This window comes from Amycolatopsis xylanica (assembly GCF_900107045.1).
Taxonomy (GTDB): Bacteria; Actinomycetota; Actinomycetes; order Mycobacteriales; family Pseudonocardiaceae; genus Amycolatopsis; species Amycolatopsis xylanica.
The window spans coordinates 1-56,976 of sequence record NZ_FNON01000009.1 but is presented as its reverse complement, the minus strand read 5'-3'; the positions used below and the strand labels follow the sequence as shown (position 1 = coordinate 56,976).

At 68.8% G+C, this 56,976-nt stretch carries 53 protein-coding genes (1 of these 53 only partly in view); 39 read left to right on the top strand and 14 right to left on the bottom strand.

Going from position 1 to position 56,976, the window contains the following annotated elements; genetic code table 11:
* From BLV57_RS33720 to BLV57_RS33665, 12 genes are all read left to right on the top strand, one after another.
* A protein-coding gene (locus BLV57_RS33720) for a 3-oxoacyl-ACP reductase (RefSeq protein WP_091296175.1) crosses the window boundary here: on the top strand, nt 1–493 show its 3' portion. It extends 362 nt beyond the left edge of the window; only the last 493 of its 855 coding nucleotides appear in the window; its start codon lies beyond the left edge, outside the window; the stop codon is at nt 491–493.
* An 80-nt stretch (nt 494–573) separates the two neighbouring features.
* On the top strand, nt 574–1,329 hold the full coding sequence (locus BLV57_RS33715) for a glucose 1-dehydrogenase (protein WP_091296173.1): 756 nt from the start codon (nt 574–576) through the stop codon (nt 1,327–1,329).
* 93 nt (nt 1,330–1,422) lie between these two features.
* Complete coding sequence (locus BLV57_RS33710; RefSeq protein ID WP_091296171.1) at nt 1,423–2,208, top strand: MlaE family ABC transporter permease; 786 nt, start codon at nt 1,423–1,425, stop codon at nt 2,206–2,208.
* Nucleotides 2,208–3,041 carry an MlaE family ABC transporter permease gene (locus tag BLV57_RS33705; protein ID WP_091296169.1) on the top strand — a complete coding sequence of 278 codons (834 nt, stop codon included), beginning with the start codon at nt 2,208–2,210 and terminating at the stop codon, nt 3,039–3,041. Before BLV57_RS33710 ends, BLV57_RS33705 begins: the two co-directional genes overlap by 1 nt.
* A complete protein-coding gene (locus BLV57_RS33700; protein WP_091296167.1) occupies nt 3,038–4,342 on the top strand; it encodes an MCE family protein in 1,305 nt (434 codons plus the stop codon). The genes BLV57_RS33705 and BLV57_RS33700 overlap by 4 nt, the downstream gene beginning before the upstream one ends.
* 8 nt (nt 4,343–4,350) lie before the next feature.
* On the top strand, nt 4,351–5,376 hold the full coding sequence (locus BLV57_RS33695) for an MCE family protein (protein WP_425426062.1): 1,026 nt from the start codon (nt 4,351–4,353) through the stop codon (nt 5,374–5,376).
* Nucleotides 5,373–6,404 carry an MCE family protein gene (locus BLV57_RS33690; RefSeq protein WP_176968929.1) on the top strand — a complete coding sequence of 344 codons (1,032 nt, stop codon included), beginning with the start codon at nt 5,373–5,375 and terminating at the stop codon, nt 6,402–6,404. Before BLV57_RS33695 ends, BLV57_RS33690 begins: the two co-directional genes overlap by 4 nt.
* On the top strand, nt 6,401–7,600 hold the full coding sequence (locus BLV57_RS33685) for an MCE family protein (protein ID WP_091296159.1): 1,200 nt from the start codon (nt 6,401–6,403) through the stop codon (nt 7,598–7,600). The genes BLV57_RS33690 and BLV57_RS33685 overlap by 4 nt, the downstream gene beginning before the upstream one ends.
* A complete protein-coding gene (locus BLV57_RS33680) occupies nt 7,597–8,736 on the top strand; it encodes an MCE family protein (protein WP_091296157.1) in 1,140 nt (379 codons plus the stop codon). Before BLV57_RS33685 ends, BLV57_RS33680 begins: the two co-directional genes overlap by 4 nt.
* Complete coding sequence (locus tag BLV57_RS33675; RefSeq protein ID WP_176968928.1) at nt 8,733–9,965, top strand: MCE family protein; 1,233 nt, start codon at nt 8,733–8,735, stop codon at nt 9,963–9,965. The genes BLV57_RS33680 and BLV57_RS33675 overlap by 4 nt, the downstream gene beginning before the upstream one ends.
* A complete protein-coding gene (locus BLV57_RS33670) occupies nt 9,962–10,444 on the top strand; it encodes a hypothetical protein (RefSeq protein WP_091296154.1) in 483 nt (160 codons plus the stop codon). The genes BLV57_RS33675 and BLV57_RS33670 overlap by 4 nt, the downstream gene beginning before the upstream one ends.
* The gene (locus BLV57_RS33665; protein WP_091296153.1) at nt 10,441–10,926 is read left to right on the top strand and encodes a hypothetical protein; all 486 of its coding nucleotides are present in this window, start codon (nt 10,441–10,443) and stop codon (nt 10,924–10,926) included. The genes BLV57_RS33670 and BLV57_RS33665 overlap by 4 nt, the downstream gene beginning before the upstream one ends.
* 45 nt (nt 10,927–10,971) lie before the next feature.
* Here BLV57_RS33665 and BLV57_RS33660 read toward each other — a convergent pair whose 3' ends face one another.
* Complete coding sequence (locus tag BLV57_RS33660; protein ID WP_091296150.1) at nt 10,972–11,688, bottom strand: hypothetical protein; 717 nt, start codon at nt 11,686–11,688, stop codon at nt 10,972–10,974.
* Between the two features lie 259 nt (nt 11,689–11,947).
* Here BLV57_RS33660 and BLV57_RS33655 point away from each other — a divergent pair, with 259 nt between their 5' ends.
* The gene (locus tag BLV57_RS33655; RefSeq protein ID WP_091296148.1) at nt 11,948–13,192 is read left to right on the top strand and encodes an aspartate aminotransferase type Ic; all 1,245 of its coding nucleotides are present in this window, start codon (nt 11,948–11,950) and stop codon (nt 13,190–13,192) included.
* A gap of 40 nt (nt 13,193–13,232) precedes the next feature.
* Nucleotides 13,233–14,354, top strand: coding sequence for an FAD-dependent monooxygenase (locus tag BLV57_RS33650; protein ID WP_281244453.1), 1,122 nt, complete (start codon nt 13,233–13,235; stop codon nt 14,352–14,354).
* A gap of 408 nt (nt 14,355–14,762) precedes the next feature.
* Here the strand turns inward: BLV57_RS33650 and BLV57_RS33645 are convergent, their stop codons facing one another.
* On the bottom strand, nt 14,763–16,562 hold the full coding sequence (locus BLV57_RS33645) for an AMP-dependent synthetase/ligase (protein ID WP_091296145.1): 1,800 nt from the start codon (nt 16,560–16,562) through the stop codon (nt 14,763–14,765).
* Between the two features lie 114 nt (nt 16,563–16,676).
* Between BLV57_RS33645 and BLV57_RS33640 the strand changes: the two genes are divergently transcribed.
* The 7 genes from BLV57_RS33640 to BLV57_RS33610 are packed head-to-tail and all read left to right on the top strand — an operon-like array spanning nt 16,677 to nt 21,750.
* On the top strand, nt 16,677–17,072 hold the full coding sequence (locus BLV57_RS33640) for a polyketide cyclase / dehydrase and lipid transport (RefSeq protein WP_245757627.1): 396 nt from the start codon (nt 16,677–16,679) through the stop codon (nt 17,070–17,072).
* 8 nt (nt 17,073–17,080) lie between these two features.
* On the top strand, nt 17,081–17,869 hold the full coding sequence (locus tag BLV57_RS33635) for a metallophosphoesterase family protein (protein ID WP_091296143.1): 789 nt from the start codon (nt 17,081–17,083) through the stop codon (nt 17,867–17,869).
* 27 nt (nt 17,870–17,896) lie between these two features.
* Nucleotides 17,897–18,337, top strand: coding sequence for an SRPBCC family protein (locus tag BLV57_RS33630; RefSeq protein ID WP_091296140.1), 441 nt, complete (start codon nt 17,897–17,899; stop codon nt 18,335–18,337).
* Nucleotides 18,337–19,482, top strand: a complete 1,146-nt coding sequence (locus BLV57_RS33625; RefSeq protein ID WP_091296137.1) for an ArsA family ATPase — start codon at nt 18,337–18,339, stop codon at nt 19,480–19,482. Before BLV57_RS33630 ends, BLV57_RS33625 begins: the two co-directional genes overlap by 1 nt.
* Nucleotides 19,483–19,541: 59 nt before the next feature.
* The gene (locus tag BLV57_RS33620) at nt 19,542–19,907 is read left to right on the top strand and encodes a hypothetical protein (protein ID WP_091296776.1); all 366 of its coding nucleotides are present in this window, start codon (nt 19,542–19,544) and stop codon (nt 19,905–19,907) included.
* Nucleotides 19,908–20,876, top strand: a complete 969-nt coding sequence (locus BLV57_RS33615; RefSeq protein ID WP_091296135.1) for an ROK family glucokinase — start codon at nt 19,908–19,910, stop codon at nt 20,874–20,876. It abuts the gene before it with no gap.
* Nucleotides 20,877–20,880: 4 nt separating this feature from the next.
* The gene (locus tag BLV57_RS33610) at nt 20,881–21,750 is read left to right on the top strand and encodes an NUDIX hydrolase (RefSeq protein ID WP_091296132.1); all 870 of its coding nucleotides are present in this window, start codon (nt 20,881–20,883) and stop codon (nt 21,748–21,750) included.
* A 351-nt stretch (nt 21,751–22,101) separates the two neighbouring features.
* Here BLV57_RS33610 and BLV57_RS33605 read toward each other — a convergent pair whose 3' ends face one another.
* Entirely contained in the window at nt 22,102–24,147 is a 2,046-nt protein-coding gene (locus BLV57_RS33605; RefSeq protein WP_091296131.1) for an RICIN domain-containing protein, read from the bottom strand.
* A 297-nt stretch (nt 24,148–24,444) separates the two neighbouring features.
* Here BLV57_RS33605 and BLV57_RS33600 point away from each other — a divergent pair, with 297 nt between their 5' ends.
* Genes BLV57_RS33600 through BLV57_RS33590 form a run of 3 tightly spaced genes read left to right on the top strand, consistent with a single transcriptional unit; the run spans nt 24,445 to nt 29,862 of the window.
* On the top strand, nt 24,445–25,503 hold the full coding sequence (locus BLV57_RS33600; protein ID WP_091296128.1) for a hypothetical protein: 1,059 nt from the start codon (nt 24,445–24,447) through the stop codon (nt 25,501–25,503).
* 28 nt (nt 25,504–25,531) lie between these two features.
* On the top strand, nt 25,532–29,503 hold the full coding sequence (locus BLV57_RS33595) for a glycohydrolase toxin TNT-related protein (RefSeq protein ID WP_143047219.1): 3,972 nt from the start codon (nt 25,532–25,534) through the stop codon (nt 29,501–29,503).
* The gene (locus BLV57_RS33590; RefSeq protein ID WP_091296124.1) at nt 29,503–29,862 is read left to right on the top strand and encodes a hypothetical protein; all 360 of its coding nucleotides are present in this window, start codon (nt 29,503–29,505) and stop codon (nt 29,860–29,862) included. The genes BLV57_RS33595 and BLV57_RS33590 overlap by 1 nt, the downstream gene beginning before the upstream one ends.
* Nucleotides 29,863–29,903: 41 nt before the next feature.
* Here the strand turns inward: BLV57_RS33590 and BLV57_RS33585 are convergent, their stop codons facing one another.
* Genes BLV57_RS33585 through BLV57_RS33575 form a run of 3 tightly spaced genes read right to left on the bottom strand, consistent with a single transcriptional unit; the run spans nt 29,904 to nt 32,273 of the window.
* The gene (locus BLV57_RS33585; RefSeq protein ID WP_091296122.1) at nt 29,904–31,043 is read right to left on the bottom strand and encodes a glutamate--cysteine ligase; all 1,140 of its coding nucleotides are present in this window, start codon (nt 31,041–31,043) and stop codon (nt 29,904–29,906) included.
* A gap of 16 nt (nt 31,044–31,059) precedes the next feature.
* Nucleotides 31,060–31,509 carry a hypothetical protein gene (locus BLV57_RS33580; RefSeq protein ID WP_091296117.1) on the bottom strand — a complete coding sequence of 150 codons (450 nt, stop codon included), beginning with the start codon at nt 31,507–31,509 and terminating at the stop codon, nt 31,060–31,062.
* Complete coding sequence (locus tag BLV57_RS33575) at nt 31,506–32,273, bottom strand: alpha/beta hydrolase (RefSeq protein ID WP_091296115.1); 768 nt, start codon at nt 32,271–32,273, stop codon at nt 31,506–31,508. Before BLV57_RS33575 ends, BLV57_RS33580 begins: the two co-directional genes overlap by 4 nt.
* A gap of 216 nt (nt 32,274–32,489) precedes the next feature.
* Between BLV57_RS33575 and BLV57_RS33570 the strand changes: the two genes are divergently transcribed.
* From BLV57_RS33570 to BLV57_RS43470, 4 genes are all read left to right on the top strand, one after another.
* Nucleotides 32,490–33,251 (top strand): lysophospholipid acyltransferase family protein, encoded by a 762-nt coding sequence (locus tag BLV57_RS33570; RefSeq protein ID WP_091296773.1) that lies wholly within the window; start codon nt 32,490–32,492, stop codon nt 33,249–33,251.
* Between the two features lie 20 nt (nt 33,252–33,271).
* Nucleotides 33,272–33,766 (top strand): polyadenylate-specific 3'-exoribonuclease AS, encoded by a 495-nt coding sequence (locus tag BLV57_RS33565; protein ID WP_091296112.1) that lies wholly within the window; start codon nt 33,272–33,274, stop codon nt 33,764–33,766.
* 133 nt (nt 33,767–33,899) lie between these two features.
* Complete coding sequence (locus tag BLV57_RS33560) at nt 33,900–35,117, top strand: DNA sulfur modification protein DndB (protein WP_245757626.1); 1,218 nt, start codon at nt 33,900–33,902, stop codon at nt 35,115–35,117.
* A gap of 46 nt (nt 35,118–35,163) precedes the next feature.
* On the top strand, nt 35,164–35,460 hold the full coding sequence (locus BLV57_RS43470; RefSeq protein ID WP_176968926.1) for a hypothetical protein: 297 nt from the start codon (nt 35,164–35,166) through the stop codon (nt 35,458–35,460).
* Nucleotides 35,461–35,511: 51 nt separating this feature from the next.
* Here the strand turns inward: BLV57_RS43470 and BLV57_RS33555 are convergent, their stop codons facing one another.
* Nucleotides 35,512–36,588, bottom strand: a complete 1,077-nt coding sequence (locus tag BLV57_RS33555) for a 3-deoxy-7-phosphoheptulonate synthase (protein WP_091296108.1) — start codon at nt 36,586–36,588, stop codon at nt 35,512–35,514.
* Nucleotides 36,589–36,856: 268 nt separating this feature from the next.
* On the opposite strand from BLV57_RS33555, the gene BLV57_RS33550 reads away from it, so the two are divergent.
* Nucleotides 36,857–37,882: a 6-phosphofructokinase gene (locus BLV57_RS33550; RefSeq protein ID WP_091296105.1), complete on the top strand. Its 1,026-nt coding sequence runs from the start codon at nt 36,857–36,859 to the stop codon at nt 37,880–37,882.
* Nucleotides 37,883–37,885: 3 nt separating this feature from the next.
* On the opposite strand, the gene BLV57_RS33545 is transcribed toward BLV57_RS33550, so the two are convergent.
* Together BLV57_RS33545 and BLV57_RS33540 are read right to left on the bottom strand one after the other, a co-directional pair.
* Nucleotides 37,886–39,328, bottom strand: coding sequence for an aromatic amino acid lyase (locus BLV57_RS33545; protein ID WP_091296102.1), 1,443 nt, complete (start codon nt 39,326–39,328; stop codon nt 37,886–37,888).
* 23 nt (nt 39,329–39,351) lie between these two features.
* Complete coding sequence (locus BLV57_RS33540; RefSeq protein WP_091296099.1) at nt 39,352–39,651, bottom strand: ArsR/SmtB family transcription factor; 300 nt, start codon at nt 39,649–39,651, stop codon at nt 39,352–39,354.
* Nucleotides 39,652–39,836: 185 nt separating this feature from the next.
* Between BLV57_RS33540 and BLV57_RS33535 the strand changes: the two genes are divergently transcribed.
* Together BLV57_RS33535 and BLV57_RS33530 are read left to right on the top strand one after the other, a co-directional pair.
* On the top strand, nt 39,837–41,075 hold the full coding sequence (locus tag BLV57_RS33535) for a glycoside hydrolase family 18 protein (RefSeq protein WP_091296097.1): 1,239 nt from the start codon (nt 39,837–39,839) through the stop codon (nt 41,073–41,075).
* Between the two features lie 645 nt (nt 41,076–41,720).
* Nucleotides 41,721–42,386, top strand: a complete 666-nt coding sequence (locus tag BLV57_RS33530; RefSeq protein ID WP_091296094.1) for a DUF2461 domain-containing protein — start codon at nt 41,721–41,723, stop codon at nt 42,384–42,386.
* Here the strand turns inward: BLV57_RS33530 and BLV57_RS33525 are convergent.
* Complete coding sequence (locus tag BLV57_RS33525) at nt 42,383–43,456, bottom strand: sialidase family protein (protein WP_091296093.1); 1,074 nt, start codon at nt 43,454–43,456, stop codon at nt 42,383–42,385. The two genes, BLV57_RS33530 and BLV57_RS33525, sit on opposite strands and share 4 nt — an antisense overlap.
* A 101-nt stretch (nt 43,457–43,557) precedes the next feature.
* Here BLV57_RS33525 and pyk point away from each other — a divergent pair, with 101 nt between their 5' ends.
* Nucleotides 43,558–44,982, top strand: coding sequence for a pyruvate kinase (pyk, locus tag BLV57_RS33520; RefSeq protein WP_091296090.1), 1,425 nt, complete (start codon nt 43,558–43,560; stop codon nt 44,980–44,982).
* A 36-nt stretch (nt 44,983–45,018) separates the two neighbouring features.
* Nucleotides 45,019–45,924: an acyl-CoA thioesterase gene (locus BLV57_RS33515; RefSeq protein WP_091296088.1), complete on the top strand. Its 906-nt coding sequence runs from the start codon at nt 45,019–45,021 to the stop codon at nt 45,922–45,924.
* Nucleotides 45,925–46,551: 627 nt separating this feature from the next.
* On the opposite strand, the gene BLV57_RS33510 is transcribed toward BLV57_RS33515, so the two are convergent.
* The gene (locus tag BLV57_RS33510) at nt 46,552–46,908 is read right to left on the bottom strand and encodes a hypothetical protein (RefSeq protein ID WP_245757625.1); all 357 of its coding nucleotides are present in this window, start codon (nt 46,906–46,908) and stop codon (nt 46,552–46,554) included.
* 198 nt (nt 46,909–47,106) lie between these two features.
* Here BLV57_RS33510 and BLV57_RS33505 point away from each other — a divergent pair, with 198 nt between their 5' ends.
* From BLV57_RS33505 to BLV57_RS33490, 4 genes are all read left to right on the top strand, one after another.
* Nucleotides 47,107–47,976 carry a helix-turn-helix domain-containing protein gene (locus tag BLV57_RS33505; protein WP_091296086.1) on the top strand — a complete coding sequence of 290 codons (870 nt, stop codon included), beginning with the start codon at nt 47,107–47,109 and terminating at the stop codon, nt 47,974–47,976.
* A 98-nt stretch (nt 47,977–48,074) separates the two neighbouring features.
* Nucleotides 48,075–48,260, top strand: a complete 186-nt coding sequence (locus BLV57_RS33500) for a DUF397 domain-containing protein (protein WP_091296085.1) — start codon at nt 48,075–48,077, stop codon at nt 48,258–48,260.
* A 157-nt stretch (nt 48,261–48,417) separates the two neighbouring features.
* Entirely contained in the window at nt 48,418–48,618 is a 201-nt protein-coding gene (locus BLV57_RS33495; protein ID WP_091296082.1) for a hypothetical protein, read from the top strand.
* A 58-nt stretch (nt 48,619–48,676) separates the two neighbouring features.
* Nucleotides 48,677–51,715 (top strand): helix-turn-helix transcriptional regulator, encoded by a 3,039-nt coding sequence (locus BLV57_RS33490; protein WP_091296080.1) that lies wholly within the window; start codon nt 48,677–48,679, stop codon nt 51,713–51,715.
* Here BLV57_RS33490 and BLV57_RS33485 read toward each other — a convergent pair.
* Both BLV57_RS33485 and BLV57_RS33480 read right to left on the bottom strand, forming a co-directional pair.
* Nucleotides 51,712–53,325, bottom strand: a complete 1,614-nt coding sequence (locus BLV57_RS33485; RefSeq protein WP_091296078.1) for a succinic semialdehyde dehydrogenase — start codon at nt 53,323–53,325, stop codon at nt 51,712–51,714. The genes BLV57_RS33490 and BLV57_RS33485 overlap by 4 nt on opposite strands.
* A 236-nt stretch (nt 53,326–53,561) precedes the next feature.
* Nucleotides 53,562–54,176 carry a TetR/AcrR family transcriptional regulator gene (locus tag BLV57_RS33480; RefSeq protein ID WP_176968925.1) on the bottom strand — a complete coding sequence of 205 codons (615 nt, stop codon included), beginning with the start codon at nt 54,174–54,176 and terminating at the stop codon, nt 53,562–53,564.
* A gap of 95 nt (nt 54,177–54,271) precedes the next feature.
* Here BLV57_RS33480 and BLV57_RS33475 point away from each other — a divergent pair, with 95 nt between their 5' ends.
* Both BLV57_RS33475 and BLV57_RS33470 read left to right on the top strand, forming a co-directional pair.
* Nucleotides 54,272–55,423, top strand: coding sequence for an acyl-CoA dehydrogenase family protein (locus BLV57_RS33475; RefSeq protein WP_091296076.1), 1,152 nt, complete (start codon nt 54,272–54,274; stop codon nt 55,421–55,423).
* Nucleotides 55,424–55,436: 13 nt separating this feature from the next.
* Nucleotides 55,437–56,579: a CaiB/BaiF CoA transferase family protein gene (locus BLV57_RS33470; RefSeq protein WP_091296073.1), complete on the top strand. Its 1,143-nt coding sequence runs from the start codon at nt 55,437–55,439 to the stop codon at nt 56,577–56,579.
* A 58-nt stretch (nt 56,580–56,637) separates the two neighbouring features.
* Here BLV57_RS33470 and BLV57_RS33465 read toward each other — a convergent pair.
* On the bottom strand, nt 56,638–56,976 hold a 339-nt coding region (locus BLV57_RS33465), incomplete at its 5' end, for an IS30 family transposase (RefSeq protein WP_143047218.1).

The window sequence follows — 56,976 nt, the reverse complement described above, 5'->3', positions numbered from 1 at the left end:
CGCCGCGAAGTACTGGCGTGACAAGTCCAAAGTGGACGGAGGACCGGTGTACGGCCGCCTGGTCAACACCGCCTCCGAGGCATTCCTCATCGGCTCGCCCGGCCAGCCCAACTATTCGGCCGCCAAGGCGGGCATCGCCGCGCTCACCATCTCCGCGGCCAGGGGACTGGCCAAATACGGCGTCCGCGCCAACGTGATCTGCCCCCGCGCGCGCACCGCGATGACCAAGGACGTCTTCGGCGAAGCGCCCGAAGAAGGCGTCGACCCGTTGTCGGTCGACCACGTCGCCCCGTTCGTCGCTTTCCTCGCCTCGCCGGAAGCAGGCGAGATCAACGGCCAGGTGTTCGTGGTGCACGGCGGCATGGTCTTGCTACTGACCCCGCCGTCGATCGAAAAGCGGTTCGACGCGGGCGCCGACATCGGCGGCTACTTCGCCGGACGTGACCCGAAGCGGATGTTCGCGGCCGACGACGTGCTGGCGGAGTCGACTTGACGAACGGTCACTTCGTCATGTCGACGGCCTTCTCCGAGGGCTGAAACGGTGCTCGTACCACTGACTGAGGAGCTGATGTGATGGGCAGGCTCGACGACAAGGTCGCACTGATCACCGGAGCGGCGGCAGGCCAGGGCGAGGCGGCCGCGCGCGCCTACGTCAAAGAAGGCGCGAAGGTGCTGCTCACCGATGTCAACGACGGCGACGGCAAGCGGGTCGCCGACGAGATCGGCGCGCTGTACCAGCATCTCGACATCGGCTCGGAGGAAGACTGGGCCGCCGCGATCGACCGTGTGCTGACCGAGTACGGCAAGGTCAACGTGCTGGTCAACAACGCGGGCATCCTGCACTTCTCCGAACTCGGCAAGACCTCGCTCGCCGACTACGAGCGGGTCATCAGGATCAACCAGACCGGAACGTTTCTCGGGATGCGTTCGGTCGTTGAACCGATGACGGAGGCCGGTGGCGGCTCCATCATCAACGTGTCCTCTGTGGAGGGACTGGCCGGTATGCCGTACCTCATCGCCTACACCGCGAGCAAGTTCGCGATCCGCGGGATGACCAAGGTGGCGGCGATGGAACTCGGCGCGAAGAACATCCGGGTCAATTCGGTCCACCCCGGGATGATCGAGACGAACATGGTGGCCACCGCGACGGGCGCCGAAGTGGACCTGCGCCGGTTCGCGAAGAAGGTCGCGCTGGGCCGGATGGGTCAACCCGAGGAGATCGCCCAGCTGGTGGTATTCCTCGGCAGTGACGACAGTTCTTACTCCACCGGCGCCGAATTCGTCGCCGATGGCGGCGCCACGGCGACACATGCGCTCAAATTCGGTTAGGAGGCGTTAGGGTAAACGCCGCTAACCGAACTGGCGGAACGACATGCGCAAGACTCGCAACGACGCGGGAAACCTTGGTGGCACGGAGGTTCGATGAGCGAGACCGTCAAGGTCACGGGAACGGCCGCGCTCACCCAGGTCGGGCGGCTGGCCACGCTCTCGTGGGAAGTGCTGCGCGCGATGTTCCGGCGGCCGTTCCAGGTCAGGGAATGGATCGAACAATGCTGGTTCTTCGCCAGCGTCACGATCCTCCCGACGGCCTTGGTGGCGATCCCGTTCGGCGCGGTCATCGCGCTGCAGCTCGGTTCGCTCACCCAGCAGATCGGCGCGCAGTCGTTCACCGGCGCGGCCAGCGCGCTCGCGATCGTGCAGCAGGCCGCGCCGCTGATCACCGCGCTGCTGGTCGCGGGCGCGGGCGGCAGCGCGGTCTGCGCGGACATCGGCGCGCGCAAGATCCGCGAAGAGATCGACGCGATGGAAGTGCTCGGCGTCAACCCGGTCCAGCGGCTGATCGTGCCGAGGGTCTTGGCGGCGATCGTCGTTTCGGTGCTGCTCAACGGCTTGGTCAGCGTCGTCGGCGTGCTCGGCGGGTACTTCTTCAACGTGGTCATGCAGGGCGGCACGCCCGGCGCGTACCTCGCCAGTTTCAATGCGCTCGCGCAGCTGCCCGATCTCTGGATCAGCGAGATCAAGGCGTTGCTGTACGGCTTCGTGGCCGGTGTCGTCGCCGCCTTCCGCGGGCTCAACCCGTCCGGCGGGCCGAAAGGTGTCGGTGACGCGGTCAACCAGGCCGTGGTCATCACGTTCCTGCTGTTGTTCTTGATCAACGTCGTGCTGACCGCGATCTACCTGAAGATCGTGCCCGCGAAGGCGTTGTGATGGCCACCGACCGCACACTGGAGATCATCGCGAGGCCGGGAGCGAGCCTCGAGGGCTTCGGCGAGCAGCTCTCGTTCTACTTCCGCGCGCTCGCGTGGGCGCCCCGGACGATCCGCCGCTACACCAGGGAGACGCTGCGGCTGCTGACCGAGGTCATCTTCGGCACCGGCGGGCTCGCGGTCATCGGCGGCACGCTCGGCGTGATGATCGGGATGACCATGTTCACCGGGCTCATCGTCGGCCTGCAGGGCTACGCCGCGCTGAACCAGCTCGGCACGGCCGCGCTGACCGGGTTCATCTCGGCCTACTTCAACACGCGTGAGGTCGCGCCGCTCTCGGCGGGTCTCGCGCTTTCGGCGACGGTCGGCTGCGGATTCACCGCGCAGCTCGGCGCCATGCGGATCTCCGAGGAGATCGACGCGCTCGAGGTGATGGGCGTGCCGAGCCTGCCGTATCTGGTCACCACACGCGTGCTGGCCGGGGTCGCCGCGGTGATCCCGTTGTACGCGGTCGGCCTGCTGAGTTCGTATCTTGCTTCGCGGCAGATCACCGTGTGGCTGTACGGCCAGTCCGCGGGCACGTACGACCATTACTTCTCGCTGTTCTTACCGCCGGAAGACGTGCTCTGGTCGTTTCTCAAGGTGATGGTGTTCGCGACGATCGTGATCCTGTCCCATTGCTACTACGGCTTCACCGCGAAAGGTGGCCCGGCCGGGGTGGGCATCGCGGTGGGCCGCGCGGTGCGGACGTCCATCGTGGTCATCTCGGTGCTCGACTTCTTCCTCAGTTTGGCCATCTGGGGCGCGACCACGACGGTGAGGATCTCCGGATGAACCGCGGGATCCTGCTCAAGCGGCTGCGGCACCAGGTGCTGGGGCTGGCTTTCCTGCTCGTGGTCGCGTTGTTCTTCGTGGTGACTGTCGCGTTCTACAAAAAGGCCTTCACCACGGTCGAAAACGTCACGCTGGAGACCGACCACATCGGCAACCAGATGCGGGTCGGCGCGGACGTGAAGATCCGGGGAATGATCGTCGGCGAGGTCAGGACCATCCAGGCGTACGGCGACCACGCGACGCTCGGGCTCGCGTTGCAGCCGGACAAGATCGGCGTCATCCCGCAGAACGTCTCGGCCCGGCTGCTGCCGAAAACCCTGTTCGGCGAAAGGTATGTGTCGCTGCAGGTGCCGGAAAACCCGGCGCGTCACATCGCCGATGGCGACGTCATCCCGCAGGACCGCTCCAGCTCGGCGATCGAGCTGGAGAAGGTGCTCGGCGACGTTCTCCCGTTGCTGCAAGCGGTTCAGCCGCAGAAGCTGTCCAGCACCCTGACGGCCGTGTCGACCGCTTTGGACGGACGGGGCAAGCAGCTCGGCGAAACCCTGGTCCAGCTGTCGGACTACCTCGGCAAGCTCAATCCCTCGCTGCCGGACTTGAAGGCCGACATCACCGGGCTGGCGAATGTGTCCGATGTGTACACCAAAGCCGCGCCCGATCTGCTGGAAGCCTTGGCCGACCTGACGACCACCACTCAGACCATTGTGGACAAACGGCAGGGGCTCGACGATCTGTACGCCACCGTCACCACCGCCTCGGTCGACCTGTCGACTTTCCTCGAGGTCAATTCCGGCAACCTCATCCGGCTCACCACGGCCGTCCAGCCGACGCTGGACGTGCTCGCCAAGTACGCGCCCGAGTACCCGTGCCTGTTCCGTCAGCTCGCCGAGTCCGTGCCGGACGCCGAGCTGGCCTTCGGCAAGGGCACCGCGCATCCGGAGGTCAGCCGGGTGACCATCGAGTTCACCTCCAGCCGCGGCAAGTACCTGCCGGGTGTCGACGAGCCGAAGTGGCAGGACAAGCGCGGCCCTCGGTGCTATCCGAAGGTGCCGAGGCCGGGGAAGTGGCCGCAGTATCCGCCGGACGGTGCGATCAAGGACGGGTCGACCAAGCCCGCGCCGCCGCGCTCGCCGTCCGGCTTCCCGGGTGGCGGGTCCACTGTGGTCGGTTCGGCCGACGAACTCGCGCTGATCAACCTGCTGACCGCGCCCGCCATGGGCGTTTCGCCGGAGGCCGTGCCGGGCTGGGGAAGCCTGCTGGTCGGGCCGCTGTACCGCGGGGCCGAGGTGGAGCTCAAGTGAACCGGACCATGCCCGCGCTCTTCAAGATCCTGATCTTCGCCGCGGTCACGGTGCTGCTGACCGGGATCCTCGGCGCGACCATCGCCAACACCAACTTCGGCGTCACGTCCGGCTATCTCGCGCGGTTCACCGACGCGTCCGGGCTGCAGGAGGGCGACGACGTCCGCATCGTCGGCGTCAAGGTCGGGCAGGTCGGCGAGATCAAGGTGTCGCAAGGGGAACCGAACTACGCGGAGGTCCGGTTCGACATCCAGTCGGCGTACAAACTTCCCGAATCGGTGACCGCGACGATCAAGTATCGCAACCTCGTCGGGCAGCGGTACCTGGCGCTGAACACCGACGTCGACGACGGCCGCGTGCTGCCCGAAGGCGGGACGATCCCGCCGGAACGCACCAAGCCCGCGCTGAACCTCACGGTGCTGTTCAACGGGTTCAAGCCGTTGTTCCAGGCGCTGAACCCCGAGGACGTCAACAAACTGTCCTACGAGATCATCCAGGTCTTCCAAGGCGAAGGCGGCACGATCGCGAGCCTGCTCGCGCACACCGCCTCGGTCACCACGACGATCGCCGGGCGCGACAAGGTGATCGGTCAGGTCATCGACAACCTCAACACCGTGCTCGGCACGGTCAACCAGCACGCGCCGCAGCTCGGTGATCTCATCGACCAGACACAGCGTCTGGTCAGCGGCCTCGCCGAACAGCGCAAGCCGATCGGTGAGGCCGTATCCGCGCTCGGTGAGCTGACCGTGACCACCTCCGGCCTGCTCGCCGACGCGCGGCCGGCGTTGAAAGAGGACATCACGCAGCTCGGCAATCTTTCCGACAATCTCAACGACTCCGGGCAGCTGATCGATCATCTGCTGCAGGTGCTGCCGTCGAATCTGCAGAAGTTCACCAGGACCTTGAGCTATGGCAGCTGGTTCAACTACTACCTGTGCGGGATCAACGGCCGGATCGGCGTCTCGGCGCTGAACATCCAGCTGCCGATCGTGCCGATCCCCGGCACCCAGCGGGCCGAGAGGTGCGGACCGTGAAACCACTCAAGCAACGCAACCAGGCGGCGGTCGGCGGCGTGACCCTCGTGCTGCTGACGCTGGTCGTGATCGCCACCTACTTCTCGGACCGCATCCCGTTGTTCGGCAACGGCACGACGTACGCTGCCTACTTCGCCGAGTCCGCCGGGCTCGCGCCGGAGAACGAGGTGGAGGTCGCCGGGGTCAAGGTCGGCCAGGTGACCTCGGTTTCCTTGGCAGGCAAGAAAGTCCTGGTCAAGTTCCGGGTCAAGGACACGCGTGTCGGCGACACGAGCACTGCGTCGATCGAGATCAAGACCCTGCTCGGTGAGAAGTACCTGGCGCTGCGGTCCTCAGGGGCGGGGAATCAGGACCCGAACGTCGCGATCCCGGTGCAGCGCACCCGGACGCCGTTCGAGTTGCAGGACGCGTTCAAGCAGCTGTCGAGCACAGTCGGGGACATCAACACGCAGCAGCTCGCTGACAGTTTCAACGTTCTCTCGGACAGTCTCAAGGACAGCCCGCAGCATATGAAGGACGCGCTGACCGGGCTCTCGTCGTTGTCGAAGACGGTGTCCTCGCGTGATCAGCAGCTCAAGCAGCTGCTGGCGAACACGAGTGGTGTCTCGAAAACGCTGGCCGACCGCAACGCGCAATTGCAGCGGATCATCAGCGACGGTGACCTGCTGCTCGCCGAACTGCAGAGCCGCAAGGACGCGATCAGCGCGTTGCTGAAGGGCACGCAGCAGCTTTCGGCGCAGCTGTCCGGGCTGGTCGCCGACAACCGGCAGCAGCTCAAGCCGACGCTGGAGAAGCTCGGCAAGGTGACGGATGTGTTGCAGCGCAACCAGGACAACCTCGCGCACAGTCTCGCGCTGATGGCGCCCTTCGCCCGCGTCGGCGCGAACGCGACCGGCAACGGCCGCTGGTTCGAAGGATATCTCTGCGGGCTGCTGCCGCCGACGATCACCGCGCTCGGGCTGCACATCAACCCGGAGGGCTGCACGCCGCCGATCGCCGCGCCGAACCAGGGGGTGGGCGGCCGATGACCATCGACACCCGCGCCCGCCGCAGCGTCTACACCTACCTCGCGTTCGCCTGCGTGGTCGCGCTCGTGCTGACCGGCGGACTCTGGTTCGTGCTGCGCGAGCAAAGCGGCACCCGGCTGAGCGCGTACTTCGGCAAGACCGTCGGCCTGTACGCGGGCTCGTCGGTGCGGGTGCTCGGTATCAAGGTCGGCGAGATCACCGCGGTGACGCCGCAGGGCGCGGCCGTGCGGGTCGACATGCGCGTTGATTCCGGAGTGGACATTCCCGCCGACGCGGGTGCCGTGGTGGTCGCACCTTCGCTGGTCAGCGACCGGTACGTGCAGCTCACGCCCGCCTATGACAGCGGCCCGGTGATGGCTTCGGGGACAGTGATCGGCAAGGAGCGCACGGCCACCCCGGTCGAACTGGACGATCTCTACACCAGCCTCGACAAGCTGTCGAGCAGCCTGGGACCCAATGGCGCCAACAAGAATGGCGCGCTGTCCGGGGCGCTCGACACGGCGGCGGCCAACCTGGACGGCAACGGCGAGAACCTCAACAGCACGGTGACCAGGCTCGCCGAGCTGGCGAAGACCCTAGACGGCTCCAAGGACGATCTGTTCTCGACGGTGGAGAACCTGAACTCGTTCACGCACGCACTGTCCGAAAGCGACCGTCAGCTCAACTCGTTCTACACGCGAGCCGCGCAGGTCACCGGTTTCCTGGCCGAGGATTCGGCGGACGTCGGCGCGGCACTGTCCTCACTGGCGTCGTCCTTGGGTGAGGTGCAGGGGTTCGTCGAGGAGAACAAGGACCTGCTGGCATCCAATGTAGACAAATTGACCGGCCTGACGAAGGTGCTGGTGGATCAGCGCGCCGCGCTCGCCGAGGTGCTCGATCTCGCGCCGCTCGGCGCGACCAACTTCATCAATTCGTACGACGCGGCCTCGGGCACGATCGCGGTGCGCGACAATCTCAATGAGCTGACGCATCCACCGGTGCTCACGCTGTGCAGGCTGATCAGCGCGGGCACGCCCAAGGAGGTCCCGGACGTCGTCGGCAACCTCTGCAAGCACCTCGCGCCGGTGCTCGACGGCACACTGAAGCTGCCGTCCGTCCCGCAGGTCATCTCGTCGCTGACGCAAGGCCAGCTGCCGCCGCTGCCGTTGCCGCTCGCCGATGTGCTCTCGCAGCTGTCGGGAGGTGCGCCGCGATGAAACGGATCGCCGGGGTGCTCGCCGGGGTACTGACGCTCGCCGCGTGCAGCAGCGGCGGATTTTCGGGACTGTACAACACTTCCCTGCCGGGTGGCGCCGACCTCGGCGAGCACCCGTATCGCATCACGGCGCAGTTCTCCGACGTGCTCGACCTGGTGCCGCAGGCGAGCGTGAAGGTCAACGACGTCGCGATCGGCCGGGTCGAGAAGATCGAGCTGTCGCCGGACACGCACTCGGCCCTGGTGACGCTGCTGGTCAACGGCGACGTCCCGCTGCCGTCGAACGCGGGCGCCGAGCTGCGGCAGTCCAGCCTGCTGGGTGAGAAGTTCGTCGACCTGCATCCGCCACGCTCGGAGCAGCCGGCGGGCAAGCTGGGGGAGGGCGCGCGGATCCCGCTCGCGCGGACGAACCGCAACCCCGAGGTCGAAGAGGTGCTCGGGGCGTTGTCGCTGCTGTTGAACGGCGGCGGTGTCGAACAGCTGCAGAAGATCAGCCACGAGCTGAACGACGCCCTGGCGGGCAACGAGCCCGAGATCCGCGCGCTGCTGGCGCATGTCGACCAGCTCGCGACCGAATTGGACGGACACAAAGGACAGATTGTCCGCGCGATCGACGGCCTCGACAAGCTTTCGTCCACCTTGGCCGCCCAGCAGGGCAACCTGACCACGGCGGTCGACAACCTCGCGCCCGGCCTCAAGGTCGTCGCCGATCAGCGCGACGAGCTGGTCGGCATGCTGCAAGCGCTGAACCGGCTGTCCACGGTCGCGGTCGACACGGTGAAGAAGAGCGGCGATCAGCTCGTCGACAACCTTCGTACCTTGCAGCCGACGTTGCAGAAGCTCGTCGAGTCCGGCCAGAACCTGCCGAAGGCGTTGCAGATCCTGCTGACATACCCGTTCCCCGACTACGCGGGCAATGTGGTCAAGGGCGACTACGCGAACGTCGAGGCCACTGTGGACCTTCAGCTGGACACCCTGTTGGAGAACCTGACCAGCTCGTCGCAGCCGTTCCTGCCGATCCCGGGCCTTTCCGGCTCGGGCCCGGCGACACCGAACGTGCCGCAGATTCCGCTGCCGCTGCCCGCCACCGATCCGCTGGGCGACCTGCTCAAGGGCCTGCTCGGGGGTGGCCGATGATCACCAGGAAGCATCGGGTCCAGCTGCTGCTGTTCGTGCTGCTGGCCGTGTCCACAGTGGTCTACACGGGCGCGAACTACGCGGGCCTCGACCGGCTTTTCGGCGCGCGCGGCTACGTCGTCACGGCTCAGCTGGCCGACTCCGGCGGCATTTTCGTGAACTCCGAGGTCGCGTACCGGGGCGTCGCGGTCGGCAAGGTCGCGTCGATGACGCTGACCCCGCAGGGCGTCAACCTGGAACTCGACATCGACTCCGACGCCCCGCCCATCCCGGCGGACACCCGCGCGGTGGTGGCGAACCGGTCGGCGGTCGGCGAGCAGTACGTCGACCTGGAGCCGCAGCACGAGAACGGTCCGTACCTGAAAGACGGATCGGTGATCACGCAGGCGCAGACGTCGATCCCGCTCTCCCCGGACACGGTGCTCAGCAGCCTCGACAAGCTCGTGTCGAGCGTGCACCCGGAATCACTGCGCACGGTCGTCGACGAGACGTACAAGGCGTTCGCGGGGGCGGGCCCCGATCTCCAGAAGCTCTTGGACAGCACGGGTTCCTTGACGTCTGTGGCCACCCAGTACCTTCCGCAGACGCAAGGCCTGCTCGCGGACGCCAAGGTCGTGCTGGACACCCAGCAGCGCCAGTCGGCGAACATCACGTCGTTCGCGTCGGGGCTGAAGACCATCACCGAGCAGCTCAAGAAGTCCGACCCGGACCTGCGCAAGGTCATCGACGACGCGCCCAAGCTGAGCCGCCAGATCACCGACGTGCTGACCACGTCCGGCTCCGACCTGGGCGTCGTGATCGCCAACCTGCTGACCACCGCGCAGATCACGTCGTCGCGCACCGGCGCGGTCGAGGAACTGCTCGTGGCCTACCCGATCATCTCGGCCTTCTCGCCGTCGACGTCGGGCGACGGCACGGGTCACTTGGGCGTGGTGCTGAACTTCTTCGACCCGATCTCCTGTACCAAGGGTTACGAAGGCACGAAGCAGCGTCCGGCCAACGACGTCACCGAGGCTCCCGTGAACGTCAAGGCTTATTGCGCCGAGCCGCCCGGCAGCCCCACTGGCGTCCGTGGCTCTCAGAACGCGCCCTTCGCGGGTAAGCCCGCCCCTTTCCCTGATAAGCCTTCTCAACCGGCTCCCTCCGCTCCGCAGCTTCCTGGCGTACTAAGCCTTGCGACAGCGGGCCGTCCTGGCGGGCTGGGCCCGCTGCTGGGGTTGCCGAAGTGAGGCTTCTGGTCGTCCTGACGGCGTTGGCCGTGCTCGCCGCCGGCTGGTTCGGCTGGTCCTGGTGGTCAGCCGCCCACGACGACGGCGTCTCGATTGCCCGCGACCGCGACGCGGTGCTGGCCGCGGCCTCGGCGGAATTGGTCGTCCTCAACACGATCGACCACCGCACGGCCGCGGCCGATGTCGACAAGTGGATCGCCGCCACCACCGGCCGCCTCGGCAAAGACCTCACGGACGACCGCCAGGTCCAGATCGACCGCGCCGCCTCAACGCAAGCGGTCGCCTCGGCGGTCCTGAAACAGGCCGCCGTGACCGAGGTGAACCCGGCCGCCGGGACCGCCCGGATCATCGCGGTCCTGGACGTCCTCGTCGGCACCGGCGGCGCCGCACCCGCCCCGAACGTGTCCAGGCTGAACGTCGACCTGGAGCGCACCGGCGACGGCTGGAAGGTCTCAGGAATCCAGGCGGCCGCGAAATGACCCGCACGCCGCTTCTGGTCGCCCTGCTCGTGTTCGCGGGCTGCGCGGGCTGGTTCGCCTTCGAGGCCGCCTCGGTCCGTTCGCTCGACAATGCCGCACTCGCCGACACCCGCGCGACCGCCGAAGTCATCGACCAGGTCGGCGCGGGCGTCAAAGCCGTGTTCTCCTACGACTACGCCAACCTCTCCCGCACCGAACGCGCGGCCTCGGACGTCCTCACCGGCACGGCCGTCACGCAATACCGCACCGATTTCGCGGCAGCCCGCACCCAGGCCGAGGCGGGCAAACTGGTCCGCACGACCACGATCCGCTCCATCGGCGTTCAGACCCTGCGCGGCGACGACGCGACCTTGCTCTTGTTCCTGGATCAGCAAACCCTGCACACGGAATCGAACCAGCAGGAATCCACGGCCGCCCAGCTCACCGTCACCGCCCACCGCACGGACGGCCGCTGGAAACTGACCGCGTTGACCCCGCTCTAGGTCGTGAGTGCTGCGGCCGGTTCTAACCGGCGAAAACACTCACGACTATCTGAGTTTGGTGTTGCCGTCGGGGCCGCCGGTGGTGCGCAGGCGTTTCGCGTAGCAATCGTCTTTCGGGAAACCCTGTTGGTCGCACCACGCGTTCGCCGCTTCCGGCGTCGCGTAGACGGCACTCGCGACGGTCGCCCAATAATCGGGATTCTTGTAGCTGGGCCAATCCCCGGTCCACACGAGCATCGCGCCCGGATATCGCGAACGCAGCGTGAGGTGTTCCGAAAGGATCATGTCGGCGTCGTACCGCATGCCGTGCGCGACCGTCCCCGGCTGCTTCGAACTCAGCTGCGCCACCCAATGCCCGTTCGCGGTCGCGCGCAAAGTGCCCAAATCGCCTGCGGCGTAAGAACGCAACGTGCGCAGCGCGTCACTGATGACCGTGGTGGGCGGGCGCTGCACCGTGGTCACCGTGACGGGCGGCGGAACATAAGGCACGTATTCGGTCTGCGTGGAGGCTTGCGCGTTCGCCACGACCCGGTCCTGCCCGGTGACGACGACCGGGGGCGGCGAGTCCTTCAAGGTGACCACCGCCAGCACGGCCACCGCGATCAGCACGGCCGCCCCGAAGGCCACCAGCGCCACCATCCGGGTGGTGCGGCCGGTTTCGATCCGGTCGGCGGCGCCGGAATACCAGGACCGGGTATAGGCACACGGGCACACGGCGCCTTCGGCCAGCGGACGGTGACAATCGTTGCAGTACGCGGACATGCGCATTTCACCTCAGGCTCACGGAGAGCGGAACACCCCTACCGCAAGACAGTCGCTTCGCCGCAGAATTTGTTGCGCGGATTTCCCGTACCGTAACATTTATCGTGAATTCGGCCGTGGAATCATTTCATTCCCGAAATCGGCCGGGCCGGGCAATCAATCACCCGGGGCGACGCCCGCGTCACCCTTCCGTGGCCACCGCACCCGGTGAAGCGGACCACTCCGAAACTCGCTTGGCCCCCGGGGTTAGCGTTACGTTATGACAACCCTCTCTGTCGACGCCGAGACGGCCCGTAGCGACTATGCGGCGCTCGTCGAGCGCGGCCTCTTCCTCGACATCACCCGCGGCAAGCCGTCTCCTCGCCAGCTGGACCTGAGCAATGGCATGCTCGGCCTCCCCGGCGACGTCTTCAAGGCGGAGGACGGCACCGACGTCCGCAACTACGGCGGTCTCAACGGTCTCGCGGAGCTGCGCCGCCTGTTCAGCGGCTTCCTGCAGGTGCCTGCCGACCAGCTGCTCGCGGCGGGCAACTCGAGCCTCGAGCTCATGCACGACTCGGTCGTTCAGGCCATGCTCAGCGCGTTGCCGGGCGCCGAGCGCCGGTGGGCCGACGAGGAGCGGGTCGCGTTCCTCTGCCCGGTTCCGGGCTATGACCGCCACTTCGCGCTTTCGGAGCGCTTCGGCATCGAGCTCATCCAGGTGCCGATGACCGAGTCCGGCCCGGACATGGACGTCGTCGAGCGCCTCGTCGCCGAGGACGCCGGTATCAAGGGCATCTGGTGCGTGCCCAAGTACAGCAACCCGGACGGCACCACGTACAGCGACGAGACCGTGCGCAGGCTCGCGGCGATGACCACGGCCGCCCCCGACTTCCGGATCTTCTGGGACAACGCGTACGCGATCCACCACCTCACCGACGTCGAGGCCCCGCTCGCCGACCTGCTCGCGCTGTGCGAGGAGAACGGCAACGCGGACCGCGCGTTCGTCTTCGGGTCGACGTCGAAGGTGACCCTCGCCGGTGCCGGTGTCGGGTTCTTCGGCGCCTCGAAGGCCAACATCGCCTGGTGGCTCGGCAAGATCGGCAAGCGCACGATCGGCCCCGACAAGATCAACCAGCTGCGCCACATCCTGTTCCTCAAGGACGAAGACGGCGTCCGCGCGCACATGCGCAAGCACCGCGAGCTCATCGCGCCGAAGTTCGACGCGGTCGACCGCATCCTCACCGAGGAGCTCGGCGGCACGGGCCTCGCGAGCTGGACCAAGCCGACCGGCGGGTACTTCATCTCGCTGACCGTCGTGCCCGGCACCGCCAAGGAGGTCGTCCGCCTCGCGAAGGCCGCGGGCATCGCGCTCACGCCCGCGGGCGCGACGCACCCGTACGGCGACGACCCCGAGGACAAGACCATCCGCATCGCGCCGACCTTCCCGGAGCTCGCGGAGATCGAAGAGGCCGTCAAGGGCCTGACCGTCTGCGTCCGGCTGGCGGCAGCGGAGCGCGCTTGATCAACCCCTGCGCGTCACCGTTTTCGGTAAGGTCGGAGCGGTGACGCGCAGGGCTGTGATCATCGGTGGTGGGATTTCGGGTGCCGTGACGGCCATGGCCTTGGCCAAGGCCGGGATCGAGCCGGTCATCCACGAGGCGTATCCCGAGGGGGCGGCCGACGCGGGCGCCTTCTTGACGATCATGGACAACGGGATGGACGCGCTCCGCGCCGTCGACGCGTTGGAGCCGGTCGTCGCGAATTCGTTCCCCGCGCACGGTGTCGAGGTCTTCGGCGTCACCGGCGAGCAGGTGGGGGAGCGAGTCTTCTCCCGGCTCGGCGTCACCAGCCCGCGCACGCTCACCCGCGCCGGGCTGTACCGCGTGCTGCACGGTGAAGCCGCCCGTCGCGGAATCGCTTTCGAGCACGGAAAACGCCTGGTCTCCGCCGAAACGACCGCGCACGGCGTCGAGGCCCGTTTCGAGGACGGTTCGACCGCGCACGGCGACATCCTGATCGGCGCGGACGGCCTGCATTCGGTGGTACGCAAGCTCATCGACCCCGACGCGCCGAGCCCGCGCTACACCGGCCTCAACATCGTCTACGGCTACACGCGCAGCGCGGACATCCCGGCCGCGCCCGCGATTTACCGCATGATCCAAGGCAAGCACGCCTTCTTCGGCTACACCACCGCGCCCGACGGCCAGACGTACTGGTTCTCCCGCATCCCCGGCCCGGAACGTTCTCGCGGCGAACTCGCGGCCGTCACGCCGGCCGAGTGGCGGTCTCTGGCGGCCGAGGCCTTCGCGGACGACGAGCCGCCGTCGGCGGGCATCATCGCCGCGACCGGCGACGAGGTCCACGGCGGCCTCGCCTACGACGTCCCGACCCTGCCGATCTGGTCGACCCCCGAGATGGTCCTCGTCGGCGACGCCGCGCACGCCGCCTCACCGGCCGCGGGCCAGGGCGCCTCGATGGCGTTGGAAGACAGCGTCGTGCTCGCCCAATGCTTGCGAGACCTGCCTGACGCGGCCGAGGCGTTCAAGACCTACGAAGGCCTGCGCCGTGAACGTGTCGAGCGCCTGGTCGCGGTCAGCGCGGGCCAGCGCGACGCGGGGACCGAGCGGAACTGGCTCTACGACCACCACATCGACTGGGACGCGCCGATCACGGCATCCGCTTGAGCGTTTGCTCGGCACGGCCGGGGTGCCTGTGGTGGAAATGCGTCGTTGAACGCCTCAAAACCCGCACAGTCAACCCGCTTGACCAGGTACAGGGGTCGTTCGGGGTCGAGGTGAGTGCTGTTTGCGGCGTTGAACGACGCAAACGACACTCACCCAGGCGCTAGGGCCCAGGTATGAGGGGAGCCTTCATCCACGCTCGGCGTCAGTGAGGGCCTCCCTCACCCGAGCCGAGCGGCTCAGGGCCTCCCTCACCCACGTATACGGTCGAACCAGGCCCTCACCCCACGAATCGGGGCGAAGTGGGCCCTCACTCAAGCCGGACTACGCTCCTGACACGGGCGAGTCCGGGATAAAGCGGGCTTTATCCCGGGAAGAGCGCCCGGGATAAAGCCCGCTTTATCGCGACCCTTACTTCTTGTAGAGCGCCTCGATGTCGAGGGCGTAGTTCTTGCTGACCACGTTGCGCTTGAGCTTGAGGCTCGGCGTGATCTCCCCGCCCGCTTCGGTGAAGTCGTTGGCGAGGATCGTGAACTTCTTGATCGCCTCGGCCTTCGACACCGCGAGGTTGGCCTGGTCGACCGCCGTCTGCACCTCGGCACGCAGGTCCTCGTCGTCGGCCAGGTCGGCCACCGACGCGCCGGAGTCCTTGCCGTGCTGGGACTTCCAGGTCGGGAAGTACTCCTCGTCGATGGTCACCAGCGCGCCGATGAACGGGCGCTGGTCGCCGACCACCATGGCCTGGCTGATCAGCGGGCTGGCCTTCATCGTGTCCTCGAGGCCGGACGGCGCGACGTTCTTGCCGCCCGCGGTGACGATGATCTCCTTCTTGCGCCCGGTGATCTTGAGGAAGCCGTCGTCGGACAGCTCGCCGATGTCGCCGGTGTGGAACCAGCCGTCGTTGAGCGACTCGGCGGTCGCCGCCTCGTTGTTGTAGTACGCGCCGAAGACGACGTCGCCCTTGAGCAGGATCTCTCCGTCGTCGGCGATCCGGCACGAGGTGCCCGCGACGGGCTTGCCGACGGTGCCGACCCGGAACGCGGTGCGCGTGTTGACGTGCGCGGCCGCCGAGGTCTCGGTGAGGCCGTAGCCCTCGAACACCGGCACGCCGATGCCGCGGAAGAAGTGCGCGAGCCGCGCGCCCAGCGGGGCGCCGCCGGAGACGGCCGCGATGCAGCGGCCGCCGAGCGCCGCGCGCAGCTTGGCGTAGACGAGCTTGTCGAACAGCGTGTGCTTGAGCCGCAGGCCGAGCCCGATGCTGCCCGCCGCCTCCGCCTCGCTGTAGGCGACGGCGGTGGCCTCGGCGGCGTCGAAGATCTTGCCCTTGCCGTCGCCGTGCGCCTTCTGCTTCGCGCTGTTGTAGACCTTCTCGAACACGCGCGGCACCGCGACCACGAAGGTCGGGCGGAACGTGCCGAGGTCGGCGACCAGGTTCTTGACGTCCGCGGTGTGCCCGAGCGTCACGCGGGTGCTCAGCGCCGTCACCGCGATCGCGCGCGCCAGCACGTGGGCCAGGGGCAGGAACACCAGCAGCGAGTTGCCCTGCTCCATCAGGTCGGGGAACGCCTCGACCGCGCCGCGGATCTCCGAGAGCAGGTTCTTGTGGGTCAGCTCGACGCCCTTGGGGCGCCCGGTGGTGCCCGAGGTGTAGACGATCGTGGCGAGTTCGCTCGACTTCACCGCGCGGCGGCGGGCGTGCAGCTCGTCGTCGGTGAGGCTGACGCCGATCGCGTTGAGCACCTCGATGGCGGGCTTCTCGGCCGACTCGATCTGGAAGGTGTTGTCCAGCCCGTCGAGCCGCTCGATGACGCTCTCCAGCGTCGCGCGGTGGTCGTCGGTCTCGACGAAGACGGCCTTGGCGGCGGAGTCCGACAGGATCCAGTGCACCTGCTCGGCCGACGAGGTGTCGTAGATCGGGACGGTGACGCAGCCCGCCGCCCAGATCGCGAAGTCGATCAGCGTCCACTCGTACCGGGTCTTGGACATCAGGCCGACCCGGTCGCCGACCTCCAGGCCGGACTTGACCAGGCCCTTGGCCACCGCGGCCACCTGGGCGGCGAATTCGGCGGCGGTGACGTCCAGCCAGGTGCCGTCGACCTGGCGGCGGAAGCTGACGAGATCGGCGAAACGCTCGGCGTTCGCCCACACAACGTCCGCGAGGTTCTCTTCATCCGCGACCGGGCGAGTGGCGGGAGCGCTGTATTCGCGCACGTGGACCTCCGTGTTCAAACGCGAGCTGTTACCCGCCGGTTAACTTAGCGTGCGGGTCACCATAAGGCCATGCTGATGCGGATGCACGACCGCGCCCATGACATTCTCCATTTCGTGGCTGAAGCTAGCGCGATCGACATCGTCGACGAAACCTTTCTCGCGGTACCGGCCGGCACGGTGAAGGCGGCTTTCGCGGATCCGCGCTCGTGGTCCCGATATTGGCCCGACCTGGTGCTCGAGGTCTACACCGACCGCGGCGACGAGGGGCTCCGGTGGACCGTGCGCGGCGCGCTGGTCGGCACCATGGAGATCTGGCTGGAGCCGATGCTCGACGGCACCCTGCTGCACTACTTCCTGCGCGCCTCCCCGGAGGGGCCCGCGCTCAGCCCGCGCAAGCTCCGCCAGGAGTTCGACCGCAGGGCCCGCGCGGCCAAGGGCATCGCGCTGGGCCTCAAGGAGATCTTGGAAGATGGCCGTGAGCCGGGTGTTCCGCCCGCCCACGCCGTATAAGGGGAAGTATGCGGGTTCACGTCGTATCGGACGTCCATGGCAACAACGAGGCGCTCAAGCGGGCCGGTGACGGCGCCGACGCGCTGATCGTGCTCGGTGACCTGGTCGATTTCGTCGACTACCACCAGCACGACAAGGGCATCATGGGCGCGTTGTTCGGCGCCGAGAACGTGGCCACGTTCGCGCGGCTGCGCCGGGAGGGCACCCGCGACGAGACGATCGCGTACTCCCGCTCGCTCTGGGCCACCCTCGAAGACCCGGCGGCGGCCGTCGACGAGGCCATCCGCGCCCAGTACGCGGCCCTGTTCGCCGCCATGCCCGTGCCGACCTACGCCACCCCCGGCAACGTCGACACCCCCGCGCTCTGGCACGAGTTCGCCCGCGACGGCGTCCACGTCCTGGACGGCGAGACGGTCGACATCGGCGGCCTGAGGTGCGGTTTCGTCGGCGGCGCGCTGCTGCCGAAGGGCGTCGTGCCGCGCAAGGGCGGCGGCTGGCGGCCCTACCTGCGCACGCACGAGGACTTCGACGCCGACGTCGCCGAGCTGGGCGAGGTCGACGTGCTCTGCACCCACATCCCGCCCGCGGTGCCCGAGCTGACCTACGACGTGGTGGCCAAACGCCACGAGCTCGGCTCGGCCGCGCTGCGCGAGCTGATCACGATTCAGCAACCCCGCTGGTCGGTCTTCGGCCACGTGCACCAGCCGCTGTCAGCGAGGAGGCGTCTCGGCAGGACCGAGTGCCGTAACGTGGGTCACTTCAAGGAGACAGAACTGCCCTACGTGCTTCGTTGGTGACTAGCCGGAACGGTTACTCTTCCACCCATGGCCGAGCAGTCCACGCAGTCCATCGAGGTAGCCGCGTCGCCCGATCGGGTCATGGCGGTGATCGCCGACTTCCCCGAGTATCCGAAATGGGCCAAGGCGGTGCGAGAGACCGAGGTCCTCGCCGAAGACGAGGCAGGGAAGCCCCACCAGGTGCGGCTGACCCTCGACGCCGGTCCGATCAAGGACGTCTACACGCTGGAGTACGACTGGGACGCCGACGGCCTGGCCGTCAGCTGGCACCTGGTCAAGGGCCAGATGCAGAAGGCCCAGAACGGGCGCTACCAGCTCGAGCCGTCCGGCGACGGCACCAAGGTGACGTACACGCTGTCGGTCGAGCTCGCGCTCCCGATGATCGGGCTGCTGCGCCGCAAGGCCGAGAAGATGGTCATGGACACCGCGCTCAAGGAGCTGAAGAAGCGCGTGGAGAGTCTCGCCTAGTGCGGATTCTCCTGTTCACCGGCAAAGGGGGTGTCGGTAAGACGACCCTGGCCGCGGCGACCGCCGCGGCGCTCGCCGGGCGCGGCAGGAAGACGCTGGTGGTCTCGACGGACCCCGCGCACTCGCTCGGCGACGCTTTCGGCGTGTCACTCGGCGCCGAGCCGTCCGAAGTGGACGCGCTGCTGCACGCCGCCCAGATCGACTCGCGCGGGCTGGTCGACACCGCCTGGCAGGACCTGCGCGGGCAGCTGAGGTCGATGCTGTCCGGCGCCGGGATCGACCAGCTCGACGCCGAAGAGCTGACCGTGCTGCCCGGCGTCGACGAGGTGCTCGCGCTCACCGAGGTGCAGCGGCTGGCGGAGACCGGCCCGTGGGACACGATCGTCGTCGACTGCGGCCCGACCGCCGAGACGCTGCGCCTGCTCGCGCTGCCCGAGGCGATTTCCGGCTACTTGACGCGGTTGTTCGGCCGCAAACGATGGTCCGGCACCGCCGACGCCGTCCGGAGGCTCGGCAGGCATCTGGAGTCGCTGCGCGCGCTGCTCACCGACCCGACGATCACCACCGTCCGGCTGGTGCTGACGCCGGAACGCGTGGTCGTCGCCGAGGCCCGCCGCACGCTCAGTTCCCTTGCGCTGCGCGGGATCCGGGTCGACGGCATGATCGCCAACCGGCTGATGCCCGCGCCGGGGATCTGGCGTGGCTCCGCCGCCAACTGGATGCGGACCAGGCGCAACCAGCAGGACGAGGTGCTCGCCGAACTCGACGCGGCCGGGCTCGGATCAGGGCTGATCCGCGCGGTCGAGCACCGCGCGGTCGAGCCGGTCGGGCTGCCCGCGTTGCTGGAGATCGCGGCCGAGCTCTATCATGGCGGCGATCCCTTGTCCGGCAATGGATCAGGCATCACGCCGCTGCTCAAAGTGTCCGAAGTGGACGGTGGATACACGCTGCGGGTAGCGTTACCGCTGGGCAGGGACACCGCACTCGATCTCGCGCGGGTCGACGACGACCTCGCCATCACCGTCGACGGCTTCCGCCGTCTCATCGCACTGCCCGCTTTGCTGCGCCCGTGTCGCATCACCGGAGCCGAGTCCGACGCAGCGGGGCTGGTGGTGTCACTGTCCGCCGACCGGAGGCGCCCGTGACCGAGCAGGACACCTACCAGGCGACGAGCCTGGCCGAAGAGATCCGGCTGCTCGTCGAGATGGTCATCGAACGCGCGGCGCCGTGGCTGGAGGGGATCATCTCCGCGGGTCACGGCCCCGAAACCGAGCAGAAGCCGCACGAGGCGGGCGACTGCGGGTGGTGCCCGCTGTGCGCGCTCGTCGCCGTGGTCAAGGGGGAGCGGCCCGAGTTCGCCGCCAAGCTCATGGAGCAGGCCGCGCAGCTGATCGCGCTGCTCAGGGCCGTGCTGGCGGACCGGTGGGAGCCCGAGGGCGGCGTGCACATGCCCGGCTTCCAACCGGCGGCCAAGCCGGGAGCCGCGCATGATGATCCAGTACCGTCCGTCCGGGTACAGCACATCGCCGTGCGCAGACGGGACGAGTGGCAGCCGGATCGGGAGAACTGAGTGCTGGCGATAGGTGTTGATGTCGGCGGGACCAGCGTGCGCGCCGGGGTGGTCGACGAGCAGGGTTCGTTGCTGGACACCTGCCGGGTGGCCACCCCGAGTGGCGAGAACGCGCTCGAAGACGCGATCGCCGGGGTGATCGAGGATCTGCGCAACCGGCACGAGGTGGCGGCCGTCGGCCTCGCCGTCGCCGGGTTCGTGGCCTCGGATCGCCGATCGGTCATGTTCGCGCCGCATCTCGCCTGGCGCGGCGCCCCGGTGGGCGACCGCATCGCCAAGCGCGTCGGCCTGCCGGTCACCCTCGAGCACGACGCGAACGCCGCGGCCGTCGGCGAGCACCGCTTCGGCGCCGCGCGCGGGTCGAGCGTGGCCGTGCTGGTGGCGCTGGGCACGGGAATCGGCGCCGGGCTGCTGCTGAACGGCAAGATCTACCGCGGCGCGCACGGCGTCGCCCCCGAGCTCGGCCACCTGACCGTGGTGCCCGGCGGGCGCGCGTGCCCGTGCGGGAAGTACGGCTGCTGGGAGCGCTACTGCAGCGGGACGGCGCTCGCGGCGACCGCCGTCGAGCTGCTCGCCAGGCATCCCGGCCGGTCGACCGTGCTGGCCAGGGAGACCGCGGGCGACCCCGGCTCGGTCACCGGCAGGCGCGTCGCCGGCGCCGCCCGCGACGGCGACCCGGTCGCCCAGCGCGCGCTCGCCGAGCTGGCGAAGTGGCTCGGCGAGGGCCTCGCGCTGGTCGCGGACGTGTTCGACCCCGAGGTCATGGTGATCGCGGGCGGCGTGTCCGAGTCGGCCCCGCTGTTCCTCGACGAGGCCCGCGAGCACTACTCGGGTCTCATCACCGGCGCGGGCCACCGCCCGCTGGCCCGGATCCGCACCGCGCAGCTCGGCGCCGACACGGCGCTGGTCGGCGCCGCGGCCGTAGCCTTCGAGGAGGCTGCCGAGCGGCAGGTCGGTGTGACAGGCTGAGGCCATGGACGCCAACGGTTTCGTGCGCTGTGGTCACGGCCATCGGCACTGGGGGCGTCACGGCGCGGCCGGGCTGCTGCTGACCGATCCCGAACGAGGCGTCCTGCTCCAGCGGCGCGCGTGGTGGGTGCACCACGGCCGCACCTGGGCGATCCCCGGCGGCGCGGTGGAGGCGGGGGAGCACCCGCGTGACACGGCGATCCGCGAGGCCTGGGAAGAAGCCGAGATCCCGGCCGACGCCTTGAACCTGGCCTGCCAGTCCACAGTGGACCATGGAAACTGGCGCTACACCACGGTATTGGCGACGGTCACGAAGCCGGTCAACGAGCGCGTCGCCAACTCGGAAAGCTCGGAGCTGGCCTGGGTGCCGCCGCCGAAGGTCACGGATTACCGGCTGCACAAGGATTTCGCGCTCGCCTGGCCCTCGCTGCACTCGCAGGTGGGCCGTGAGCTGGTCCTGATCGTCGACGGCGCGAACGTCGTCGGCTCCCGCCCCGACGGCTGGTGGCGCGACCGCCACGGCGCGGCCGTCAGGCTCCGCGACAAACTCGCCCGCCTTGCCGTGTCAGGGATTTCCGCCGCTGACGCCGGCCTGCCGATGGACGGCGACTGGACGTGGTGGCCGCGCGTCATCCTGGTCGTCGAAGGCCAGGCGCGAGGCGTGGAGCGGGTCGACGAGGTCGCGGTTGTCGCGGCGCCCAGCGATGGCGACTCGAAGATCGTCGAGGTGGCGCGGGAGTCGGTCACCTCGCGGCCGCAGGACCACGTCGTCGTGGTCACGGCCGACCGCGAACTCAAGGCCCGGGTGACGGCAGAGGGCGCCTCGGTCCTGGGACCGGGCGCCCTCTTGGCCTTACTCGGCCGAGGCTCGTGAGCACACAAGACAAGCAGCTTGACTGAGGAGGATTTGGGGCGTTGAACGACGCATTTCCTCCTCAGGCACCTCGCCCTGGCCGAGCAAACGGGTTGATCAACCGCAGCCAGCGGACGAAAAGGTGTGCGCGAGTGGTAACTCCGCTCCGTTAGACGCAGCAGAGTTACCACTCGCACAGCCCTCAGCTGATCGCGCGGTGAGGGTGCCCCGAGTGCTTACTACGCACCCAACGGCCCCTCACTTCACACGCCATCGCACAAAAGCCCCGTTCGTCACCTTGAGCGTGACAAACGGGGCTTTTGTGCGATGCCCGGCGAGCGTGGGCCTGGTTCAGGCAACGCTCGTGAATGTTTACAGCTTGGGCAGGAGCGTCCACAGCTGCTCGTCGCCGTTGCTGTCGGCGAACTGCTGGACGAGCGCGCCGTTGTGCGTGGCCGCGTTCAGCACCGTGACCGCGCCCCCGGTCTGCGCGCTGACCATCTTGACCGCGCCGTTCCGGCCCGCGTAGAACACCCACTGCTGGTTCGCGCCGCCGTGGCAGTCCCACTGGACGACCGGGGTGCCATTGACCGCGCGGGAGCCCGAGACGTCGAGGCACTTGCCCGAGTTGACGCTCTTCAGCGTGTACTTGTGGTCACCCGCGTCGGCCAGCACCCAGCGCTCCTTCACGGCGCCGCCGATGCAGTCCCACAGCTCGGCCGCGGCGCCGTTGGCGTTCGCGCCCTGGTTCGGCTGGTCCCAGTAACCCGCCATCTGCAGGCAGCGGGTGGACTGCAGGCCCTTGAGGTAGACCTCGCCGGTCGGCATCTCCAGCGTGCGGGAGTTGTGGTTGACATCGACGAGGCGCCAGGCCTGGTTGCTCGCGTGGGTGTTGGTGTACTGCACGACCAGCGCCGCGTTCTCGGTGCCGCCGTTCAGCACCGAGGCCGCCTTGCCGCTCTTGACGTTGCGCAGCTCGAACATGCCGTTGTCGCCGACCGGCACGAACTCCCACAGCTGGGCGGTGTCGGCGGGGTCGCAGTCCCACTGCACGAGCATGTCGTTGTTGTTCACGCTGCCGCCGACGGTGAGGCACCTCAGGGAACTGACGTTCTCCAGCTGGTACTTGCCGCCGCGGTCGTGCAGGACCCAGCGCTGCTTGATGCCGGTGACGCAGTCCCACAGCTCGGTGCCCGCCCCGTTGGCGTTCGCGCCCTGGTGCGGCTGGTCCCAGTAGCCCGCCGTCTGGAGGCAGCGGCCGGACTGCAGGCCCTTCAGCTCGATGACCATGCCCTCCTTGGGCTTGGCGAAGTCGAGCTTGGCGGCCTCGTGCTGGCCCTTCGCGAGGAACTCGGTGAGCACGGTCAGCGTCGGGTTCTTCAGCGCCTCCTTGGCGGCGGCGACCAGGTTCGGCTGGAAGCCGTCGCGCTGGGCGTTGTCCAGGATCTCCTGGACCTGGCGCAGCTTGGCCTCGCGGTCCTTGGCGTTGGCGATGTCGATGTCACGCTGGTGCGCGGCGTGCACGCCGGTGAAGATGAAGTCGTGCACGGCCTTCGGGTCGGTGCTGTCGAGCGCGGCGCGCGCGGCCAGCCTGACCTCGGTGCCCTCGGTCTTGCGGTAGATCAGGTCGGCGAAGTCGCGGTCGGACATCGCGAGCATCGAGGCGTCGGCCGGGACGTTCAGCGCGGCGGGCGCGGCGGCTTCCCTGGCTTCCTTGTTCGCCTTGGCTTCGGCTTCCTTGCGCTTTTGTTCTTCGGCGTCCGCGATTTCCTTCTGGCGGTCGAGATCGCGCAGGGTTTTGATATCGGTGATGATGAACTTCAGCAATGCTTCGGGCGTCGCGTTCTCGGGGCGCAATACCGCGGCGGCCCCGGCTTTCACCTGGGAACCGTCTTTCGCGTTCTGCCAGACGGCGAAAACGAAATCCTTGTCGGAAACGTCATAGATGTCGGCGGCCGGCTTCCAGCCGGGCACCTGCGCGACGGCGCTCTGCCGCGCTTCCATCCTGGCCTTGCGTTCCTTTTCGCGCGCGGCGATGCGCTTGAGGTCGAGCGCGTACGCCTGGTAGATGCCGGTCTTGATGAACCGGGTCGGCGCGTACGAGTCCTCGCTGCCGAACGCGGCCAGCGCGGCGTTCTTGACCTCGCTGCCCTCTTCGGCCTTGCGCCATAGCGCGAGCACGAAGTTGGTGTCGTTCATGCTGAACGTGCTCGGGGTCAGCGTGATGCCGACGGCGTCGGCCGCGGCCATCTTCTCGTCGACGGTCGACTGCTCCAGCGGCGCGTCGGCGGCCGCGGCGGGCGCCGACGCGGCGGTGGTGACGGCGGGCGCGGCCACCGCGACGCCGCCGCCGAGTGCCGACGCCAGCACGGCGAGCGTGGCGACGCCCGCCGTAATGTGCATTCTCGAATTACGCATTACGCGTTACTCCCCAGTCATGAAATCAAACGATTCCGCACCGTGATCATCCGCAGCGTGCGGGCAGCGTCGGATGGCACAGTCTTCCCCAGAACTGAGCGGAACATTCGCACGCGGTGACGGCATCGGGCAAGTGATGTGATGGGCTTCACCGACTAAAGTAGTCACCCGCTTGCTTCCGGCGGGGGCCGTGAGGTTGGATCTGCTCGCGCTCTCGGCGCGCATTTTCTTTACTGGGGTCTGGGGGCGGATCCGTGATCCGCGCGACAATTTCACACCTGCTAGGGGGATTCATTCATGGACAAGCGATCGGTCGCGGCCGTCGCGCTGCTCGCCGTGCTCGGCGCCGGCCTCGCGACGGCACCGGCCTTCGCCGCCGATCCGGTGACCGGCGTGAGCGTCACGGCCGCGCTGCCCGCGTGGAAGAAGGCCGCGGTCCGGCGCTACGCCGACACCGACGCGCGGCCCGACGTGGTCGCCGCGGCCTGGAACGCCTGGCGCGGCGGCGACGCGGCCATCGAGGCGTTCCTGGCGCCGGGTGGCGGTCTCGCGAAGGCGAAGGCACGCCACGAGCAGCGGCTCGCCACCGACGACAAGATCGTCAAGCGGGTGCTGGCGACCACCACGCCGAAATCGTCGCCCGCGGTCAACGCCGCCGCGGTGCGTGCCGACCGGGGCACCTTCAGTGACAAGGAGTACTTCGTCGCCACCGGCTGGGACGTGGCCGCCGCGCAGGACGCGGACACCACCACCCGGCACGAAATCGAGGTGGCCAAGCAGGCGCAGGCCGACCGTGACTACGTCGCCTCGCTCGCGGCGAACGATCCCGGCGACTGGGTCCGCGCCGCGGCGGCCGTGGCCTGCCGGGGAGACGCCGAGCTCGCCGACTTCTTCGCCTACGGCTGGTCGACCGCGGCCCGAGGTGACACGGAAGCCCACCGGGTAAGGGTTTCCGACCGCGACGCCGTGTGGCAGCACCAGGTCACCACGCTCGTGCGGCTCGCCGAGCAGGCGGAAACCGCGCTTGCCAACGCCGACGCCGCGCTGGTCGACAAGGCCCGTGAGGACGCGCTGCGCGCCTGGCGTGACGTTTCGGGCCTCGCCACCTCCGCCCAGCAGGGCTGGGACGCCGAGCGCACCCGTGCCGCCACGCAGGCCGCGTCCTGGCGTGCCGTCGTGGAGTTCGCCAGGACGGCGACCACCGCGCAGAACTGGCAGGGCGTTTCCGATCAGGCAGGCGCCACCGGCGGCGCCTGGCGAGGCGAGCAGGAGTGGGCCGAGGCGCAGGCGCGCCAGTGGACCGCGCTGCTCGACTCCGCCCGCGCCGCCGAGACCCGCGTCGCGACCTCACGCTGACCCGCACACTTCTTGGAGTACTTTCCTTATGCGTAGCCAACTAAGACGCGGGTTCGCCCCCGCGCTGGCGGTTCTGCTCAGCCTGGCGTTGCTCGCCGGGCTGACCACTCCCGCCGTTGCCGTCGAGCCGCCCGCGCCGACCACGTCCCAGACCCCGCCGCCCGCGGCGCCGATCGACGACGAGGACGCGTTCAACCGCGAACTCGTCCAGGACATCGCCGACCACGCCGAGGACTTCGAGGTCCGGGACGCCGCGCGCGCCGCGCTGGCGACCAACGACCCGGCGAAGATCCGCGAGTACCTCGAAACCGGCGACGAGCTCGCCAAGAAGGCGGCCGCCGAGCGCAAGAAGCGCGTCGCGGCCGAGAACCGCGCGAAGGTCACCGAGTGGTCCAAGACCGCTGGCCCGATCGCGCGTCAGCGTGCGCTGGAAGTGTTGCGCACCAACGATGACAAGAAGATCGCCGACTTCGTCGCGTTCGGCAAGGACCTCGCCGACACCGAGGACCGCAAGTCCACAGAGGACGCCGCGGCGAAGGCCGAGCGCATCAAGGCCCGCGTCGCCGACATGGTCGCCCATGGCGGCCCGGAGGTCCAGGTCGCCGGTCAGGCCGCTTTGGACAGTGGTGACGCCGCCGTCATCGAGGCGTTCTTCACCACCGGCTACACCGAGGCGAACAAGCGCGACGCCGACGCCCGCGCCGCCATCGAAGCCGCGCAGGCGGCCAGGAACAAGGCGCTGCAGGACCTGCAGGATCTCGCCGACCGCTCGGCGCGCGCGTCGACCGCACGCGCGCAGATCCTGAAGTCCAGCGTCCAGGCCGTGAAGTCGCTGACCGACACCTCGGCCGCGATGGGCTTCGCCAACCAGGCGGCCAAGCGCGCCGACCAGATCTTCGAAGAGGACAAGCCGGGCCGAGCTTCCGGGCACCGTGGCCGAGCCCAGGAACTGGCCGGGCTGACCGCCGAGGCCAAGCGTCAGTTCGACAGCGCCACCGCCGCCGCGAAAGAGGCGAACACTCAGGCGCTGCTGTCCGACTCGGCCGCCCAGCAGCTCAGGGACACCGGGCTGACCCAGGGCATCGGCTGGGTCCAGGTCACCAAGGCCGTCTCGGCCGCCGCGCAGGCGGGCGTCAAGGCCGCCGAAACCGCCTGGCACGCGGCGGAAGCGACCGAGGCGGCCAGCCTGGCACTCGACGCCAACGCCAACGCGCAGGCGCACGCCGACAACGCCAAGCGGTACCGCGAGTCCGCCCAGGAACACGCCCGTCAGGCACACGAGCTGGAGGTCGCCGCGGCCGCGCAGGCAGCGGCAGCCCAGGTCGCCGCGGCCAACGCGCACGACGCGCGTCTCAAGGCCGAGCAGGCCGAGAAGAACGCATGGGCGCACGCGGCGAAGGCGCGTGCCGCGCTGAACCGCGCACGCACGCAGCGCGCGATCGCCCAGCAGGCCATGTCCAACGCGATCGCGCAGGCTGGCGCCGCCAACGCCGCGACCCGGCGCGCGATCGAGCAGCAGGACCTCGCGATCGGCCACGCCAACAAGGCGATCGAAGCGCAGAACAACGCGGTCGGCGCGGGCAACCGGTTCGTCGACGCCGCCAACAAGGCCGCCGACGCGGGGGAGCGGGCGCAGAAGGCGTTCGACGCGCTCAAGTCGGCCGAGTTCAAGCAGGCCGCCGCCGACGCGGCCGCGGCGGCCAAGGCGGGCACGCCGGAGGCGGAGACGGCGGCCAACGAAGCCCGGCGCGCCCGCGACGAGGTCAACCTCGCCCGCCCGTTCTCCGAGCGGTCCCGCGGTGAGGCGACCGCCGCCAACATCGCGGCCGCCAACGCCGGCGCCGAATCGGCTCGCGCGAGCGCGGCCGCCGCGCAGGCGAGGGCCGAAGCGGCGACCGCGTCCCGCGAGGCCAAGAAGACCCACGACGAGGCCGTCCGTGCCCGGTCCGAAGCGGACCGCGCCAACACCGAGGCCGTCAACGCCAACACCGACGCGCAGGCGGCGGGCAACCTCGCGCAGGCCGCGCTGGAGGAGGCCGCGCAGGCCAAGTCCGACGCGGAGCTGACGAAGGCCGAGGCCGAAGCCGCTGTCAACGACGCGGCCACCGCGAGCGTCCAGGCGAAGATCGCCGGTCGAGCCTCACTCGCCGCGAAGGTCGCTTCGGCGGGCATCGCCGCACCCGCCGCCGAGGCACTCAACCTGGCGGGTGCGCTGGCCGAGACCGACTCCGACGCGGCGCTCGCCGCCGACGTCGCGGCCAGCGCCCTGGCGATCGGCCAGGACCAGTCCGCGGCCGCGCAGAAGCACGCCGATCAGGCCGAGCAGGCCGCCCGCGAGGCGGCGGACGCCGCGTCACGGGCACTGGGCGAGATCGCGCCCGCGTACCAGGCCGCCGCTGCCGCCGCGCAGTCCGCGTCCAACGCGGTCCGGTCGGCCGAGGTGGCGGTCAAGGCCGCCCGCGCGGCGAGCTTCGACGCGGCCGCCGCCGGTGACGCGGCCCGCCGCGCCGGGTACGCCGACGCCCAGGCCCGCCAGGACGCGGCCGCGGCACACGGCGTGGCCATGGCGGCCTCGAACGACGCCGCCGTCGCCAGGCAGGCCTACAACCAGGCACTGAGCGACGCGGGCACCGCCAACAGCGCGGCCGCTGCGGCCGAGGGCGCGCTGAAGCAGGCCGACGAGGCGGCGACCAAGGCGCAGGCCATCTCCGACAAGATCGGCCCGCTCGCGCAGCTCATGCGCGACCAGGCCGACAAGCTCGGCGCGCTCGTCCCGAAGGTCCGCGAGGCCGAGCGCACCCAGTGGGTCCGCGACGTCCAGGAGTGGATCGACAAGCACATCACCGAAAAGGCGCCGCTCGTCGGCGGTGCGCTCGACGAGATCGTCAACCTCGGCTTCGGCATCTGGTCGCTGGCGATGTGCGCGGGCGGCCCGTCGACCCCGACCGGTGCGGTGCCGAGCAAATCGGAGGCCTGTCAGTCCATTGTGGACGGCTTCGGGCAGATGCTGGCCCACCCCGAAGAGCTGGTGCACGCCTCGGAGTTCGGGAAGAACCCGCAGAAGGCCATGGGCATGCTCGTGGTCGACATCGGCACGTTCTTCATCCCTGGCGGTGGCGGCCTCAAGATCGGCGAGGGCGTCGGCAAGGGCATCGGCGAGGCGGCCGCGGCGCTCGGCGCCACCGCCGCCAAGCAGATCGGCTCACTGCTCACCAAGGGCGCGCTGGAGATCGGCGCGGCCAAGTTCACCGAGATGGTCGCCACCTTCGGCGCGATCCCGCTGTCGAAGGTGCTCAGCGGGACCACCGTCCAGGGCTTCCTCAAGGCACTCGAGGAGGTCGGCGCGCCGACGCTCGGCACGTTCATCGCCGAGAAGGGCGGGGTCAGCCTCGGCAAGCTGATCACCGAAACCCTGCCGGCCGATCTCGCGAACGTGATCAGGCAGACGGTCGCCGCCGTGCAGGCCGCTGCCGACAAAGCGGCGCTCAACAAGCTGGTCGCCGAGCTGGACGCCCGTGGTGTGCTCGGGCCGAAGACCATCCCGGCGAACATCCCCGCCGCGATGATGAAGAACTGGAAGCCGTTCGAGAAGCTCAGCGCCGAGGACATGGTCCGGAAGTACTGGGATCCCACCGGGGGCTATACCGGCACGGGTGAATGGAAGTGGTCCGATGCGGCGCCGAACTACGGCCAGGTGCCCGGCACACTGAAGGCGTACCGGCCGGTGAAGGGCGAGATCTGGGATCGCTTCGGCGAGCCGAGAGGGAAGAATCTCTCCCCGGACGGGGTGCCTTACGAGCAGCGCGCCATCCCGCCGACCAACCTCACCGCTGGCTACCATCGCTACATCTGGCTCAAGGACTGGGATCCCGCCGCCGGTGCGGCGGATGTCAGCCAGATCGCTCCGGCGTTCGGGCAGCCAGGCGGTGGCCTGCAGTTCCAGGTCGCGAAGTCCGTCACCGATCTCATCGACCTCGGCTACCTCAAGGAGATCTTCTAGTGAACCTGGAGCAGCTCGCCGGGGAATTGGCCAAGGCCGGGGTCGATCCCAGGTCGTATCACTTCCCCGGCAAGCAGGCCGACGGCCCGTTGCACGACAGCGCCGTCTATCTCGAGGCCGATGGCGCCGGGTGGACGGTCGGGGTGCGGGAGCGAGGCGTGAACACGCCGCGGCAGTCCTTCGACACCGAGGACGCGGCCTGCCGCTATATGTACGACCTGCTCACTTGGAAGGCGCCGGAGCCCGTGCGTCTCACGCCGGAGGAGGCGGAGGCGGCTCGTCTGCTCAACGAGCGGATCCAGGCGGAAAACCTCCGTGACCTGCGGGAGCGCAAGGCTCGCTACGACGCCGAGCACTAGGACTCGTGAGTGGTATGGCCGGTTCTAACCGGCCATACCACTCACGACCTCGGCAGTCCGGTCCGCATCTCCGAGATCAGCGAGGCGACCACGGCCTTCAGGCTGCCGTTGCAGCTCTGCGCGACCGCGCGCTGACGCCGATAACTCGGCCCGACCCGCAGGATGTGCTCGACCGAGCGCAGCTCCTCGACGCAGTCCAGCCGCCGCGCGACCGGCTCCAGCCGGTCCAGCAGGTCGAGCAGATCATCGGTGACCAGGCGTTCGCGCCCGGCCGCGTCCAGGATGATCTCCGCGTCGGTGCCGTAGCGGGCGGCGCGCCACTTGTTCTCCTGGACGTGCCACGGTGGCATGGTCGGCAGGATCTCGCCGTCGTCGAGGCGGGCACTGAAGTCGTCGACCAGGCACTGGGTCAGCGCGGCGATCGCGGCGACCTCCTCCAGCGTCGGCAGGCCGTCGCACACGCGCATCTCGATGGTGCCGAAGTGCGGCGCGGGCCGGATGTCCCAGCGGATCTCCGAGAAGTGGTCGATGACGCCGGTGACGAACATGTCGTCGACGTAGTTCTCCAGCTCCGTCCACTTCCGGAACTGGAACGGCAGCCCCGCGGTCGGCAGCTGCTGGAACATCAGCGCCCGGTTGGAGGCGTACCCGGTGTCCTCACCACCCCAGTACGGCGAAGACGCCGAAAGCGCTTGCAGGTGCGGGAAGTAGTTGAGGAGCGCGTCGAGCACCGGCAGCACCTTGTCGCGGTGATCGAGGCCGACGTGCACGTGGACGCCGTAAATGAGCATCTGACGGCCCCACCACTGGGTGCGGTCGATCAGTTTCGCGTACCGCTCCTTGTCGGTGACCTTCTGCTGGTACCAGGTCGAGAACGGGTGCGACCCGGCCGAGAACAGCTCGACGCCCAGCGGGTCGCAGACCTTGTGCACCAGCTCCAGCGAGTCGGCCAGGTCGGCCTTGACCTCGCCGATGGTGTCGCAGATGCCGGTGATGATCTCGACGGTGTTGAGCAGCAGCTCCTGCTTGATCTTGGGATGCTCGTCCTGGCCGTCGGGGCGGACCTGCTCCAGGATGCGCTCGGCCACGGAGGCGAGTTCGCCGGTGCGGCGGTCGACAAGGGCCAGCTCCCACTCGGCGCCGACCGTCGATCGGCGTGAGGGGCTGAACTCGATGTGCACTGGGTTTCCTAGTGGCTCAGACCTGGGCGCCCGTGTTCGGATCGGCGCCGTCAGGCGGACCCTGTCTCACGCGCAGAAGCAATAAGGCTATCGCGGTCGCCAGCGAAAGGATGCCCAGCGGCGTGGCGAGTGTGGTGCCCAGGCCGAGCACGTTCGGCCAGATCAGCAGCACCAGGCCGATCACGAAGAACAGCAGCACGATGAACGCGCCCTTGCGCGGCCTCGGCAGCGGCGGCGGCTCCGGGGGCACGTAGTGCTCGTTGTCGCCGGACGGATCGTCGCCGAACATGGTGGCGTCCCACTCGGTGCCGCCACCGCGCCAGCCACGGTCGGGAGCCTTCTTCTCCTCCGGCTCGACCGGCTCGGGCTCCTCGTCGAGCAGCCCGACGCCCTCGGCGCGCAGATCGGCCACGATCTCCGCGAAGGTGGCGTCGACGTCCTCGGGTCCGTCCTTGCCCCTGCTCATGTCGCGTCGACCCCCGCCTCACGAACACTGCGCACGAATTCGACACTACGCTCGAAGATCAGTTCGGCGTCGTTGTCCTGCGTGGCCACGTGGTAGCTGTTCTCGAGCACCACCTCGGTGACGTTCTCGCTGCCGACCGCGCCGAGGATGATCTGCGAGTTCACCGGCTCCACGATGTGGTCGACGGCCGAGTGGAGCAGCAGCAGCGGCTGGGTCACCTTGGGCAGGTCGGCGCGGACGAGCTTCCAGAGCTTGCCGAGGCTGACCGCGGCGCGCACCGGCGTGCGGGTGTACGCGATCTCGGTCTCGCCGGGCTTCTTGATGTCGTTGCCGACGCCGGGCACCGACGGCAGCACCGCCGCCAGCAGCGGGCCGAACTTGGCGTCCCAGCGCAGCGTGGTCACCGAGGGGTTCACCAGCACGATCCCGGCGATCCGGTTGCCGAACTCCTGGGCGAGGCGCAGGCTGAGCGTGCCGCCCATGGACAGGCCGCAGACGAACACGGAGTCACAGGTGCCGAGCAGCTCCAGCAGCTCGGTGCGGACCGCTTCGTACCAATCGGTCCACACTGTCCGGTTCATGTCCTGCCAGACCGTGCCGTGCCCGGGTAGCAGCGGGCAGCGCACGGTGAACCCGGCTTCGGCCAGGTGCGCGCCCCAGGCGCGAAGGCTGCCCGGTGTGCCGGTGAACCCATGGCACAGCAGTACCCCGACTTCGGTCGAACCGGTGTGTGAGAACGGTTCCGCGCCGGCGAGCACCGTCATGCGATCGCCTTCCGTCTGTGCTTGTGGGGACGTCTATGTTCGCACGGCCGGGCCGCGTTGTGGGCCCCCGGCCGCACTGGAGAATGGCATAGGATCGGTGTGAGATCGATCGCTGTCCGCCGCAACCGGGTACCAGGCGTTGTGCATGCCCGGTCGTGGTTCGTAACCTTGTTGATCGGGTCGACCCGGAACGAGCTGCTCGGAGGACATGTCGCGGTGCTGTACTGGTTGATGAAGAACGTCTTTTTAGGCCCGCTGCTCAAGCTGCTGTGGCCGACCAAGGTGGTCGGCGCGGAGAACATCCCCGAGACCGGTGGTGTCATCCTCGCAGGCAACCATCTCGCGGTCGCCGACTCGTTCTTCATGCCGCTGCGGGTCAAGCGCATGGTCACCTTCCCGGCCAAGTCCGAGTACTTCACCGAGCCGGGCATCAAGGGCAAGCTCAAGAAGGCCTTCTTCACCGGCGTCGGCCAGATCCCGATCGACCGCTCAGGCGGCAACGCCGCGCAGGCCGCGCTCGACACCGCGACCAGGCTCGTCCGCGAGGGCAACCTGCTCGGCATTTACCCCGAGGGCACCCGCTCCCCGGACGGGCGCCTCTACAAGGGCAAGACCGGCGTCGCCCGCATCGCGCTGGAGTCCGGCGGCCTGGTGGTCCCGGTCGCGATGATCGGCACCGACAAGGTCAACCCGATCGGCTCCAAGATGTGGCGCCCGATGCGCTTGGAGATCCGCTTCGGCAAGCCGCTCGACTTCTCGCGCTACGAGGGGCTCGCGGGCGACCGGTTCATCGAGCGGTCGATCACCGACGAGATCATGTACGCCCTGATGGAGCTCTCCGGCCAGGAGTACGTCGACATCTACGCGGCCAAGGCCAAGGAACTGCTGGCCGCCGAAGCCGCGGGTGTGAGCCCCAAGGTCCCGGCGCAGCCGTCGGCTCTGGAAGCGGATCGGGTACCCCAGACAAAGGTCGGCTAGTCGCCCATTAGGGTCGCCCGGTGCGATTTTTCTACGACACCGAGTTCATCGAGGACGGCTTGACGATCGACCTGGTGTCGATCGGTGTCGTGGACGAGCAGGGCCGGGAGTTCTACGCGGTATCGACCGACTTCGACCCGGCCAAGGCCGGCGCCTGGGTGCGCGACAACGTCCTCCCCAAGCTGCCCTCGCCCGCCGACAAGGCCTGGCGCAGCCGTGAGCGCATCCGCGAGGACCTGCTGGAGTTCTTCGGCAAGCCCCCGGGCGGCATCGAGCTCTGGGCCTGGTTCGCGGCCTACGACCACGTCGCGCTCGCCCAGCTCTGGGGCCCGATGCCCGCCCTCCCGCGCCAGCTGCCCCGCTTCACCCGCGACCTGCGCCAGCGCTGGGAAGACGTCAACAAGCCCAAGCTCCCCCCGGCCCCGACCGACGCCCACGACGCCCTCGCCGACGCCCGCCACAACTACGAGCGCTGGCAGGTCATCGAGGAGGTCTGGAAGCGCCGCCGCGGCTAAGCCGCTTCGTCCCCTTACGCGCATATCTGCACGTTTTACGCGTGTCGGTGAACCGCTTACGCGTGCATGCCTATAGCCTTACGCGCCTCGTGTCAGTTGCAGAGGCTGGCACATGTGGCAAGGGAGGCCGACTTTGGTCAACGACTTTGAAGGTGCTCTCGAGCACGACGACATCTTGGCGGCCATGGAGGCGGCGAGTCGTGAGGCTGCGGCCGTCGGTGGCCGGATCTTTCCTTGCACCGTGTTCAAGCAGGGGCGTCGCACGATGGTGTCGACCGCGTTCCCCAATCCGTTCATCCAGCGGCAGGTGGTAGCCGATTCGGCGACAAAGGGAAGCAGCGCGCGCGAGAACCTGAATCGCCCGCTCATGCCGGACCACGCGAAGGCGATCAAGGAGTACGTGGTCGCCAATCGCGACGACTACATACTGCCGCCCGTCACGTTGAACGTGGACAAGTACCCATCGCTACATGTGCAGCGAAGCCCGGGTGCGCCCACTCGCTTGGGTTATCTGGTCGTCCATGACGCGACCCGATTCTTCGTCACCGATGGTCAGCATCGGATCGCCGCACTGACGGGGTACCCCGCGGGGCGGTCGGGAGCATCAGGGGCGCTGGATGAGGTGCAGGACCTTGATTCCGACGCCATGGCGGTCCTGATCGTTATCGAGACGGACAGGGCGCGCATCCGGCAGGACTTCGCGGACGCGGCGAAGACCAAGCAGATCCCGCCGAGTCTCTTGGCTGTATACAACACTCGTCAGCCCGTCAACCGTGTGCTCGCTGAGATCACGGAGGGCTCGAAACTGTTCAATGGGCGGATCGACGAGACTTCCAAGACGCTTCCCAAGCTGTCGCAGCACGTTTTCCTTCTCAACCAGGTTCGAGGCTTTGTTAAAGAGCTGCTTTTCGGCGACTACGCCATGAGCGAAGAGAGCCTTACCCGGCAGGCCATGATCCGGCTGGGGAGTGCCGACGAACAAAAAGAATTCGTCCGGGAAGCGCTGTTGTTGCTCGATGTCTTGACCGAACACATGCATCCGTGGTCCACGATCGTCGGCCTGCCGCGCAGCGGGGCCGTGGCGAACCAGATCCCAGACTTCCGCGCCGAGTACGTCAACATGACCGCGACAGGGCTCAACATCATCGGCCGCATGGGCTTTCACATTCTCAAGGAGCCCTCTGACGCGTTGCGCCGCGAGCGGTGCTTCGAGCTGGCGACGAAGATCGATTGGCGGCGCAAGGCGGAGATTTGGCAGAACAACATCATCTCCGGTGATAACAAGATCTCCACGCAGCGCGGACCGGTCACAGTCGCGGCCAAGGCCGTTCACGAGGCACTCGGCATCTGACGGGACAAGGTAGCTCTGTCATGGCGAGTCTGGTGATCTTGCCGAGGTGGCCGGTAACGGGCCGGCGGAGGACGCGATGGTGACGCGTCGGGAACCCGAGCATCCGCACGGCTGGCTGGGATATGTCGTCGCGGATCAGGAACGCACCGCGAACGCCTTGAGGCTGGCGCGTTGGCTTGGGCTGATCGCCTTGGGCGGATTGCTCATCGTGGCGGCCTTGATTGTGGCTCTCGCGGTCTTGTCGCCACTTTATGCCGCGAGTCTCGTCGGCGGTGGTTCTTCAATGGCGTTGGGAGGGGTCGCCTTGAGTCGATGGAAGGGCACCCGTGGCCGACGGAAGTGAGCTCGTGCGCGTTGCGGGCGGTTCTAACCGCCCGCAACGCGCACGAGTCTTTCAGCGGCGGGAGGTTATGGCGGCGGCGAGGGTGTCCAAAAGGGACGCTGTGGTGTCCCAGTCCATGCAGGCGTCGGTGATCGACTGGCCGTAGGTGAGGTCGGCGGCGTGGCCCAGCGAGAGGTCCTGGCGCCCGCCGACCAGGAAGCTCTCCATCATCAGCCCGGCGATGCCGCGCTCGCCCGAGGCGAGCCGGGCAGCGATCTCCCGGACGACCTCACCTTGCCGCACGTGGTCCTTCGAGCTGTTCCCGTGGCTCGCGTCGATGATCACGCGCTCCGGCAGCCCCGCCGCGGCGAGCCGGGCGAGCGTGTCCGAGACCGTGTCCGGATCGTAGTTCGGTCCGGCGGCGCTCCCGCGCAGGATCACGTGGCAGTCCGGGTTGCCCGCGGTGGTCAGCAGCGCGGCCAGCCCGTCGGTGTTGATGCCGGGGAACACGTGCGACGCGCCCGCCGCCCTGGTCGCGTCGACCGCGACCTGGACGTCGCCCTCGGTCGAGTTCTTGATGCCGACCGGCATGGACAGCGCGCTGCACAGCTGCCGGTGCACCTGCGAGGCCGCGGTCCGCGCGCCGATGGATCCCCAGGTCACGGTGTCGGCGATGTACTGAGGGGTGATCGGGTCGAGGAACTCGCAGCCCACCGGCAGACCCAGCGCCGACACGTCCAGCAGCAGCTTGCGCGCCATCCGCAGGCCCTTGTTGACCTCGAACGTCCCGTTCAGCTCCGGGTCGTTGATCAGGCCCTTCCAGCCCAGCGTGGTGCGCGGCTTCTCGAAGTAGACCCGCATGACGATGTGCAGCTCGGAGCGCAATTCCGAAGCCTTGAGAGCCAGCCGTCGCGCGTAGTCCAGCGCCGCTTCGGTGTCGTGGACGGAGCACGGCCCGACGACCACGAGCAGCCGGTCGTCGGTGCCATTGAGAATGCCGATCGCGCCCGCCCGCCCGGCGAGCACCGTATCGGCCACTCCCGACGTCATCGGATGCTCGTGCCTGAGCATGGCGGGCGACAGCAGCGGGCTGATCGAGGTGGTGCGGGCGCCGTCGAGTGCGGTCAGCGTGTCGGCGGTGGGAGTCATCGCGGGGTTCCTCTCGGGGTGAACCGACCCGCGGAAGCCTGCGAGCCGGTGTGGATCTTCCGGCTCGGCAGGTGGTAGGTCAGCGCAGGTTCACGCCGCCGTGCCCACCCGGGGCCGGCTTCGTAAACCAGAAATAGCGCTGCACGGGGTCAAGCTAGCACAGACATGATTTCCAGGTGGTACGCCCTGCACCGATCCAGAGATCTGGCGCTACGCTGGCGGCGAAATGTGACTGCCATCTCTGAGTAACAAAGACGGAGGACTTGTCATGCGTGTCGGTGTGCTGACCGGCGGCGGCGACTGCCCCGGCCTGAACGCGGTGATCCGTGCCGTGGTCCGCAAGGGCATCGAGGTCCACAACTGGGACATCGTCGGCTTCCGCAACGGGTGGCAGGGGCCGCTCACCGGGGAGAGCAAGCCGCTCGGGCTGAACGATGTCGAGGACATCCTCACCCGCGGCGGCACCATCCTGCGGTCGTCGCGGACCAACCCGTACAAGGTCGACGGCGGCGTCGACAAGATCAAGGCCGTGCTCAAGGAGCAGGGTGTCGACGCGCTCATCGCCATCGGCGGCGAGGACACCCTCGGCGTCGCGAAGAAGCTGACCGACGACGGCGTCGGCGTCGTCGGTGTCCCCAAGACCATCGACAACGACCTCGGCGCGACCGACTACACCTTCGGTTTCGACACCGCGGTCTCCATCGCCACCGAGGCGATCGACCGGCTGCACACCACGGCCGAGTCGCACCACCGCGCGCTGGTCGTCGAGGTCATGGGCCGCCACGCGGGCTGGATCGCGCTGCACTCCGGCCTGGCAGGCGGCGCCAGCGTCATCCTGGTGCCGGAGCGCCACTTCGACGTCGACAAGGTCGTCAAGTGGGTCGAGCGCCGCTTCGAGCGTGAGTTCGCGCCGATCATCGTCGTCGCCGAGGGCGCGCTGCCCGAGGGCGGCGAGGAGAAGCTCCTCACCGGCGAGAAGGACGCCTTCGGCCACGTCCGCCTCGGCGGCATCGGCACCTGGCTGGCCGACGAGATCGCCCACCGCACCGGCAAGGAGTCCCGCGCCGTGGTGCTCGGGCACGTCCAGCGCGGCGGCACGCCGACCGCGTACGACCGCGTGCTCGCCACCCGCTTCGGCCTCAACGCGGTCGACGCCGTCGCCGACGGCGACTTCGGCGTCATGGTCGCGCTGCGCGGCACCGACATCGTCCGCGTGAAGCTGTCCGAAGCCACCGCCGAGCTGAAGACGGTTCCGGCCGAGCGCTACGAAGAGGCCGAGGTCTTCTTCGGCTAGAGGCTAGATCCGTGCCAGTTCATCGAGGACGCCCACAGCGCGGTGGACGTCCTCGGTGAGAGGCCGGTCGTCCATGCTTTCGTCCAGCGCGGCCGAAGCCAGGTCGTACGCGTCCCGCGCGGGAATGTCGACCAGCTCGGCGCGGCGCAGCCGCAGCGCCCGCACGGCCGCGACCAGCTCGCACGCCAGAACCTGTTGGTACGCATAGGAAGCCGCCGTCGCCGCGCGTGCCGCTTGCGTCGAGAAGCTCGCGTGGTCCTCGATGCCCCGCGACACGACGGCCGTGCCGAGCGTCGCCGGGAGCGCCGCCTGCCTCAGCTCCGTCAACGCGTCGTGCGCGACGTACTCCAGGATCATCACACCCGAGCTGCCGACCGGCCCGGACGCCAAAAACGGGCGCAGGCCGGTGAATTCCGGTTCCAGCAAGTCGCCCAGCCGCGCCACGGACAGCTCCGCCACCTGATGAATGGTCGCCCGTGCCTGGTCCAAAGCCGTTGACACATAAGCGGTGTGGAAGTGCGCGTGGTGATACGCGTCCTGGTGCACGGTCGAGATCATCGGGTTCTCGGTGCTGGCGTTGATCTCGATGGCGAGCACGTCACGCAGGTAGTGGATCGCGTCGAGCGCGGGTCCCTGCACCTGCGGGAAAGCCCGCAGCCCGAACGGATCCTGGATGCGGCGGCCCGGTTTCGGCGTGTGGTGCATGCCCAGCAGCCGCCGCAGCTCGGCCGCGCAGGCGACCTGACCGGCATGCGGCCGCGCCTCGTGCACCGGGGTCGCGTACGCCTCGGGATTGCCGTCGAGCGCGATGTACGTCAGCGCGCCGACCGCGTGACTGGCGCGGGTCAGCGTGTCCAGCCGCATGGCCGCGAGCGTGGCTTCGGCCAGCGTGGCGGCGTTGCTGCTCATGAACGCCAGCGCGTCGCCCGCCCGCACGCTGACCGGTGGCACGCCGCCTTCGAGCCAGGGCCGCTCACCGGTCAGCGCCAGCGCCAGTTCCGCCAGCGGCGCCAGGTCGCCGGTGCCGATCGCGCCGAGCCGGTGCACCAGCGGCAGCGCGCCGCCGCGCACGGCGCCGGCCAGCGCGGAGATCAGCTCGGGGCTGATCCCGGCGCGCCCCGCGACCAGCTGGTTGAGCCGGATCAGCATCATGCCGCGGACCTGGTCCGGCGACATCGGGTCGCCGCTGCCGCCCGCGTGGCTGCGCAGCAGCCGGAGCCCGTGCTCGCGCGACTCGCCGCCGGTGATCAGGTCGTCCTTGTTCGCGCCGACGCCGGTGGTCCGGCCGTAGACCTCCCGGCGGGTGCTCAGCTCGTCGGCGAGCTTCCACGCGTGCTCGGCCGCGCGCATCGCGGCTATCGAGACGTCGATGGCCAGCGGCCCCTCGGTGGCCGCCGCGGTCACCACATCGGCGCAGCGCAGCGTCCGCCCGTCAACTCTGATCAACCCAGACCTCCTTTTCGCGCATCCTAAGAGTCGAGGTGGCGCTCCAGCGCGTCCAGGCGTCCTTCCCAGAACTTGCGATAGGGCGCCAGCCAGGCGTCGATCTCGGCGAGGGGTTCCGGCCGCAGGCGGTAGCACCGGCGCTGGGCGGCGACGCGGACGGTCACCAGGCCGGCTTCGCGCAGCACCCGCAGGTGCTTGGACACGGCGGGCTGGCTCAGGTCCATCCGGTCGACCAGCTCGCCGACCGAGCGCTCGCCGTCGCGGAGCAGGTCGAGGATGGTGCGCCGCCGTGGTTCGGCGAGTACGTCGAAAGTGTGCATCACCCGGCGAATGTGCCGCTCCGAACATATTCCTGTCAAGGCATGTTGCGGCCGTTCGAGTTAATCGGTCACGCGCTTTACAAAACGCTGGTCTGAACCATTGACTTATTGGTCTAGTCCATTCACTCTTTGATGCAGTCCCTCCGCACCGGTTTCGTCACTCTTGGTGACACTGAAAGGGAGAAGGCATGCCCCGTTCGAGCAAGAGCAGGCTGGTCGCCCTGGTGAGCGCGGCCGCGGCCGCGCTGCTGTCGATCACGATGGCCGCACCCGCCACCGCGACCGTCCAGGCGCCAGCAGGCGCCGAGCAGGCCGAGGCCTCGGTCGGCAAAGTCGTCGGCTACTTCGTGGAATGGGGCGTCTACGCCCGGAATTACCACGTCAAGAACATCAAGACCAGCGGCTCGGCGAGCAAGCTGACGCATATCAACTACGCGTTCGGCAACGTCACGAACGGCGGCTGCTCGATCGGCGACGCCTACGCCGACTACGACAAGTTCTACGACGCCGCGTCGAGTGTCGACGGTGTCGCCGACACCTGGGACGCCGGCGCGCTGCGCGGCAACTTCAACCAGCTGAAGAAGCTCAAGAAGCAGTACCCGAACATCAAGATCCTGTGGTCGTTCGGCGGCTGGACCTGGTCGGGTGGCTTCACGCAGGCCGCGAAGAACCCGGCCGCCTTCGCGCAGTCCTGCTACAACCTGGTCAACGACCCGCGCTGGGCCGGTGTCTTCGACGGCATCGACATCGACTGGGAGTACCCGAACGCCTGCGGTCTCAGCTGTGACACCAGCGGCGCGGCGGCGTTCAAGAACCTGATGAGCGCGGTCAAGGCCAAGTTCGGCTCGAAGCTGGTCACCGCGGCGATCACCGCCGACGGCACCTCCGGCGGCAAGATCGACGCCGCCGACTACGCGGGCGCCGCGGCCTCGGTCAACTGGTACAACGTGATGACCTACGACTACTTCGGCGCGTGGGCCGCGCAGGGCCCGACCGCACCGCACTCGCCGCTCACCAGCTACAGCGGCATCCCGACCGCGGGCTTCTACTCCGACGCGGCCATCCAGAAGCTCAAGAGCAAGGGCGTGCCGTCGAGCAAACTGTTGCTGGGCATCGGTTTCTACGGCCGAGGCTGGACCGGCGTCTCGCAGAGCGCGCCGGGCGGCACGGCGACCGGCGCCGCGCCGGGCACGTACGAGGCGGGCATCGAGGACTACAAGGTGCTCAAGGGCAAGTGCCCGTCCACCGGGACGGTCGCGGGCACCGCGTACGCGAAGTGCGGCAGCCAGTGGTGGAGCTACGACACCCCGAGCACCATCAGCGGCAAGGTGAACTACGCCAAGGCGCAGGGTCTCGGCGGGGCGATGTTCTGGGAACTCTCCGGTGACACCACCGGTGGCGAGCTGATCTCCGCGCTCGCCAGGTAATGAAGGTGACCGCCCGGCGTGCCAGGCAGCAATGGGGCTGCGTGGCACGCCGGGTTTCACTTATTGAGGGGAAGCGCAAAGGTGGCGTGATCGTGGGCTCGGCTTGGGCATGGGGGTCGTGAGTGTTCCGGCCGGTTCTAACCGGCCGCAACACTCACGACTCCCCACTCGGCAGGCTCGCCCGACCATCCGCGTAGCCCGGATTGGGTGAGGGCCTCCCTCACCCAACCCGGGCAGTCAGGGCCTCCCTCACCCAGATATCCGGGTGAGGGAGGCCCTCGCCCACTCGGGCTGAGTGAGGGAGGCCCTCACCCAGCCGCCCGCGACACGCCACATTTGGCTTCCCCCCTCAATAGTTCAGCATTCGATGCGGACGACGTCGCTCCGGACGCTCCAGCCATTGCCGACCGGGTTGCTCACGCTGAGCCAGCACCGGTAGTTCATGTGGCCCATGCCGCCACAGTTGTAGGTGACCGTGCCGCCGCCGTCGCCCCGCCAGGACGGCGCGTTTCCTTATGGTGGCGCCTTCCCTGAACTGTCAATTCGCTGCCATTTAAATCCTGCATTAAATGCGGGCTTAATTTATTCCGCGAATGCGCCGGGGCCCGCTCGGGATTGTCGGTGGGCGGGACTATCGTCTCGCCCATGAAGTTCGCCGGCTTCGGTGAGCACGCCGTGGAGTTCTACGACGGCCTGCTCGCCGACAACTCCAAGATCTACTGGGACGACAACCTCGCGATCTACCAGCAGGACGTCAAGGCGCCGATGGAGGCACTGCTCAAAGAGCTCGAGCCCGAGTTCGGCGCCGATTTCGGCACGGCCAAGATCTTCCGGCCGTACCGGGACGTGCGGTTCTCGGGCGACAAGACGCCGTACAAGACGCACTGCGGCGCCGTGATCGAGCAGGGCCGCGGCGGCGGGGCGTACTACGTCGAGGTCGGCCCCGAAGGGCTGCGGGTCGGCGGTGGCTGCTTCCACCTGGAGTCGGACCAGATCGCCAGGTACCGGCAGGCGGTCGACACCGACATCCACGGCCAGGCGCTGGAAAAGGTGCTCGCGAGCCTGCGCCGCGCCGGCTGGGAGATCAGGGGAGACCAGCTCAAGACCAAGCCGCGCGGCTTCGCCGACGACCATCCCCGGCTCGAGCTGCTGAAGTACCGCTCGGTGTACGCGATCCGCGTCTGGGAGCCGGACGACGCGCTGCACGAGCGCACCTCGCTGGACCGGGTGAAGAAGGCGTGGCGGCAGGTCCGCGCGTTCAACGAATGGGCCCGCGACCACGTCGGCCCCAGCGAGAAACCCCGGCGCTAACCGGCCCAGAGATGGGTGACGTCGCCGCGCGTCGTCGCGAGCACGTGGTCGGTGACCGCGATGCTGTCGGCTTCCTCGGGCAGCGGGATCTCCGCGCCCGCGAGTGACCACAGCCGCGGCCGCCCGCCGGTCTTGCCCGCCACCAGGTCGCCGGCGATGCCGGTCACCTCGAGCAGCTGATCGGCGGGCACCTCGACGGCCGCCACGGACGGCGCGCCCCACGTCGTCGTGCGAGTCCAAGTCACCAGCCGCTGCGCGCCGCCGGGGCGGCTGGTGACGCCGACCGCGACACAGGAACCCGAGGCGCAGCGCACGCGCGCGACCGAGGTGTTGCCCGCCTTGTCCGGGTCGGCGAGCGGCTCGCGCCGCCAGGTCTTGCCGTCGGCCGAACTCCAGGCGAGCGGAGTGGCCTTGGCGCGGCCCGGCTCGTTGACGCTCACATCGCCCACGGCCACGAACTCGCGCCCGTCGTGCGTGGCGCCGAGTATCCGCGTCTGCGCGCCGGGCTCGCTGAGCAGCGCGGGGTCTTCCTGCTGCGACCACGTCACGCCGTCGGGGGAGAGCCAGGCGGCGGCGCCGGTCCCGCCTCGGACGTGATCCCACTGCCCGGTCAGCAGGTAGGCGTCCGGCCCGGCGGCCGAGCCGGACGCGGTGATCCCGCGCGGCCCGCCGAGCAGCTCCACACCCTGCGGGTATTCGGTAAGCCCCTGCACCGAGCCCGCCCAGATGGTCGGGCGCGGGTTGCCGTGCGCGCCGCCGAACGCCTCGCCGAGCGCGAAGAGCCGGCCGCCCGCCATCGACGGAAGCGTCAGCTCGGCCTGCGCGCCGTATCCGCTCCGTGCGTGGACGGGCACCGCGCGCCACGGCCGTCCGGCCCAGGCCGCCGGCGTTCGCCCCACGGAACCGAACGCGTACAGATCGTGGCCGTCCGAAAGCAGCGCGCGCACCTTCGCGCCGGGTGCCGGGTCTTCGATCCGCCGCCAGTACGGCGGGGGAGCCGGAGGTCCGGAACAGGCCGCTACGCAGGCGATCGTCAGGATCAGCGCGACCGTTCGCGACACCACTGTCATGGCTACGAAGGTTACCGCGAACACGTCATCGCCAAGACACGGAGAGGAACTTTCGGGATCGGTACAGACTCGTAGGCCACAAAGGACTAGGCTGTCCGAACGTGAGCCGACGCGCGAAGATCGTTTGTACATTGGGCCCCGCCACCGCTACGCCGGAGAAGATGCGGGCACTCGTAGACGCCGGTATGGACGTCGCGAGAATGAACTTCAGCCACGGGAGCCACAGCGACCACAAGGCCGTCTACGACCTGATCCGCACCGCGGCCGCCGAGTCCGGCCGCGCGGTCGGCATCCTGGCCGACCTGCAGGGCCCGAAGATCCGCCTGGGCACGTTCGCCGGTGGCCCCGTCGAGTGGCGCACCGGTGACGTCGTGCGCATCACGGTCGAGGACGTCGAGGGCACCCACGACCGCGTCTCCACCACCTACAAGGGCCTCGCGCACGACGCGAAGCCGGGCGACCGCCTGCTCGTCGACGACGGCAAGGTCGGGCTCGTGGTCAAGGGCGTCGAGGGTTCCGACGTGGTCTGCGAGGTCACCGAGGGCGGCCCGGTCAGCAACAACAAGGGCGTTTCCCTGCCCGGCATGGACGTTTCGGTGCCCGCGCTGTCCGAAAAGGACATCGAGGACCTCGAATTCGCGCTGGAGCTGGGTGTCGACTTCATCGCGCTCTCGTTCGTGCGCTCGCCCGCCGACATCGACCTGGTGCACCAGGTGATGGACAAGGTCGGCAAGGGCCGCCTGCCGGTCGTCGCGAAGATCGAGAAGCCCGAGGCTGTCTACAACCTCGAGGCCATCGTCCTCGCTTTCGACGCGGTGATGATCGCTCGCGGTGACCTCGGCGTCGAGCTGCCGCTGGAGCAGGTCCCGCTGGTGCAGAAGCGCACCATCCAGATCGCCCGTGAGAACGCGAAGCCGGTCATCGTCGCGACGCAGATGCTCGAGTCGATGATCAACAGCTCCCGCCCGACCCGCGCGGAGGCCTCGGACGTCGCCAACGCGGTGCTCGACGGCGCCGACGCGCTGATGCTCTCCGGTGAGACCAGCGTCGGCCGCTACGCGATCGACACGGTCAAGACCATGGCCAGGATCATCGAGACGATCGAGACCGACTCGCCGATCGTGCCGCCGCTCTCGCACGTCCCCCGCACCAAGCGCGGCGTCATCTCCTACGCCGCCCGCGACATCGGCGAGCGCCTCAACGCGAAGGCGCTGGTCGCGTTCACGCAGTCCGGCGACACCGTCCGCCGCCTCGCGCGGCTGCACACCCGGCTGCCGCTGCTGGCGTTCACGCCGGAAGAGAGCGTCCGCGCGCAGCTGGCGCTGACCTGGGGCACCGTCACCCGGATCGTGCCGAGGGTGGAGACGACCGACGAGATGATCCAGCAGGTCGACCACTCGATGCTGGAGATGGGCCGGTACCAGCGCGGCGACCTGGTGGTCATCGTGGCCGGTTCGCCTCCCGGCACCGTCGGCTCGACCAACCTGATCCATGTTCACCGACTTGGTGAAGACGACCACGCTTAAGAGACTAAGCGGCCGCTTAGGCAATAAGGTTCCGTCATGACCGAATTGGCCAAGGAAGCCGCTTCCCGTCTCGACACGGCGACCGGCGCGGGGCAGCCCGTGCTGGACCGGTTGGTGGCGCTCCTCGATCTGGAGAAGATCGAGGAGAACATCTTCCGCGGCGTCTCGCCCCGGCATTCGCCGGTGCGGGTGTTCGGCGGCCAGGTGGCGGGCCAGGCGCTGGTCGCCGCCGGCCGTACCGTGCCGGAGGACCGCAGGGTCCACTCGCTGCACGCGTACTTCATCCGCGGCGGCGACCCCAGCGTCCCGATCGTCTACGAGGTCGACCGCATCCGCGACGGCCGCTCGTTCACCACCCGCCGCGTGGTCGCCATCCAGCACGGCAAGGCGATCTTCTCCCTGTCGGCCTCGTTCCAGAAGGACGAGCCCGGCATCGAGCACGCCGAGTCCATGCCGGACGGCGTCCCCGCGCCGGAGTCCTTGCCGTCTTTGGTCGACTGGGCCAAGGAATCGGGCATCACGCACCACGAGCGCCCCCGCCCGATCGACATCCGCTACGTCAGCCCGCCTCCGTGGGTCACCCGCGAGACCGGCGAGCGTCCCGCCCACACCCGGGTCTGGATGCGCGCCGACGGCACCTTGCCCGTCGACCAGCTCCTGCACGTCTGCGTGCTCACGTACGCGTCGGACATGACCCTGCTCGACTCGATCCTCGCCCGCCACGGCGTCTACTGGGAACTCGACAAGGTCCTGGGCGCCTCGCTCGACCACGCTCTGTGGTTCCACCGGCCCTTCCGCGCCGACGAGTGGTTCCTCTACGACAGCCAGTCGCCGACGGCCTCAGGCGCCCGCGGCCTGGCGACCGGCCGCTTCTTCGCGGCCGACGGGACCCTCATCGCCACCGTCGTCCAAGAAGGCCTCCTCCGCGTCCTGGGCTCGTGAGCGTTGCGGGCGGTTAGAACCGCCCGCAACGCTCACGACCCCCATTTGCCCAGCCCGGGGTCGTGAGTGTTTAGGCCGGTTAGAACCGGCCGCGCCACTCACGACCCCCGCGCGGCGAGGATCGGGCGCGGCGCCGGGCCGGGACGTTGCAAGGGCGGCCCTTGTCACCTCTAGCGTGACAAGGGCCGCCCTTGTTTCCTTCCCGAAACCGGCGAAACGTACATAGTGGAACTTGAGGGTCGGCGGGCCGGGCGTGGTTGCGCGAGCGAGTGGAAGGTTTGCTGCGTTAGATGCAGCAAACCTTCCACTCGCGTCGGCCACGCCATTGAAAACGCCGTCACAATTCCCTGGCTCGCTCACGCGAATGGCATTTCAACGTTTCAAACCGCCATTCGAACCCGGCAAATCCCGCCCGAATCCGCGTCCGCCGCGGTTCGCCAAGCTCGCCTGAATCCTGGGTTCGGGATTGGGTGACCCAGCGGTCTCGAAGGCCCCCCGGGGCCTGAGGGACTTCACGGTGCGCGCCTCTTTCCCGGCCGCCAGGCCGGAAACGCGCATAAAAAAACACAGGGAGCCCGGGATCGATCGGGGGAAGCAATCCCGGACCCCCTGCGTGAAGGTCGCGGTTCAGCCCAGGTACTGCGGGCTCCGCTTCCTTCGCTTGTGGTGGCTCGCGGCCACGGTCGGCGCGGCGTCGGTGTCGAGTCGCAGCCGCACCGCCAAGTATGCGCGGCATGGCGTCCGCTTGCGACGCCGGAACGGGGACCACGGCTGGCGCCTGCGGCAGGTCGGGCAGCGGCCCGCGGCGTCGGGTTCGTGCTCGGCGAGCACTTCACGCAGGGCGGCGACGAGGCGGGGGATCTCGTGTCCGGCGAGCACGACGAGACGGTCCTGATCGGACTTGTCCACCGATCGGGTGAGTTCGGTCAGTCTGTGATGGACGGCGGCTTGCATCGGGCCCAGGATGGAATCCCGCTCCTGCATTGAGTACCCCCTCGCGACTCTCGCCGCCGATCAATTTCGCGCAGGATCCACAGCGTACAGCGGCATTCTGCAAATTGCAGTCCACCGATCGGGGATCGGCTCCATTTCTTTAAGTGTTAGAACATCACCGTGTGCGGGAGCGACTGGTTAGATATGACATGAGATAGGTTGCGAACCCGAGCCACACCCGGAGGTGCAATGACGCGGGGTCAGGGGCCCACTGTGCGCCGCCGCAGACTCGCCAGCGAGCTGCGGAGATTGCGCGAGGCGGCAGAGCTCACCATCGACGAGGTGGGCGACAAGCTGGAGTGTTCGGCCTCCAAGGTGAGCCGGATCGAGACCGGGCACGTGGGCGTCACGCCGCGTGACGCCAGAGACATGCTCGAGCTGTACGGCATCTCCGGTGACGAGCAGGAGGCGCTGGTCCAGCTCTCGCGCGAGGCGCGCAAGCGTGGCTGGTGGCATGCCTACAACGAGGTCTTCACCGGCACGTTCGTCGGGCTCGAGGCGGACGCGAGCTCGCTGCGCGCGTTCCAGGCGCTGCTGGTGCCCGGCCTGCTGCAGACCGAGCGGTACGCCCGCGCCGTGATCAGGGCGATGCGGCCGGACGCCGACGAGGTGGAGATCAAGCGCCGCGTCGCCGCGCGGATGGCCAGGCAGGAGCTGCTCACCGACCCGGCGCCGCCGGAGTACTGGGCGGTCATGGACGAGGCCGTGCTGCACCGGACGGTCGGCGGGCCCGAGGTGATGGCCGAGCAGCTGTACCGGATGGTCTCGGTGGCCAAGATGCCGCACGTGACCATCCAGGTGGTGCCGTTCGGCGCGGGCGCGCACCCCGGGATGGAGGGGCCGTTCCTGATCCTCGGCTTCCCCGAGCAGGCCGATCCCGACGTGGTCTATGTGGACAGCACGTCCACCGGCCTGTATCTCGAAATGCCGCCCGATGTGCGACGCTATTCGCTGATGTTCGATCACCTTCGCGCCGCCGCGCTGAAGCCCGACGACTCGCTCCACCAGATTTCGGAGGCGGCGGGGCGGTACGCCGAGCAGGCCGCCGCGCAGACCTGACCCGATCGTGACGCCGTCCGAAGCGCATCGTTGTACCTCAGGTGCGCTGCACATGAAGTTGCACATGAAGAATACGAAGTAGACAGGAGTAGGGGAGTATGCGCGAAAACGAGCTGGCCGGGGCCCGGTGGCGCAAGAGCAGCCACAGCGGCGGCGGGAACGACTGTGTCGAGGTCGCCTTCGTCCCTGGCGGGACCGCCGTGCGTGACTCGAAGGACCCCGAAGGTGGCGCCTTCGTATTGCCGGCCAGCGGGTGGCAGAGCCTGCTGGACTCGCTGGGCTGAGTACCCGAACGTCGACCCCTTACCCCCTTCGAGCTGGGAATCAGCCGGGGTAAGGGGTCGATTCGCGTCCAGGGCTAGGTGATCACCCGATGCCTGAGGCACCCCCTCAGGACGACTCTGAGGTTCACAGGAAAGAGAACGAACCGAGGAGAACGAAATGTCGGACTTCATGATGGACGCGGTGCAGGCCGAAGTGGCGTACCGGACCGAGCAGCTTCAGCGCGCGGGCCGCAGCGCCTGGGTCGACCGCGCCGACCGGCTCGGCCGCCGGTTGCGCGCACGCTGGGCCACGGAGGTGAAGGTGCCGGAGCAGGAGCGCCGGGCAGCCGAACGGGTGACCGCCGACCAGGCGCGGTAGGCCGGTCATGGTCGTCACAGTCAAAACCGTGCCGGTTTTGTCGTAGGGGTAGGCCAGAATGCACCTTGTGCCCCGTCTAGGTTCTGGTATCCCGCTCGTCGCCCGCACTCAGGAGATGCGTCAGCTACGGGCCGCCCTCGCCCGCGCAGAGCGTGGCGAGGCCGGCGCCGTGCTGCTCTCCGGGGACGCGGGTGTCGGCAAGACACGCCTGCTCACCGCGCTCGCCGAGTACGCGCTCTCGCGGGACGCGCTGGTGCTGACGGGGCGTTGTATCGACGTCCGCGAGGGCGGCCTTCCTTATCTTCCCTTCGCCGAGGCGCTCGCCCCGCTGGCGGGCTCGACCGTCGCCACGATCGCCGAAGCGGTCAAGGAGCGGCCCGCGCTCGGCCGCCTGCTGCCGCAGGTGCACCAGCCGCACCCCGTGCCGGTCGCCAGCGGCGAGCACGTGGCGATGAGCTCCAACGAGCGCGAGACCATGCAACGCCCGAGGCCCGAGCAGGACCTCGGTGAGCTGCAGCTGTTCGACGCCGTGCTCGGCGTCTTGACCGAGATCGCCCAGGTGCGGCCGGTCGTGATCCTGCTCGAAGACCTCCACTGGGCGGACGGCTCCACCCGCAACCTGCTCTCGTTCCTGCTGTCCCGGCTGCGCTCGCAGCGGCTGCTGGTCGTCGGCAGCTACCGCGAGGAGGACGTCTACCGCCGCCATCCGCTGCGCGGCCTGCTGTCGGAGCTGGTCCGCCTCGCGAGCGTCGAGCGCGTCGACCTGCGCCCGTTCGGCGAGGCCGACGCGCGTGCCTTCGTCGAGGCACTCGCCGAGGAGCCGCTGAGCGCCGAGGCCGTCTCGGGCATCGTCGCGCGCTCCGAAGGCAACCCGTTCTTCGTCGAGGAGCTGCTGGCGTCGGCCAGCGAGGCCCCCGACTGCAGCGACCTGCCCGCCGGGCTCGCCGAGGTGCTGCTCGCCCGGCTGGAGCGGTTGTCCCCGGACACCCGGCGCGTGCTGCGCGTCATCTCGGTCGCGAACGACTCGGTGGCGCACGCGGCGCTCACCGAGGTCTCCGGCCTGGGCGAGTCCGAACTCGACGAGGCGCTGCGCGAGGCCGTGCAGCATCACGTGCTCGTCATCGAGCGCGGCTTCTACACCTTCCGGCACGCGCTGCTGCAGGAAGCGGTCTACGCCGATCTGCTGCCCGGCGAGCGCATCAGGATGCACGCCGCCTACGCGACCCGCATCCGCAACCGGCCGCAGGGCCGCGGCCAGGACGCGCGGCTCGCGTACCACAGCCTGGAGAGCAACGACTTCGCCGCCGCGCTGCCCGCGTTGCTGCGGGCGATGGAGGAAGCGGAGAAGCTGGGCGCGCCAGGCGCCGCGCTCCGCCATGTCGAGCAGGCACTGTCCATTTGGGACGCGGTGGCCGAGCGGCCCGACGGCGTCGACGAGCTGCGCCTGCTGCACGAGGCCTCCTATTTCGCGGGCACCTCGGGGGAACCGGAGCGGGCGGCGGCGTACGCGCGGTCCGCGACGCAGGCGCTGACGCCGGAGATCCCCACCGAGCGCGCCGCCAAGGTGTGGCGCAGGCTCGCCGAAGCGCTGCTCGTGCTCGAAGGCACCATGGACGAGGTCGTCGAGGCGATCAACCGGGCCTGGGACCTGGTCGCCGGGACCGGGCCGAGCAGCACCCGCGCCTGGGTGCTCGCGACCAGGGCCGGGGTGCTGCGCGCGATCGACCGGCCGGAAGAAGCGTTGCGCGACGCGGAAACCGCGGTCTCCGACGCGCGCGTGGCCGGCGCGGCGGGCGCCGAGGCCTCGGCGCTGGTCACCATCGGCACGCTCGCGGATTCCGCTGGCGATTTCGAAGAGGCCAGGGCGCGGCTTCACCAGGCGGCGTGCAAGGCGCGGGAAGCGGGCGCGCTGAACGTCGAGCTTCGCGCGCTGTACTTCCTCGCGTTGAGCTATGACGACCAGGCCGAGATCGCGCCCGCGCTGGAATACTGCGCGCTCGGCAGGCAGCGTGCCGAGGCGAACGGGCTCAGCTGGAGCAGCTTCGGCCTGGAAATCCGCGCGCGCCAGCTGTTCCTGCGCTATGTCAGCGGCGACTGGCCGAAGGAGGACGCGGCCGGGCGCGCCGCTCCCGGTGTCTCCACGCTGGTGGCGGCGAGGATGTTGTCGATCTGGGCGCTCATCGTCGTCGCGCGCGGGCGGTTCACCGCCGCGGAGAAGCTCGTGGCCGACATCCGTCCACAGTGGAACGCCGACATCCAGATCGGGCTCGCGGGCGGAGCCGCGGGCATCGAACTCGCCAGCTGGCAAGGAAAACACCGGCAGGCACTCGAACGCAGCCAGGAAGCACTGTCCTGGCTCGACAGCATGCAGCCGTACCTGCTGGGCGGCATCCGCATCGGCACGCTCGGCCTCTCGGCCGCCGTCGCGCTGGCGGCCGAGGCCAGGCTGCGCGGTGACGCGCCGGGAGCCGCCGCGGCCATCGCCGCAGGCGAGTCCTTGCTCAAGCACATCAAGGACTGCGCCGAATTCGGCCAGCCGCGGTCCGTGGAGCTCGGCCCGGAAGGTGTCGCCTGGCTGGCCCGCGCGGAAGCCACCGCCAGTGGACTCGCCGGCCCCGCCGACCCGAAGCTGTGGGAGGCGACGGTCGACGCCTTCGGCTACGGCGCCGTCTACGAACAGGCGATGGCCCGGTGGCACTACGCCGAAGCCCTGCTCGCCACCGGCGATCCGGCCGACGCCGAGCGCGCCGCGGCGGAGATCGTGCCCGCCTTCGAAACGGCCGATCGCCTGGGCGCCTGCCCGCTGCGTGACGCGGTGCGCGACCTCGCACACCGCGCCCGCGTGGACCTGCCCGGCGAGACGACGCCCGTGCGCCGCGACGAGGTCAACCCGTTGACCGATCGCGAACGCGATGTCCTGGAGCGCGTCGCGTTGGGCCGCACCAATCGCCAAGTGGGCGAAGAGCTTTACATCAGCGAGAAAACGGTCAGCGTCCACCTGTCGCGGGTGATGGCCAAGCTGGGCGCGTCACGCCGCGCCGAAGCCGTGGCCATCGCTTACGACCGCGGCCTCCTCGCCGCCCCGACCGGGACTTAGCGGCCGGGGAGGCGGCGCAATGCCTTCATGCTCGCGGTCATGCCCTTGACCCAGAGCTTGGGCGGCACGCCCTTGCCCGGACGCAGGCGCAGGCCACGCTGGACGGCGATCGACTGGGACTCGGTGTACTTGAGCAGGCCGTCGGCGCCGTTGCGGCGGCCGACACCGGACTCCTTCATCCCGCCCATGGGCAGGTCGACACTGCCGAAGGTGGCCGCGAACCCCTCGTTGACGTTGACCGTTCCCGCCTTCAGGCGCGCCGCGACCTCCCAGCCCGCGCGGCCGTTGCGGGACCAGACGCTCGCGTTCAAGCCGTAGCGGGTGTCGTTGGCGCGCTCGATCGCGTCCGTGACGTCGGTGTAGCCGTAGATCGACACGACCGGGCCGAACGTCTCCTCCGCGAAGAGCTTCGCGTCGGGGGTGACGTCGGCGAGCACGGTCGGCTCGTAGAACAACGGGCCGAGGTCGGGCCGGGCGCGGCCGCCGGTCAGCACGGTCGCGCCCGCCGCGCGGGCGTCTTCGACGTGCGCGGACACCGTGTCGAGCTGGCTCGCCGAGGTCAGTGAGCCCATCCCGGCGCTGTAGTCGAGCGCGGCGCCGAGCTTCAGCGCCGCGGTCTTCGCGACGAACGCGCGGGTGAACTCCTCGCGGACGCTTTCGTGCACGTAGATCCGCTCGACCGAGACGCAGAGCTGCCCGGCCGAGGAGAAACAGGCCGTGACGGCGCCCGCCGCGGCCTTCGCGATGTCGGCGTCGGGCAGCACGATCATCGGGTTCTTGCCGCCCAGTTCGAGCGAATACCCGGTCAGGCGCGGCGCGACCTGGCTCGCGAGCTGCTTGCCGGTCGGGGTCGAGCCGGTGAAACAGAGGTAGTCGGACTCTTCGAGCAGCGCGGGCCCGATTTCGGAGCCGCGGCCGAGAATGATCTGCCAGACACCGGCGGGCAGTCCGGCCTCCTCGGCGAGTTCGTGCAGCCAGAGTGCCGAGAGCGCGGTCTGGTTGTCGGGCTTCTGCACGACCGCGTTGCCCGCCGCCAGCGCGGGCAGGACGTCCATCGCGGTCAGCGCGAGCGGGTAGTTCCAGGGCGAGATGATCGCGACGACGCCCTTGGGATGGCGGACCTCGCCGACCTTGGTGAGCACCGGGATGACGCCGGCGCGCTTCTTCGGGGCGAGCAGCTTCGCGCTGTGCTTGCCGTAGTACGCGGCGACCAGCGCGGTGCCGCTGACCTCGTCGAACGCGTCCATCCTGGCCTTGCCCGCCTCAACCTGGACGAGATCGAGCACCTCGTCCTGCCGCTCGAGTACCAGGTCGTGCAGCCGGATCAGCACCTCTTGGCGCTCGGACGCCGGGCGGGCGGCCCAGGCGCGCTGCGCGGCGCGGGCCTGGTCGAAGGCCGTGCGCGCGTCGGCGTCGGTGGCCTGGGGGAGCGTCGTGATCGGGAGGCCGGTGAACGGCGCGAGCATCCGGACCGGGGCGCTGTCCTTGCCGCCGCTGGCACGGGCGGCGAGCTGTCCCGCGCGCGAGGAAGACGGGGCGTCGGGGATGCCGCCGATGGTGTCCGGGTCGACCGCGTCGTGCCCTGTGCTCGCGGGCGTCGTGCTCGTCATGACGGACTCCTTCAGCGCTACCCGATGTTACCGACCAGTAGTACAGCATATCGTCGGTACGGCGATCGGCCAAGCGTGAAGTGAAAAAGATTCATGTTTGTCCGCGTGATCATTTTTATGACGCAGATTCTTCGCTCAAGTAAACGTCATTGTCACGCGCGCGGGCCGTCTTGATGAGTGGCACGCGGGCCGACCCGAGTGAGGGCCGGGTCGGCTCGTACGCCTTTTATCCCGTCTTATCCGACTGCCACTGCCACGGCGATGCGTTTCCATTCGTCCAGCAGCTGCCGCCGCCGTTTCGGATCGCCGCCGAGTTCCGCGTCGAGTGCCAGTCCGCGGGTGAGATTGACGGTCAACCAAAACAGGGTTTCCACTCGTTCGCGCGGTAGTCCGGCCGCGATCGAGGTGATGTGGTCGCGAGTGGACCGGCCGAGCGCGCGGTCGACGGGCCGGATCGCCGCCTTGAGTTCCGGATCCGTGCGCGCGGCCACCCAGAGTTCGGTCGCCGCCGTGGCGAGTGTGCCCGAATAGCCTTCCCACAACAGATCGATCGCTGTCGGAATACCGTCGACACCCTGCGGCACTGTCTGCAAGGACTCGGCGAGCTGGTGTCGCAGCTTGACCGTCAGATGTTCGACGGCCGCGGCCATCAGTTCCGCCTTGGCGGAGAAGTGGTGCTGCACCGCGCCTTTGGACACGCCCGCGCGGGCGCAGATCTCCTGGACCGACGTGCGGGCGTAGCCGAGTTCGACGAGGCAGTCGATCGTCGCGTCGAGCAAGGCGGTCTTGGTCTGCTCGCGGCGCTCCGCCTGCGTCCGGTGCGCCCTCAGGCGCGTTGTTGCCTCGGTCACAGTGGGCTCCCTTTACGTGCAGACCGGAACGGATGTACATTCCCAGTAGAACTTACATTCTGGACGTAATGTTTTCCAGTGCGGGAGGACGCGACGTGGCGTTGCAGATCCACAGGAGCTCGTGGAGCAGTACCGAGCTCGAAGACCTGAGGGAACTCGCCAAGACCTTCTTCGCCAAGGAGCTGGTCCCGCATCAAGAGCGCTGGGCGCAGGCCAAGATGGTCGACCGCGAGCTGTGGAACAAGGCGGGCGAGGTCGGCCTGCTCGCGCTGTCCATCCCGGAGGAGTACGGCGGTGGCGGCGGCACCTTCGCGCACGAGACCGTTCTTTACGAGGAGCAGGCCCGCTCCGGCGACTCGGCGTGGGGCGTGTCCGTCCACAATGGAATCGTCGCGCACTACATCCTGCAGTACGCGTCCGAAGCGAAGAAGCGTGAGTGGCTGCCGAAGTTCGCGAGCGGCGAGATCGTCGGCGCCATCGCGATGACCGAGCCCGGCACCGGGTCGGACCTGCAGAGCATCGCCACCCGCGCGGTCCGTGACGGCGACGAGTACGTCATCAACGGCGCCAAGACCTTCATCACCAACGGCTGGCACGCCGATCTCGTGATCGTCGCGGTCAAGACCGACCCGGACGCGGGCGCGCAAGGCGTCTCCCTGATCGCCGTCGAGACCACGACGCCCGGCTTCCGCCGCGGCCGCGTGCTCGACAAGATCGGCCTCAAAGGACAGGACACGGCGGAGCTGTTCTTCGACGATGTCCGCGTGCCGGCCGCGAACCTGCTCGGCGACGCCGAAGGCCAGGGTTTCATCCAGCTCATGCAGCAGCTGCCGCAGGAACGGCTGCTGATCGCGGTCACCTCGGTCGCGGGCATGGAGGCCGCGATCAACCTGACCATCGACTACACCAAGGAACGCACCGCGTTCGGCAGGCCGATCTTCGGCTTCCAGAACACCAAGTTCAAGCTCGCCGAGGCGGCCACCGAGGCGGCGGTCGCGCGCGCGTTCCTCGACCAGTGCATCGAGCGGCACCTGCGCGGCGAACTCGACGTCCAGGGCGCGGCGATGGCGAAACTCTGGACCACGGAACGGATTAACAAAGTCGTCGACGACTGCTTGCAGCTGTTCGGGGGCTATGGCTACATGAACGAATACCCGATCGCGCGCGCGTGGGCCGACGTGCGTATTTCGCGGATCTTCGGCGGCACCAGCGAAATCATGAAGGAAATCATCTCCCGCACGCTCTGAGAGGACTTCACCGATGAAGGCAGGGCCACTGAGCGGGCTGAAGGTGATCGAACTGGCCGGGCTGGCGCCCGCGCCGTTCGCCTGCACGATGCTCGCCGATCTCGGCGCCGACGTGATCCGCGTCGACCGCGCCGGCACGGCCAACGACGTGCTCGCGATGCCGTTCGACCCGCTGACGCGGGGGCGGCGCACGATCGGCGTCAACACCAAGTCGCCGGAAGGCGTCGAGCTCGTGCTCAAGCTGAGCGAGACCGCGGACGTGTTCGTCGAAGGCTTCCGCCCGGGCGTCGCCGAGCGGATCGGCATCGGACCCGAGCAGGTGCACGCCCGCAACCCGCGGGTCGTGTACGGCCGGATGACCGGCTGGGGCCAGGACGGCCCGCTCGCGCCGACGGCAGGGCACGACATCAACTACATCTCCATCGCGGGCGCTCTGGAGCCGATCGGCCGTGCAGGCGAACGCCCGGTGCCGCCGCTCAACCTGGTCGGCGACTTCGGCGGCGGCGGGCTGCTGCTCGCCATGGGCCTGCTCGCCGCGCTGTACGAACGGGGCTCCTCCGGCAAGGGCCAGGTCGTCGACGCGTCGATGGTCGACGGCGCCGCGCTGCTGATGACCCAGCTGCACGGCATGCACGCGGCGGGCGTCTGGTCGAGCGAGCGCGGCGACAACCTGCTCGACGGCGCCGCCCCGTTCTACGACACCTACGAGACGGCCGACGGCAAATACGTCTCCGTCGGCGCGATCGAGATGCGCTTCTGGGGCGACCTGGTCAAGGTGCTCGGCCTTGACCCCGAGGAACTCCCGTTGCACGTGGACAAGTCCCAGTGGCCCCGGCTGCGCGAGATCCTCGCCGAGGCGATCGGCAAGCACACCCGCGACGACCTGGTCGCGCTCGCCGAAGGCACCGACGCGTGCATCGCCCCGGTCCTTTCCCCCTGGGAAGCGCCGTCGCACCCGCACAACATCGCGCGCGGCACCTTCGTGGAGATCGGCGGCGTCGTCCAGCCGGCCCCGGCTCCCCGCTTCGACCGCACCCCGCCCGCGACCCCCGAAGCCCCGCACGAGCGAGGCTCGGACACCACCCAGGTCCTCACCGAACTCGGCCTGACCGACGCCGACCTCACCCGCCTCCGCGAGGCCGGCACCATCACCTAGCCGGAAAAAGCCCGAAAGTGGCTTTCGTCAGATGCGATCTGACGAAAGTGGGGTGGTTTCAACTGGTTGTTGCAAGTAGTGCTTTGTCTAGTGCTTGTGCTGGTGTGAGCAGGCCGAGTGTAGGGCGTGGTCGGGTGTTGAGGCGGAGGGCGACGGTGTCGCAGTGGGTTTGGGTGAGGTGGCGCAGGTCTGAGCTTTTGGGCCAGTACTGGCGTAGCAGGCCGTTGGTGTTTTCGTTGCTGCCGCGTTCCCAGGGGCTGTGTGGGTTGCAGAAGTAGACCTGCAGGCCGGTGTCGAGGGTGAACTGGGCGTGCTGGGCCATCTCGTTGCCTTGGTCCCAGGTCAGTGATCGTTTCAGTGCGGCGGGCAGGGTGGCGATCATGCTGGTGAGCAGTTC

Coding starts and splice junctions, on each gene's coding strand:
- BLV57_RS33715 (WP_091296173.1), top strand. CDS start 574: ATGGGCAGGCTCGACGACAAGGTCGCACTGATCACCGGAGCGGCGGCA.
- BLV57_RS33710 (WP_091296171.1), top strand. CDS start 1,423: ATGAGCGAGACCGTCAAGGTCACGGGAACGGCCGCGCTCACCCAGGTC.
- BLV57_RS33705 (WP_091296169.1), top strand. CDS start 2,208: ATGGCCACCGACCGCACACTGGAGATCATCGCGAGGCCGGGAGCGAGC.
- BLV57_RS33700 (WP_091296167.1), top strand. CDS start 3,038: ATGAACCGCGGGATCCTGCTCAAGCGGCTGCGGCACCAGGTGCTGGGG.
- BLV57_RS33695 (WP_425426062.1), top strand. CDS start 4,351: ATGCCCGCGCTCTTCAAGATCCTGATCTTCGCCGCGGTCACGGTGCTG.
- BLV57_RS33685 (WP_091296159.1), top strand. CDS start 6,401: ATGACCATCGACACCCGCGCCCGCCGCAGCGTCTACACCTACCTCGCG.
- BLV57_RS33680 (WP_091296157.1), top strand. CDS start 7,597: ATGAAACGGATCGCCGGGGTGCTCGCCGGGGTACTGACGCTCGCCGCG.
- BLV57_RS33675 (WP_176968928.1), top strand. CDS start 8,733: ATGATCACCAGGAAGCATCGGGTCCAGCTGCTGCTGTTCGTGCTGCTG.
- BLV57_RS33665 (WP_091296153.1), top strand. CDS start 10,441: ATGACCCGCACGCCGCTTCTGGTCGCCCTGCTCGTGTTCGCGGGCTGC.
- BLV57_RS33660 (WP_091296150.1), bottom strand. CDS start 11,688: ATGTCCGCGTACTGCAACGATTGTCACCGTCCGCTGGCCGAAGGCGCC.
- BLV57_RS33655 (WP_091296148.1), top strand. CDS start 11,948: ATGACAACCCTCTCTGTCGACGCCGAGACGGCCCGTAGCGACTATGCG.
- BLV57_RS33635 (WP_091296143.1), top strand. CDS start 17,081: ATGCGGGTTCACGTCGTATCGGACGTCCATGGCAACAACGAGGCGCTC.
- BLV57_RS33630 (WP_091296140.1), top strand. CDS start 17,897: ATGGCCGAGCAGTCCACGCAGTCCATCGAGGTAGCCGCGTCGCCCGAT.
- BLV57_RS33620 (WP_091296776.1), top strand. CDS start 19,542: ATGGTCATCGAACGCGCGGCGCCGTGGCTGGAGGGGATCATCTCCGCG.
- BLV57_RS33610 (WP_091296132.1), top strand. CDS start 20,881: ATGGACGCCAACGGTTTCGTGCGCTGTGGTCACGGCCATCGGCACTGG.
- BLV57_RS33605 (WP_091296131.1), bottom strand. CDS start 24,147: ATGCGTAATTCGAGAATGCACATTACGGCGGGCGTCGCCACGCTCGCC.
- BLV57_RS33600 (WP_091296128.1), top strand. CDS start 24,445: ATGGACAAGCGATCGGTCGCGGCCGTCGCGCTGCTCGCCGTGCTCGGC.
- BLV57_RS33595 (WP_143047219.1), top strand. CDS start 25,532: ATGCGTAGCCAACTAAGACGCGGGTTCGCCCCCGCGCTGGCGGTTCTG.
- BLV57_RS33580 (WP_091296117.1), bottom strand. CDS start 31,509: ATGAGCAGGGGCAAGGACGGACCCGAGGACGTCGACGCCACCTTCGCG.
- BLV57_RS33575 (WP_091296115.1), bottom strand. CDS start 32,273: ATGACGGTGCTCGCCGGCGCGGAACCGTTCTCACACACCGGTTCGACC.
- BLV57_RS33555 (WP_091296108.1), bottom strand. CDS start 36,588: ATGACTCCCACCGCCGACACGCTGACCGCACTCGACGGCGCCCGCACC.
- BLV57_RS33550 (WP_091296105.1), top strand. CDS start 36,857: ATGCGTGTCGGTGTGCTGACCGGCGGCGGCGACTGCCCCGGCCTGAAC.
- BLV57_RS33535 (WP_091296097.1), top strand. CDS start 39,837: ATGCCCCGTTCGAGCAAGAGCAGGCTGGTCGCCCTGGTGAGCGCGGCC.
- BLV57_RS33530 (WP_091296094.1), top strand. CDS start 41,721: ATGAAGTTCGCCGGCTTCGGTGAGCACGCCGTGGAGTTCTACGACGGC.
- BLV57_RS33525 (WP_091296093.1), bottom strand. CDS start 43,456: ATGACAGTGGTGTCGCGAACGGTCGCGCTGATCCTGACGATCGCCTGC.
- BLV57_RS33515 (WP_091296088.1), top strand. CDS start 45,019: ATGACCGAATTGGCCAAGGAAGCCGCTTCCCGTCTCGACACGGCGACC.
- BLV57_RS33510 (WP_245757625.1), bottom strand. CDS start 46,908: ATGCAGGAGCGGGATTCCATCCTGGGCCCGATGCAAGCCGCCGTCCAT.
- BLV57_RS33505 (WP_091296086.1), top strand. CDS start 47,107: ATGACGCGGGGTCAGGGGCCCACTGTGCGCCGCCGCAGACTCGCCAGC.
- BLV57_RS33500 (WP_091296085.1), top strand. CDS start 48,075: ATGCGCGAAAACGAGCTGGCCGGGGCCCGGTGGCGCAAGAGCAGCCAC.
- BLV57_RS33495 (WP_091296082.1), top strand. CDS start 48,418: ATGTCGGACTTCATGATGGACGCGGTGCAGGCCGAAGTGGCGTACCGG.
- BLV57_RS33490 (WP_091296080.1), top strand. CDS start 48,677: ATGCACCTTGTGCCCCGTCTAGGTTCTGGTATCCCGCTCGTCGCCCGC.
- BLV57_RS33485 (WP_091296078.1), bottom strand. CDS start 53,325: ATGACGAGCACGACGCCCGCGAGCACAGGGCACGACGCGGTCGACCCG.
- BLV57_RS33470 (WP_091296073.1), top strand. CDS start 55,437: ATGAAGGCAGGGCCACTGAGCGGGCTGAAGGTGATCGAACTGGCCGGG.